Annotated in this window: 41 protein-coding genes (1 of these 41 only partly in view); 21 read left to right on the forward strand and 20 right to left on the reverse strand. The window is 44.4% G+C overall.

Features of this window, described 5'->3' with window-relative positions; translation table 11 throughout:
- From Q8J82_RS00470 to Q8J82_RS00485, 4 genes are all read left to right on the forward strand, one after another.
- On the forward strand, positions 1–1,094 hold the 3' portion of the coding sequence (locus Q8J82_RS00470) for a S41 family peptidase (RefSeq protein ID WP_305327564.1). The gene continues 424 nt to the left of window position 1, outside the view; only the last 1,094 of its 1,518 coding nucleotides appear in the window; the start codon falls outside the window, past its left edge; the stop codon is at positions 1,092–1,094.
- Between the two features lie 142 nt (positions 1,095–1,236).
- Positions 1,237–2,412 (forward strand): (Fe-S)-binding protein, encoded by a 1,176-nt coding sequence (locus Q8J82_RS00475; RefSeq protein WP_305327565.1) that lies wholly within the window; start codon positions 1,237–1,239, stop codon positions 2,410–2,412.
- A gap of 68 nt (positions 2,413–2,480) precedes the next feature.
- Complete coding sequence (gene coq7, locus Q8J82_RS00480) at positions 2,481–3,110, forward strand: 2-polyprenyl-3-methyl-6-methoxy-1,4-benzoquinone monooxygenase (protein WP_305327566.1); 630 nt, start codon at positions 2,481–2,483, stop codon at positions 3,108–3,110.
- Positions 3,111–3,124: 14 nt separating this feature from the next.
- Entirely contained in the window at positions 3,125–3,442 is a 318-nt protein-coding gene (locus tag Q8J82_RS00485; RefSeq protein WP_304891628.1) for a DUF2322 family protein, read from the forward strand.
- Positions 3,443–3,455: 13 nt separating this feature from the next.
- Here the strand turns inward: Q8J82_RS00485 and Q8J82_RS00490 are convergent, their stop codons facing one another.
- The 4 genes from Q8J82_RS00490 to bioA form a co-directional block, all read right to left on the reverse strand.
- Positions 3,456–3,887 (reverse strand): OsmC family protein, encoded by a 432-nt coding sequence (locus Q8J82_RS00490; protein ID WP_304909000.1) that lies wholly within the window; start codon positions 3,885–3,887, stop codon positions 3,456–3,458.
- 376 nt (positions 3,888–4,263) lie between these two features.
- A complete protein-coding gene (locus tag Q8J82_RS00495; RefSeq protein WP_304908999.1) occupies positions 4,264–4,734 on the reverse strand; it encodes an FKBP-type peptidyl-prolyl cis-trans isomerase in 471 nt (156 codons plus the stop codon).
- A gap of 113 nt (positions 4,735–4,847) precedes the next feature.
- Entirely contained in the window at positions 4,848–6,275 is a 1,428-nt protein-coding gene (gene dacB / locus Q8J82_RS00500) for a D-alanyl-D-alanine carboxypeptidase/D-alanyl-D-alanine-endopeptidase (RefSeq protein WP_304909009.1), read from the reverse strand.
- A 2-nt stretch (positions 6,276–6,277) separates the two neighbouring features.
- Positions 6,278–7,597: an adenosylmethionine--8-amino-7-oxononanoate transaminase gene (gene bioA, locus Q8J82_RS00505; protein ID WP_304892269.1), complete on the reverse strand. Its 1,320-nt coding sequence runs from the start codon at positions 7,595–7,597 to the stop codon at positions 6,278–6,280.
- Positions 7,598–7,699: 102 nt separating this feature from the next.
- Here bioA and Q8J82_RS00510 point away from each other — a divergent pair, with 102 nt between their 5' ends.
- Together Q8J82_RS00510 and Q8J82_RS00515 are read left to right on the forward strand one after the other, a co-directional pair.
- Complete coding sequence (locus Q8J82_RS00510; protein ID WP_304892270.1) at positions 7,700–9,616, forward strand: U32 family peptidase; 1,917 nt, start codon at positions 7,700–7,702, stop codon at positions 9,614–9,616.
- 131 nt (positions 9,617–9,747) lie between these two features.
- Positions 9,748–10,155: a DUF3568 family protein gene (locus Q8J82_RS00515; protein ID WP_304892271.1), complete on the forward strand. Its 408-nt coding sequence runs from the start codon at positions 9,748–9,750 to the stop codon at positions 10,153–10,155.
- A gap of 64 nt (positions 10,156–10,219) precedes the next feature.
- On the opposite strand, the gene Q8J82_RS00520 is transcribed toward Q8J82_RS00515, so the two are convergent.
- The 3 genes from Q8J82_RS00520 to Q8J82_RS00530 are packed head-to-tail and all read right to left on the reverse strand — an operon-like array spanning position 10,220 to position 12,247.
- Positions 10,220–10,561 carry a zinc ribbon domain-containing protein YjdM gene (locus tag Q8J82_RS00520; RefSeq protein WP_304908992.1) on the reverse strand — a complete coding sequence of 114 codons (342 nt, stop codon included), beginning with the start codon at positions 10,559–10,561 and terminating at the stop codon, positions 10,220–10,222.
- Between the two features lie 52 nt (positions 10,562–10,613).
- Positions 10,614–11,672 (reverse strand): aldo/keto reductase, encoded by a 1,059-nt coding sequence (locus tag Q8J82_RS00525; RefSeq protein ID WP_304892273.1) that lies wholly within the window; start codon positions 11,670–11,672, stop codon positions 10,614–10,616.
- 14 nt (positions 11,673–11,686) lie between these two features.
- A complete protein-coding gene (locus Q8J82_RS00530; protein ID WP_304908863.1) occupies positions 11,687–12,247 on the reverse strand; it encodes a hypothetical protein in 561 nt (186 codons plus the stop codon).
- 263 nt (positions 12,248–12,510) lie between these two features.
- Here Q8J82_RS00530 and Q8J82_RS00535 point away from each other — a divergent pair, with 263 nt between their 5' ends.
- The 3 genes from Q8J82_RS00535 (at position 12,511) to Q8J82_RS00545 (ending at position 17,077) form a co-directional block, all read left to right on the forward strand.
- Positions 12,511–12,798, forward strand: a complete 288-nt coding sequence (locus tag Q8J82_RS00535) for a co-chaperone GroES (RefSeq protein ID WP_304892275.1) — start codon at positions 12,511–12,513, stop codon at positions 12,796–12,798.
- Positions 12,799–12,834: 36 nt separating this feature from the next.
- Positions 12,835–14,478 (forward strand): chaperonin GroEL, encoded by a 1,644-nt coding sequence (gene groL / locus Q8J82_RS00540; RefSeq protein WP_305252618.1) that lies wholly within the window; start codon positions 12,835–12,837, stop codon positions 14,476–14,478.
- 382 nt (positions 14,479–14,860) lie between these two features.
- Positions 14,861–17,077, forward strand: coding sequence for a UvrD-helicase domain-containing protein (locus Q8J82_RS00545; protein WP_305327567.1), 2,217 nt, complete (start codon positions 14,861–14,863; stop codon positions 17,075–17,077).
- 1 nt (position 17,078) lies between these two features.
- Here Q8J82_RS00545 and Q8J82_RS00550 read toward each other — a convergent pair whose 3' ends face one another.
- The 4 genes from Q8J82_RS00550 to Q8J82_RS00565 all read right to left on the reverse strand — a co-directional run bounded on the left by Q8J82_RS00550 (position 17,079) and on the right by Q8J82_RS00565 (position 20,089).
- The gene (locus Q8J82_RS00550) at positions 17,079–17,816 is read right to left on the reverse strand and encodes a BPSS1780 family membrane protein (protein ID WP_305327568.1); all 738 of its coding nucleotides are present in this window, start codon (positions 17,814–17,816) and stop codon (positions 17,079–17,081) included.
- A gap of 15 nt (positions 17,817–17,831) precedes the next feature.
- Positions 17,832–18,785, reverse strand: a complete 954-nt coding sequence (gene thrB / locus Q8J82_RS00555) for a homoserine kinase (RefSeq protein ID WP_304892063.1) — start codon at positions 18,783–18,785, stop codon at positions 17,832–17,834.
- A 101-nt stretch (positions 18,786–18,886) separates the two neighbouring features.
- Complete coding sequence (locus Q8J82_RS00560; protein ID WP_304892064.1) at positions 18,887–19,264, reverse strand: DUF2782 domain-containing protein; 378 nt, start codon at positions 19,262–19,264, stop codon at positions 18,887–18,889.
- Between the two features lie 96 nt (positions 19,265–19,360).
- Positions 19,361–20,089, reverse strand: coding sequence for a TIGR00730 family Rossman fold protein (locus Q8J82_RS00565; protein WP_304892065.1), 729 nt, complete (start codon positions 20,087–20,089; stop codon positions 19,361–19,363).
- A gap of 180 nt (positions 20,090–20,269) precedes the next feature.
- Here Q8J82_RS00565 and polA point away from each other — a divergent pair, with 180 nt between their 5' ends.
- Entirely contained in the window at positions 20,270–23,077 is a 2,808-nt protein-coding gene (polA, locus tag Q8J82_RS00570; protein ID WP_305327569.1) for a DNA polymerase I, read from the forward strand.
- Positions 23,078–23,096: 19 nt separating this feature from the next.
- Here the strand turns inward: polA and Q8J82_RS00575 are convergent, their stop codons facing one another.
- Both Q8J82_RS00575 and Q8J82_RS00580 read right to left on the reverse strand, forming a co-directional pair.
- Positions 23,097–23,321 carry a hypothetical protein gene (locus Q8J82_RS00575; RefSeq protein WP_304889960.1) on the reverse strand — a complete coding sequence of 75 codons (225 nt, stop codon included), beginning with the start codon at positions 23,319–23,321 and terminating at the stop codon, positions 23,097–23,099.
- A 3-nt stretch (positions 23,322–23,324) separates the two neighbouring features.
- The gene (locus Q8J82_RS00580) at positions 23,325–24,497 is read right to left on the reverse strand and encodes a GGDEF domain-containing protein (RefSeq protein WP_304889959.1); all 1,173 of its coding nucleotides are present in this window, start codon (positions 24,495–24,497) and stop codon (positions 23,325–23,327) included.
- A gap of 210 nt (positions 24,498–24,707) precedes the next feature.
- Between Q8J82_RS00580 and Q8J82_RS00585 the strand changes: the two genes are divergently transcribed.
- Together Q8J82_RS00585 and Q8J82_RS00590 are read left to right on the forward strand one after the other, a co-directional pair.
- On the forward strand, positions 24,708–25,475 hold the full coding sequence (locus tag Q8J82_RS00585; protein ID WP_305326536.1) for a molybdopterin-binding protein: 768 nt from the start codon (positions 24,708–24,710) through the stop codon (positions 25,473–25,475).
- On the forward strand, positions 25,476–25,748 hold the full coding sequence (locus tag Q8J82_RS00590) for a YkgJ family cysteine cluster protein (protein WP_304889957.1): 273 nt from the start codon (positions 25,476–25,478) through the stop codon (positions 25,746–25,748).
- Here Q8J82_RS00590 and Q8J82_RS00595 read toward each other — a convergent pair.
- Positions 25,741–27,024, reverse strand: a complete 1,284-nt coding sequence (locus Q8J82_RS00595) for an MFS transporter (protein ID WP_305326609.1) — start codon at positions 27,022–27,024, stop codon at positions 25,741–25,743. The genes Q8J82_RS00590 and Q8J82_RS00595 overlap by 8 nt on opposite strands.
- Before the next feature lie 165 nt (positions 27,025–27,189).
- Here Q8J82_RS00595 and dusB point away from each other — a divergent pair, with 165 nt between their 5' ends.
- The 8 genes from dusB (at position 27,190) to Q8J82_RS00635 (ending at position 36,570) form a co-directional block, all read left to right on the forward strand.
- The gene (dusB, locus tag Q8J82_RS00600; protein WP_304889956.1) at positions 27,190–28,227 is read left to right on the forward strand and encodes a tRNA dihydrouridine synthase DusB; all 1,038 of its coding nucleotides are present in this window, start codon (positions 27,190–27,192) and stop codon (positions 28,225–28,227) included.
- Positions 28,227–28,460 (forward strand): helix-turn-helix domain-containing protein, encoded by a 234-nt coding sequence (locus tag Q8J82_RS00605; protein WP_304889955.1) that lies wholly within the window; start codon positions 28,227–28,229, stop codon positions 28,458–28,460. The genes dusB and Q8J82_RS00605 overlap by 1 nt, the downstream gene beginning before the upstream one ends.
- Positions 28,461–28,620: 160 nt before the next feature.
- Entirely contained in the window at positions 28,621–30,270 is a 1,650-nt protein-coding gene (gene purH / locus Q8J82_RS00610) for a bifunctional phosphoribosylaminoimidazolecarboxamide formyltransferase/IMP cyclohydrolase (RefSeq protein ID WP_305327570.1), read from the forward strand.
- Between the two features lie 15 nt (positions 30,271–30,285).
- Entirely contained in the window at positions 30,286–31,554 is a 1,269-nt protein-coding gene (gene purD, locus Q8J82_RS00615; RefSeq protein WP_304908174.1) for a phosphoribosylamine--glycine ligase, read from the forward strand.
- Between the two features lie 18 nt (positions 31,555–31,572).
- The gene (hemF, locus tag Q8J82_RS00620) at positions 31,573–32,484 is read left to right on the forward strand and encodes an oxygen-dependent coproporphyrinogen oxidase (RefSeq protein ID WP_305327571.1); all 912 of its coding nucleotides are present in this window, start codon (positions 31,573–31,575) and stop codon (positions 32,482–32,484) included.
- 38 nt (positions 32,485–32,522) lie between these two features.
- Positions 32,523–33,809 carry a M18 family aminopeptidase gene (locus Q8J82_RS00625; protein WP_305327572.1) on the forward strand — a complete coding sequence of 429 codons (1,287 nt, stop codon included), beginning with the start codon at positions 32,523–32,525 and terminating at the stop codon, positions 33,807–33,809.
- 56 nt (positions 33,810–33,865) lie between these two features.
- On the forward strand, positions 33,866–35,197 hold the full coding sequence (locus Q8J82_RS00630; protein ID WP_304908175.1) for a sodium:alanine symporter family protein: 1,332 nt from the start codon (positions 33,866–33,868) through the stop codon (positions 35,195–35,197).
- Positions 35,198–35,211: 14 nt separating this feature from the next.
- Positions 35,212–36,570: a sodium-dependent transporter gene (locus Q8J82_RS00635; RefSeq protein ID WP_305327573.1), complete on the forward strand. Its 1,359-nt coding sequence runs from the start codon at positions 35,212–35,214 to the stop codon at positions 36,568–36,570.
- Positions 36,571–36,675: 105 nt separating this feature from the next.
- Here Q8J82_RS00635 and Q8J82_RS00640 read toward each other — a convergent pair whose 3' ends face one another.
- The 6 genes from Q8J82_RS00640 to Q8J82_RS00665 all read right to left on the reverse strand — a co-directional run bounded on the left by Q8J82_RS00640 (position 36,676) and on the right by Q8J82_RS00665 (position 42,134).
- Positions 36,676–36,993 carry a c-type cytochrome gene (locus Q8J82_RS00640; RefSeq protein WP_304891251.1) on the reverse strand — a complete coding sequence of 106 codons (318 nt, stop codon included), beginning with the start codon at positions 36,991–36,993 and terminating at the stop codon, positions 36,676–36,678.
- 497 nt (positions 36,994–37,490) lie between these two features.
- On the reverse strand, positions 37,491–38,411 hold the full coding sequence (locus Q8J82_RS00645; RefSeq protein ID WP_304891252.1) for a D-hexose-6-phosphate mutarotase: 921 nt from the start codon (positions 38,409–38,411) through the stop codon (positions 37,491–37,493).
- A 63-nt stretch (positions 38,412–38,474) separates the two neighbouring features.
- On the reverse strand, positions 38,475–40,325 hold the full coding sequence (ilvD, locus tag Q8J82_RS00650) for a dihydroxy-acid dehydratase (protein ID WP_305327574.1): 1,851 nt from the start codon (positions 40,323–40,325) through the stop codon (positions 38,475–38,477).
- Between the two features lie 87 nt (positions 40,326–40,412).
- A complete protein-coding gene (locus Q8J82_RS00655; protein ID WP_304908177.1) occupies positions 40,413–40,799 on the reverse strand; it encodes a type II toxin-antitoxin system death-on-curing family toxin in 387 nt (128 codons plus the stop codon).
- A 2-nt stretch (positions 40,800–40,801) separates the two neighbouring features.
- On the reverse strand, positions 40,802–41,026 hold the full coding sequence (locus Q8J82_RS00660) for an AbrB/MazE/SpoVT family DNA-binding domain-containing protein (RefSeq protein ID WP_304891255.1): 225 nt from the start codon (positions 41,024–41,026) through the stop codon (positions 40,802–40,804).
- A 124-nt stretch (positions 41,027–41,150) separates the two neighbouring features.
- Positions 41,151–42,134, reverse strand: coding sequence for an integron integrase (locus Q8J82_RS00665; RefSeq protein ID WP_304891256.1), 984 nt, complete (start codon positions 42,132–42,134; stop codon positions 41,151–41,153).
- Positions 42,135–42,192: 58 nt separating this feature from the next.
- Here Q8J82_RS00665 and Q8J82_RS00670 point away from each other — a divergent pair.
- On the forward strand, positions 42,193–42,401 hold a 209-nt coding region (locus tag Q8J82_RS00670), incomplete at its 3' end, for a hypothetical protein (RefSeq protein ID WP_305327575.1).

Below are 42,401 nucleotides of genomic sequence, written 5' to 3' on the forward strand. Positions count from 1 at the left end.
TGAAGTTAGATGACAAGCTCGTTAAAGGTATGAGCTTAAACGACGCGGTAAAACAGATGCGTGGAAAACCAGATACATCGATAGTATTGACCGTTTTACGTAAAAATGAGGCCAAACCGCTAACATTCACATTAGTGCGCGCTATTATTAAAAATAAAAGTGTGAAATACAAAATCACTGAACCTGGTTACGCTTATGCGCGTGTCACACAGTTTCAAGAACGTACTGGCGAAGATTTAGCAAAAGCCATTAAAGTGATGCATGATGAAAATAAAGGCCCGTTCAAAGGCTTTGTTTTAGATTTGCGTAATGATCCAGGTGGGTTACTCAATGGTGCGGTGGGTGTTTCTGCAGCATTTTTGCCAAAAGACACCTTGGTTGTTTATACAGAAGGCCGTGCGGCTGACTCAAAAATGAAACTGACCGCTAACCCTGAAAATTATATAAGTCATAGCATTGCGAATGATTATATGAAGAAAAATAATCTTAGCGTTAGCAACCCATTAAGTTATGCCCGCGCAATTGCCGCTAGTGATTATATTAAAGATTTACCTGATGATTTAAAAACCGTACCGATGGTTGTATTAATCAACGCTGGTTCTGCGTCGGCTTCTGAAATCGTTGCCGGAGCGTTGCAAGACCATAAACGCGCAACGCTTATTGGTATCAGAAGCTTCGGTAAAGGTTCTGTACAAACGATTATGCCTATGAATAATGGTGCGGCTATAAAACTGACAACAGCGCGTTATTTCACTCCAAAAGGCCGTTCGATTCAGGCGAAAGGCATTGACCCGGACTATCTTGTTGAAGATGGCACAGACCAATCAAACAACATTCATGAGGCTGATTTGACTCGCCACCTATCCAACCCAAAAGATAATCAGGCAGGTGTTCCAGCAATGACTGAAGTACTTACTCCAGCCAAAGAAACTGCTAAAGAAAAATTGAACGAGAAAAAGTTTGCCGAGCCTACAGGTCCAATTGAGCCAGCCAGCAAAGATGATATTCAGTTCACGCAGGCGATGAATTTTCTTAAAGGTAAGCCAGTGGTAGTTTCTCAGCCGCCAAAAGTTGAAGCTGCGCTTACCAAGTAGCCTCCAACTTCAGTAGCCGTTGTAAAAGCAAATAATCCGCCTTTGTCATGAGGGCGGATTTTTTATGCTCGAACCAGCACAGTCTAAATTTTTATCTGAATTTTCTAAGCTGAGATAACAAGCCAAGGCTTATAATATTGCCATGAGTTTATCTATTCAAGAATTGATTGTAGAGGCGGATCGCTGCGTAGCATGCGGCCTATGTCTGCCGCACTGCCCAACTTACAGAAAAACTGGCTCTGAAGCTGATTCACCCCGTGGGCGCATTCAGTTGATGCGTGCAGTAGCACAAGATACTCTTCCGAATAATACACGTTTTAATGAACATATCGACTTATGCTTAAGCTGTCGCAGTTGTGAATCTGCCTGCCCGAATAACGTAAACTATGGGGCATTAGTAGATACTACCCGTGCCCTTTTTATCCCTAAAAAAACTATTCTTTCTGCGCTTGCCAAACCCTTCATTCGGCACCGTCACTTGGCCAATATAGCATCTTGGCTACTGTGGCTGACACAACAGGCTAAACTGGATGGCTTACTTAAAAAAATAAGCCCGGCAGCAAAGCTTTTGCCACCTATTGATAAGCCAGTCACATGGAACAGCATGTATCCTGCGACTTTCCAGCGTAAAGGTGCTGTTAGCTTGTTTCTAGGTTGTGCAGGCAATGCTCTCGATAACCAAACACTCAAAGCCAGCATTTACGTATTAAACAAACTAGGGTTTGACGTGCATGTCCCATCCCGGCAGACATGTTGTGGCAGCATTGCCAGACAAATGGGTGATACGGATGAGTCTAGCAAACTAGTTGCACAGAATCAGCTCAGCTTTGACCAAACGATACCTGTATTAACAACTGCCAGCGGTTGCGGGGCAGGATTAAATGATTATTTACCAGACCATAAAATCCAGGACATCAGTGCGTTCTTGATGACGTGCGACTGGACGACTATTCATATCAAGCCGCTTAACGAACGGATATATGTGCAAGACCCATGCACATTACGAAACGTGCAAAAAAGCCATCAAGCTGTTTACACTTTACTGAAAAAAATACCCGGTTCAGATATTCAGGCGTTGCCAGGCAACAGCCAATGCTGTGGTGGTGCGGGCGCTTACATGCTAACCCAGAGCGATATGGCAAACAGCTTGCTTGATGACAAACTGACTACAATCAAAACCAATAGTGTTGCGATACTTGCTACATCAAACATAGGCTGTAGCTTGCACATTGCTAATGGTTTACGTGAGAAAAATATAACCGTTGCTGTTTTGCACCCCATACAAATTATTGCCAAGCAAATAGGGTATGGCGTGTGAAAGCAAATATATTCCACAGGCAAGCCAATTGCTGGCTTAAGTAAGGAATTTGAGCGTAAACTATCACTATGCTAAGTAAATTAGATACACTGATTATTGAGTTCGATACAGGCTTGCGCACCCTACTTGCCAAGCCTCGCAGTATACGTGCGCATCCAGATGCAGGTGTAGTTGAAACTGATTTAAGTGAATGTGAAAAAAATCAGGCAAGTGCGCTAATGCGTGTGAACCATACCGGTGAAGTATGTGCTCAGGCTTTATATAGTGGCCAGGCACTCACTGCTCACAGGCCAGAAACTACGGCAGCTTTAAAGCAAGCGGCAATCGAAGAAACTGAACATCTAGCTTGGTGTGAATCACGCATCACTGAGCTTGGCGGCCGTACCAGCCTGCTTAACCCTTTGTTCTACGCAGGCTCGTTTACCATGGGCGTAATTGCTGGTGCGCTTGGCGATAAATGGAATTTAGGGTTTCTTGCTGAAACTGAAAAACAGGTTGGTGAACACCTAGCTAATCACCTTGAAAAACTGCCGCAATCTGACCAAAAAACGCGTAGAATCATTCAACAAATGCAGCTAGATGAAGCTAAACATGCCAGTGAAGCCAAACAATACGGCGCGGCTGAACTTCCGGCACCCGCGAAATTTTTAATGAAAAAAGTATCGAAGTTGATGACAACCTCAAGCTACTATTTATAAAAGGTAAGGTTTGAATGCAAAAATTTAGTGATGTTTTACAAACGCTTGACGATGCCTCACATGTGAAGCGTATTGAGCTTTTTAATAACGACGGCAGCCCTGCAGGGGTGATAGAAAACAAACCAGGCAGCCAAGGCTCTGTAAAAGTCTACTATCACTTGTATAGGATGTACGGTGAGATTTCTTTAGACGCCGCAGTTGAGGGCTTAAGCCTGTTTGCCGAGCACACGAGCGATGCAGAAAACTGCCCTGGCAAACACCCGAATGTAGATAGATTATTGAATCTTTTAGAAGATGAGCAGCCGCTTAAGGTGAAAGTGACTGAGAGTTAAGCTTAGGTCTATTTCAGCCTTTAAGCTCGGATAAAGATTTCACTTCAAAATCATGCGTAATTTTTACGCTCTTACTCAGCATAATCGAAGCTGAACAATACTTTTCCGCAGACAACTTAACGGCACGTTCCACTTGAGCCTCATTCAAACCGTCGCCAGTGACCACAAAATGCACATGAATTTTGGTAAACACTTTGGGAATCTCATCGGCGCGTGTAGCATCAATTTCCGCAACGCAGCCCATAATAGGCTGCCGTGCTTTTTTGAGAATGGCGACCACATCAAACGATGTGCAGCCTCCCATCCCAATCAGTAACATTTCCATAGGTCGCATGCCAATGTTACGGCCGCCATTCTCAGGAGCGCCGTCTAACACGACGGCGTGACCTGTTTCCGACTCGCCAACAAAACTAACGCCGTCTATCCATTTAACGCTTACGTGCATCTAACTTTCTCCAAAAAATGTAAATTTCTAACCGTAAAGGTCATCACCACCAGAGACCTTTGCAAAAGTGTTTAGTGTGGATAAAGTACAAGGCGCACGGAACGCAGTAGCCGAGATAGTACGTGGTGTACAGCGAGGTTACGAGTACCGCGCAACGCAGTAATTTGCCGCAATAAATACTTTTGCAAAGGTCTCCACCAATCTAAGCCGCTAAAGCGACAAGATTGGTGCGATAAATCAGACAAGGCGCGAACAAAAAATAAGACCGCAGCATATGGGTTATATGTAAAGTATTATTTTTTGCGAGCAACGCCGTATGATGACGTAATGGGGTAAGCAGGCAATCCGTGTAACGGATGCTCGCAAAGTTACGTTTTTATTTAACGTCTAACAATTCCACGTCAAAAATCAAGGTAGCATTTGGCGGAATCGCACCACCAGCACCACGCGCACCATAGCCCATTTCTGAAGGAATAATCAGCGTACGCTTGCCACCGACTTTCATGCCTGCGAAGCCTTCATCCCATCCCTGAATCACTTGTCCCTGACCTAAACCAAACTCGAATGGCTGACCACGATCCAAACTGCTATCAAATTTTTTGCCTTTGTTATCTTTTGCCGCAGCATCAAACAACCAGCCAGTGTAATGTACTTTAACATTAAAGCCTGGCTCAGCCTCGCGGCCTGCACCTACCTGAGTGTCAATTTTCTGTAATTCTGTAATTTCTGCGGTCATTGCTGTGGTTTCCTTTGCTGGTGTTTCCTGTTTTGATTTTGGTATTTCTGCATTGCAAGCGTTGAGCGAAAACGCTAATCCACTTGCGAGTAATACATTAAATAGCTTCATTAATCTATTCCTATCTAATTAAAAAATTCATCATTTATACAAGCAGTATGATACCGCAAACACATGCCAGTTCGCGTAACTGCTAAATATTTATGAATAGATTTTCGCGCAAATTAAGGCTGTTGATGCACCCATTCAATCAATGCATCTTGAGCATTTTTACTCTCTGCGGCCTTAGTATGATTCACCATCATCACTAGCACATGGCGATGATTATTGGCATCTAACAGATAACCCGCAATGGCACTTACGCCATCTATCGAGCCTGTTTTTAAATGCGCGCGCCCATTTGGGCGGCTGTCTTTCAAGCGCCCCATTACTGTTCCATCTTTTGAGAGTATTGGCATTGAAGCCATCATTTCCGGCATCACAGCGCCATGGTAGGTGCTCACTAACATCTGCCCTAAGTGCCCTGCACTAATACGCTCTATACGCGACAAGCCTGAACCATTTTCAATCACCAGCTCATCAAACTTCAAGCCTTTAGTAGCAAGCCAGTTTTTAATAACCATGCCACCTTGAGCCTCCGTTGCAGGTGGGCCACTAATCTCTGCGGCAATAGTTAACAGCAATTGACGCGCCATTAAATTATTACTCCACTTATTAATGTCGCGTACCACATAACCTAACGGGTCAGAGACCTGTTCTACAACCTTAATAGCAGTACTGGGTATCTCTTGAATTTTAAGTGAGCCATTGAATTTTCCACCCAACTCTCGCCACAGTTTTTTGAACGTATAAAATGCATATCGCTCATCATCGAACAAGCTCAACTCTAAATATCGTTCGCCACAGTCAGGCGAAAAAGTACCGTTAAAAGTCACGGTTGCGCCATTATTATCAGGACTTACTGTGTAAGAAAAACGGTTACGCCACGCACCACAAACGCCTTGGTTTAGCTTCATATTGTTGATGATTTGCACTTCAGGCAATGCAAATTCCTGGTTTATGTTTACGCCCGTACCAGTTGTGCTGAGTTTGAAACTGGTATTGCGTCCATTCACCAAAAATGCGCTAGGTTCTGCGTTGTAAGCGCGCCAACTTTCATTATCAAAGCTTTTACCATTTCCCACATTTTTTGCAAAATAACTTTTATCAACAACCAAATCGCCATCAATCCCCTTAATGCCTGCTTGCTGCAAGCTCATCAGTAAGCGCCATAATTCTTGCGCCCTAAAATTGGGATCACCGTAGCCTTTAATGATTAAATTACCCTGTAAATTACCGTTATTCAACTTATCAATCACCACTTCACCATCACGGTATACCTCGGTTTTCCAGCGGTAAGTAGGCGAGAGTAATTCTAAAGCGGCATTGGTTGTGACGAGCTTCATTACAGAAGCAGGATTTAGACTTTTGTCACTATTGTGCTCCAGAATGGGGTTACTGCCCTCTACTGCCTGCACATAAATCGCCACACTTTGCTGTGGAATTCCCACTTTTTTCAGAGCGTCTGCCACCGATGCAGGAAGTTCGGCATAAGCGCTCAGGCTTGCCAACATCAAACTAAAACTCACCGCACACTTTCTTATGACACACATATTCATACAGTGCTTTTTACAGCGTCAAAAGTTGCATTCACCATAAAATCAATTTCCGCCTCGCTAATTGTATAAGGCGGCATAAAATAGACCGTGTTTCCAATCGGACGTAATAACAAGCCTTGCTGCATAGCGGCCTGATAACATTGCTTTGAAAATTGCGCGCTTTGCGTCACTACGTCAAAAGCGAAAATCATACCTTGATGCCGCATGTGCTCGATTGGCAGGTTAGTCAGCACTTGCATTTCAGCTTGTATCACAGCAGATTTTTCACGATTATTTTGCAAAACATCATCAGATTCAAATATTGCCAACGTCGCCAAAGCTGCACTGCACGCAAGCGGATTGCCTGTATAACTATGACTATGTAAAAACCCGCGCACGGTATTTTCATCATAAAAAGCCTGGTAAACTTTATCTGTTGTGAGTACCGCAGACAGCGGTAAATAGCCACCTGTAATACCTTTTGATAAACAAATAAAATCAGGACAAATATCACCTTGCTCACAGGCAAACATCGTTCCTGTACGTCCAAAGCCCACTGCAATTTCATCCGCAATTAAGTGCACTTCATATTGTGTACAAATCTCCCGGGCGCGACGCAAATACGCAGGATGATACATCCCCATCCCCGCGGCACACTGCACCAGCGGCTCAATAATAAACGCTGCCAATTCGTGATGATGCTTGGTCACATAAAGTTCCAAAGCATCGGCACAGCGCATGGCAAAGGCCTCAGCGCTTTCACCCGCCTCTGCCAATCTAAAATCAGGGGTAGGCATTTGGGCAGACTGTGTCAATAGTGGCGCGTAAGTGTCTTTAAAAATTGCCACATCAGTTACGCCCAACGCGCCTAAAGTCTCTCCGTGGTAACTATTTTGCAGGCTGATAAACTTGGTTTTGTTAGTTTTGCCTGGTGTTTCAGAACGTAAGTTTCGCCAATAATGAAAACTCATTTTGAGCGCTATTTCAGTGGCACTCGCACCATCACTGGCATAAAACGCATGGCCTAAACCTGTAAGCTTAGAAAGTTTTTCAGATAACTCAATCACTGGTTCATGGGTAAAACCTGCCAGCATCACATGCTCCAGCGTATCCAGCTGCTGCTTAATCGCATCTTTAATACGCGGATTATTGTGTCCGAACAAATTCACCCACCACGAACTTACGGCATCTAAATAGCGCTTACCTTCAGCATCGTATAGCCAGGCACCGTCCCCTTTTTTGATAGGAATCAGCGGAAATTGCTCATGCTGCTTCATCTGCGTGCAGGGATGCCAGACAGATTGCATACTTCTGTTTAAAATATTTTGGTTACTCATGCCTGAATTGTACGATGTTTTTAATGTGCGAATAAATCAAATGTCGTCATAAGCTGTTGTTTCGTCTAAAATTCAGTTTTTCAATATCATCGTTTACGCTCAATGCTAAAAACTCGTCGCCACCTCGAACTTCTTGCCCCAGCTAAAAATGCAGATTTTGGTATTGAAGCCATCAATCATGGTGCAGATGCGGTCTATATTGGCGGCCCGGCATTTGGCGCGCGAGCCAAAGCGCCGAATACTATTGCGGATATTGTACGCCTAGTGAAACATGCTCATCGTTACCATGCTGAAGTATTTGTAGCGCTTAACACGATTTTTCACGATAACGAGCTGGCAGGCGCACGTGAGTTAGTGCAGCAACTATATGATGCTGAGGTAGACGCACTCATTGTGCAGGATATGGGTTTGCTGGAAATGGACTTACCGCCAATTCAGCTACATGCGAGTACGCAAACAGATATTCGCACGGTTGAAAAAGCTAGGTTTTTAGACCAAGTAGGATTCTCGCAAATCGTATTGGCGCGGGAGTTAGATTTGCACACCATTCAAAAAATATCCGCCGCAACTACTTGCAACCTGGAATATTTTATTCACGGTGCCTTATGCGTTGCGTTTAGCGGCCAGTGTTATATCAGTCATGCCCACACAGGGCGCAGTGCTAACCGCGGCGAATGCTCGCAAGAGTGCCGCTTACCTTTTACCTTAGAAGACCAAAAAGGCCGCATTATTGGCAAGGATAAGCACTTTTTATCAATGAAAGACAATGATCAAAGTGCCAATCTGCGTGCATTGATTGATGCGGGCGTGAGCTCATTCAAGATTGAAGGCCGCTATAAAGATTTACCTTATGTAAAAAATGCAACCGCACATTATCGGCAATTGTTAGATGAAATTTTGCATGAATCTCCTGAACTTGCAAAATCATCACATGGCGATTGCACCTACACTTTCAACCCGCAACCCGAAAAAACGTTTAATCGCAGTGCGACGGACTACTTTGCTAATGGTCGCCAAGCCGATATTGGCGCGTTTGACACGCCAAAATTCTCTGGTGAATCGCTAGGCAAAGTTAGTAAGGTTGGTAAAGATTTTTTTGAAGTTGATACGGACATACAGTTACATAACGGCGATGGTGTGTGCTTTTTTGATGTGCATAAAGAGTTAGTTGGCTTGCGCGTCAACTCTGTTGATGGTAAAAAACTTTACCCCAATGACATGCCGCTTGATATTCGTCGTGGCATGGCTGTTTATCGCAACCGTGACCACGCTTTTATGCGCCTGCTAGAAAAAGATTCAGCTCAACGCAAAATCGCGGTAAACATGATACTGACTGAAACGCAGGATGGCTTTTCGCTTATGGTGACCGATGAAGCCGGCTTCTGCGCAACGGCGTATTGCCTCGCTGAAAAACAAATAGCTGAAAACATCGAGAAAGCCAGGGCTAGTCTGTTTGAAAACTTATCCAAGCTTGGCAGCACAGACTTTATTACAAAAGAAATTCAACTAGAAACGACTCAAACATGGTTTGTACCCGCCTCTACCGCCAATTCACTTCGCCGCGATGCAATCGAGCAATTGCAACAAACACGTGATTTAGGCTACCAACGCCCACCGCGTCGCGCTTCAGCCGAACCACCAGCAACGTACCCTGATGACACCCTAAGTTATCTCGCCAATGTGTATAACAAAAAAGCGCGGATATTTTATGAAAAACACGGCGTAAAGATGATTGCGGCGGCTTATGAAGCAAATAAAGAACTTGATGAAGTTCCGCTAATGATTACCAAGCACTGCCTGCGTTTTAGCCATGGCTTATGCCCCAAGGAAGCCAAGGGAGTAATAGGCGTACAAGGTACAGTGACGGCAGAACCGATGACACTGATTAACGGGAACGACAGATTTACCCTGAAATTTGACTGCAAACCATGCGAGATGCATGTGATGGGAAAGATTCGCAAGCCAGTATTAAAAATGGGACCGCCGCAAACAATCAAGTTTTTGCAAAAAATAAATTAAATATAAGCCTCAATACTCAGATTATACTGACCTGCTGTTGACTTCTAATTAAAAAGGGGGCATGCTTCAATCGGTTAATAATCACCCATAAGGGTGACACCTGTTTGGGTAATTATAAGGGTAAATATAAAATGCGGCATATTTTATTGGTTAGCTTATTATTGCTTAATACCGCATTGTTATCTGGCTGCTTACCGGCCATTACCACCGCTGCCGGCATTGGTGGCTCTGCTGCCATAACTCACACGACAAACGGTATTACCTACCGAACATTTACGGCTCCTTCTTCCAAAGTTAGAGTAGCTACTCTGAGTGCATTAAACCGCATGCAGATAAAAGTAGTCTCAGAGATCTTACAAGAGAAAAGTAACATCAGATTAGTGGCCGCAAAAACGAATGAGCGCAACATTGAAATACAGATTGAGCCAATCAGCACCAACACCACCCGCATGAGAGTCACAGCAAAAAGCTCCGCATTTTCTTATGATAGCGCTACCGCCGAAGAAATCATTCAGCAAACAAAAAGATCTCTAGGGTAGTCACTCCGCGCCCTGGGTGACTAGTGACTACCTATCAAAGCAAGTATCTTTCTTGCTTCAGCATTTAGGCTTTCTTAACGAATTCAGACTTTAACTTCATCGCGCCGATGCCATCGATTTTGCAGTCAATGTCATGATCACCCTCGACCAGGCGGATATTTTTAACCTTGGTGCCCACCTTAACTACTAACGAAGACCCCTTCACTTTAAGATCTTTAATTACCGTGATTGTGTCACCATCTTGCAGCACATTGCCGTTGGAATCGCGAATCACTCGCGTATCATCTGCGTTTTCAGGGAGAGCATCTTTCGCCCACTCATGCGCACATTCCGGACAAACATACATATCGCCATCTTCATAGGTATATTCCGAATTGCATTTGGGGCATTTAGGTAAATCGCTCATAAATTACTTTCTATCTAATTATTTACTCTTCAAAAATTTACCATACCTTAAGCTACGGCGCTGGATTCATCATCGCCAAATGCAAGCGCTCAATCTCTTGCAGCACCTCAGGCGATAGTTTTGTATGCCAAGCGCCAACATTCTCCTTCAGCTGATTCATGCCAGTTGCACCAATAATCGTGCTGGTAACGAACCAGCGGTGATACACAAAACTTAAAGCAAGCTGCGTTGGCGTTAATCCATTCTCGCGCGCCAGCTTGGCATAAGCGGCACTTGCAGGTGTGACATTATGTTTTGTATAGCGTTGCGCATAGCCGGTAAACATCGTTGCACGGCCGTTAGCGGCTGGATCATCAATATATTTTGCGGTTAAATGGCCGAAAGCCAATGGTGAATATGCTAAGAAACCTATTTTTTCGCGATAGAGTATTTCAGACAACCCCAACTCCATGGTGCGATTAAGTAAGTTATATCCATTTTGCAGGCTAGCGATTCTTGGCAGATTATATTCTTTAGCAACGCGCAAAAACTCCATCACACCCCAAGGCTGCTCGTTTGAGAGGCCAATATAACGCACTTTACCTTCTTGTATAAGTTCGGACAGCGTTTCAAGCTGATTTTGTATGCTTACCCATTCCTTTTGTTTACCTTCGGCATCTAGCTCCTGCGCAGGATCAAATAAATATTGTCCAAACATCGGCACATTACGCTCTGGCCAATGAAGTTGATAAATATCGATGTAATCCGTTTGCAAGCGTTGAAGTGAGCCTTCAATCGCCGCCCGAATATTTGTGCGGTCTAGTGAAGATGGTCCGCCACGTATCCAACTCACACCTCGTCGCGGTCCGGCTGCTTTGCTTCCTAAAATAATCTTATCTCGTTGCTGATTTTTCAACCAATTACCCACCATGGTTTCAGTACGTGTGCAAGTCTCCGCTTTGGGAGGTACTGGGTACATTTCGGCGGTATCTATAAAATTAATCCCTTGTGCTATTGCATAATCAAGTTGCTCATGTGCTTCAGACTCTGTGTTTTGGTCTCCATACGTCATGGTGCCTAAACAAATGGCTGATACGCTTAAATCTGATTCACCTAATTGACGATATTGCATGATGATGGATACGCTTAGTGTAATGTTTGCTGAGTTGAGAGAGTGCTGATTTCTTTACTGACTGCGCCAATAAATAAATCCCAGCCAGCTTCGCGCGTTGCAAGTTGCATCATGCTAGTGACCGCGTGTACAAGCTCATTGGTGAGTGCTAATTTAACGGATTGCCCATTAATGCATTGCAGTTCAAGTTGCGGAGGGTGATTATCCATTGCGGTAATCAAACATTGCGTGGCAAGCATTGGCGCTTCTGAACGTGATTGTCTATCTGCAATATATTCAGATTTAAAATCAAGATTATCAATCTTTTTTTGCTCGCTAACTTCACGAGAAAAACTTTCGATTGCTTGGTGTTTTGCTTCTGACGTCGCAATAGCTGGCGTCGCAAATTCAATAGCGGCGGGCACTACCGTATTACTGAAACCTTGTAGTAAATACCACATTGACTTACTAACGCGCCGCGTAATCCACACCGCCACTTCAGTTTTATCAGCAAGGCCAACTTTTAGCAACAACCGATCTTCCTGCTCATTAAAGCCGAGGTTGATTTGCTCGATAGCAGATTCGTTTTGTGTCATTAGCGTGCTTAAATTGTTAAATACAGAACACAGCATAAGGTTTTTATATATTTTTTTCTAGATTTAATCTTGAAATATATCAAACCAACCCAATAACTAGCACTCTAGGGGTTTGAGTGCTAAAATCGCTCTCGCTCTGCATGGCTATAAATTAAGCCATATGCTTTATATTTAGTGTTATCTCATTAGTTTTAATTTACACCTCACCATGGACTGGTAAGGCAATTTAATTGTTTGTATTCATTTAATTTTTGGAGAACCGTATGAAAATTCGTCCTTTACACGACCGCGTGATTGTTAAACGCTCAGAAGAAGAGCGTACAACCGCATCAGGCATTGTAATTCCAGATAGCGCAACTGAAAAACCAGATCAAGGTATTGTGCAAGCAATCGGCTCTGGCAAACGTGATGACAGCGGCAAAATCATCGCTTTAGACGTTAAAGTGGGCGACAAAGTCTTATTCGGCAAATACGCAGGCCAAACCGTTAAGGTAGATGGCGAAGAGTTATTAGTGATGCGTGAAGAAGACATCATGGCGATTGTTGAGTAACTATAATTAAATTAAGCATTTACAGGAGAATTTAACATGGCAGCAAAAGACGTAAGATTCGGCGACGAAGTTCGCCACAAAATGGTAGCAGGCGTGAATGTACTCGCCAACGCAGTTAAAGTAACTTTAGGCCCTAAAGGCCGTAACGTAGTTTTAGAGCGCTCTTTCGGCGCACCTACCATCACTAAAGATGGCGTATCGGTTGCGAAAGAAATCGAATTGAAAGACAGATTCGAAAACATGGGCGCACAGATGGTGAAAGAAGTGGCTTCAAAAACTTCTGATATCGCTGGTGACGGTACAACTACTGCAACGGTTTTAGCGCAAGCAATCATCCGTGAAGGCATGAAATCTGTAGCTGCTGGTATGAACCCAATGGATTTGAAACGCGGTATCGATAAAGCAGTTGCTGCGGCAATTGCTGATTTAAAATCACAATCAAAACCATGTACAACCAGTAAAGAAATCGCCCAAGTTGGTTCTATTTCTGCAAACTCTGATGAAGCTATTGGCAAAATCATTGCTGATGCGATGGACAAAGTAGGTAAAGAAGGCGTGATTACTGTCGAAGACGGTTCTGGCCTTGAGAGCGAATTAGACGTAGTTGAGGGTATGCAGTTTGACCGTGGTTACTTGTCACCATACTTCATCAACAATCAAGAGCGTCAAATTGCATTGTTAGACAACCCTTTCGTGTTATTGCATGACAAAAAAATCTCAAACATCCGTGATTTATTACCAACTTTAGAGCAGGTGGCAAAATCTGGTCGTCCATTATTGATTATTGCTGAAGACGTTGACGGTGAAGCGTTAGCTACATTGGTTGTGAACAACATCCGTGGCATCTTAAAAACTACAGCGGTTAAAGCGCCTGGTTTTGGTGATCGTCGTAAAGCCATGTTAGAAGATATTGCCATGTTAACTGGCGGCACAGTGATTGCTGAAGAAGTTGGCTTGAAACTTGAAAACGTAACACTTGAGAACTTAGGTCAAGCTAAACGTATTGAAGTTGGCAAAGAAAACACTATCATCATTGATGGTCACGGTGTTGAAGCTAATATCAAAGCGCGTATCGCTCAAATCAAAACACAAATCGAAGAAGCAACTAGCGACTACGACCGCGAGAAACTACAAGAGCGCGTAGCTAAATTAGCTGGCGGTGTTGCAGTGATTAAAGTCGGCGCTACGACTGAAATCGAAATGAAAGAAAAAAAAGCCCGCGTTGAAGATGCGTTACACGCAACACGCGCAGCAGTTGAAGAAGGTATTGTAGCTGGCGGCGGCGTAGCGTTGATTCGCGCACGTGCTGCTATTGCCAAAGTAAAAGGTGATAATCACGACCAAGATGCAGGCGTTAAAATCGTGTTACGCGCAGTTGAAGAACCATTACGCCAAATCGTGCAAAACGCTGGTGTTGAGCCTTCAGTAGTTGTAAACAACGTAGAAGCTGGTAAAGGTAACTATGGCTACAACGCTGCAAACGAAACTTACGGCGACATGATTGAAATGGGTATTCTTGACCCAACTAAAGTAACACGCTCTGCATTGCAAAATGCAGCATCAGTAGCTGGCTTAATGCTAACGACTGACTGCATGGTGGCTGAGTTACCTAAAGAAGACGGTCCAGCAATGGGCGGTGGTGACATGGGTGGTATGGGCGGTATGGGCGGCATGATGTAGATTTTTGATGTTGCATCAACTTTCCGCCAATAAATCGGCGGGTTGATGCAATCACGGAATGCAAACATGATACCTCGTAGTAAGCAATCAAAGAGCCTCGCAATCGCGGGGCTCTTTTCTTTGTTCGAGCAACCCCACATTAAAATTGACTCAAAAAAAACCCCGACTCAAGGGGATGAGAGTCGGGGCAAAATGCCTTATTGTCTAAGGCTTCCGCTCAGGGAGGAAAGAAGCGGAAAGGATAGCTAAAGTTAATTAGCTATCATGTAAATTAAGACTGACTAATTTAGGCTTTAGTTCTCATTTTTTTGTAACAGTTTGTATTGCTTTGTAACTGCCATTACATCCTAATTATTTTCATTAGCCATGCGATAATACCGTTATGAATATTCAAAACTCAACCCTCACACAAGACCCGCTATTGGCTGGCCTTAACAATAAACAGCTTGAGGCAGTGACCTTGCCGCAGCAATCTGCGTTGATATTAGCGGGTGCTGGTAGCGGTAAAACACGCGTGCTTACCGCGCGTATTGCATGGCTGATTCAAACTGGGCAAGTCTCGCCCACAGGCTTGCTGGCTGTGACGTTTACCAATAAAGCAGCTAAGGAAATGCTGACACGTATCACGGCGTCACTTCCCATTAACACGCGTGGCATGTGGGTCGGCACGTTTCACGGGCTTTGTAACCGTTTATTGCGCGCGCATCATCGTGAAGCCGGCTTACCACAAAGCTTTCAAATTTTAGATATTGCAGATCAATTGTCTGTGATTAAGCGTTTAATGAAGCTGATGAATGTGGATGATGAAAAGTTTCCGCCTAAGCAAGTGCAAAACTTTATCAATGGCTGCAAAGATGAAGGGCTGCGTGCGCATGCTGTTGAAGCCTACGATCCGCATTCTGTAAAAATGCGTGAAATTTTTGAAGAATATGACAAACAATGCCAACGCGATGGCGTGGCAGATTTTGCTGAACTTTTATTGCGCTGTTACGAGCTGCTGGAGCGTGATGCGAATATACGCCAGCATTACCAAAGCCGCTTTAAATATATATTAGTCGATGAGTTTCAAGATACCAATCGCTTGCAATATTTGTGGTTGAAATTACTGGCTGGCAAAGATAATTGCATGTTTGCCGTGGGTGATGACGACCAATCTATTTATGGTTTTAGAGGCGCGCACGTGGGCAATATGCGTGACTTTGAAAAAGACTTCAACATTCAGCACATAGTTAAATTAGAAGAAAATTACCGCTCCCACAGCAATATTTTAGATGCTGCCAACGCGATTATTTCGCACAATACCAATAGACTTGGCAAAAACTTGTGGACAGCGGCAGGCGCGGGCGAACCCGTGCGCGTGTATGACGCATACAACGATACTGACGAAGCGCAGTTTATTGTGGATGAAATTAAAATGCTGCATTGCGAAGGCACGTCATTAGGTGACATTGCCTTGCTCTACCGCAGCAATGCTCAATCGCGCATCTTAGAGCATGCCTTATTTTCCGCTAACTTACCTTACCGCGTGTATGGCGGCTTGCGCTTTTTTGAACGTGCCGAAATTAAACACGCGCTGGCTTACATGCGCTTAATTGCTAATGCAAATGACGACACCGCCTTGTTGCGCGTCATTAACTTTCCCACGCGTGGCATCGGTGCACGTAGCTTAGAGCAACTGCAAGAAAGCGCACGGGCTGCAAACTGCAGTATCTGGCAGGCAGCAGTTAACAAAGTAGGACATGGCAAGCTTGGCGGTAAGGGGATAGAAGGATTTGTTGCACTGATTAGACATATGGTAGATAACGCCTACGGCATCTGCTTGTCGGAATTGACGGAACTTGCCATCACCATGTCTGGCTTAACTGCACATTATGAAAACGATAAAGAAGGCGAAGACCGCATTGAAAACTTGAAAGAACTAGTCACAGCGGCCGTGTCATTCACCAATCAAGATTTCGGTAACCACAACAATGTAGATGGTGAAACAGAGCAAGATTTACTTACGCAGTTTTTAAGCCATGCCAGCTTAGAGGCAGGCGAACACCAGGCAGACGTAGGCCGTGAAGCGTTACAACTAATGACGGTGCATGCATCAAAAGGTTTAGAATTTAAGGCGGTCTTTATAAGCGGCTTAGAAGAAGGCCTATGCCCGCACGAGCAAAGTTTATTCGAGAATAGCGGCCTGGAAGAAGAGCGCCGCCTGATGTACGTGGCGGTGACCCGTGCCAGACAGCGCCTGTATTTAAGCCACGCGCAAAGCCGCATGCTGCATGGCAAGGTACGCTACGGCATACCATCACGCTTTTTAGACGAAATTCCGGAAGAGTTACTTAAACGCCTCAATAGCAAGCCCATCGCCAAATCCGGCTATGGACGTGACTATAACGAACTTCCCGCCATGATGAGCAAGCAACAGAGCAATCAACAGAAAAGTGCAATGCCATGGAAAATAGGTCAGCAAGTTGCTCATGCAAAATTTGGCAATGGCGTAGTGGTAAGCTATGAAGGCAATGCCAATGACATGCGAGTGCAAGTGAATTTTGGACGAGAAGGCCTGAAATGGCTGGCGATGGAGTTTGCTAAATTAAGCCCTATTTAACTTAATTAACTGACTCATTGATATTAAAAACATCCACATAGCTCGTATATAAGCTTGTCATCATTACGGGTACAACTAAAATTAACCCTAAACCAAATGGGATAATTGCCACAATCAACAACACCATAAAAATAAAACCATAGAGTAGAAATGGCACCATATTTTTAAGACAGGCAACAAAGCTTAATTTCATCGCCTCCACTGCGCTTAAGTTATGCAAACCTGATAACAAAGGCGCATACCAGTAAGCCATCAGTATCGGCATAACAAAAAGCATGGCAATTAAAATCGGCAACATCATCACGCTGGCTTGTTCCGGGCTTAACTCTTGCCCTTTCACGATTAAGTCCATCGTCTCTTTATCTAAACTCAGCACCACAAAAACAGCAATTACTAACAGACTCATCATATAAATGCCGCCTATGGCAATCAGCTGCGATGTGTTTTTCTTGAACCCTTCAAATAGATGATTGATTTCCAAATCTTGTTGATGCGTGAGTGCTCTGCAGCCCCACATCATACCCGCGGCAAATACCGGCGCTAACAAAGTGCTCACTACTGAGCCAATCACTGGAACCAGTGAAATGGGGATGATAATCGCCAAATAAATCAACAGGATAATAATCCACATAACTGGATTGGCTTTGAATAACTTAAATCCACTGACGATCCAAGCCCAGGCATTGCCTACTGGCACTTGTCTGATTTCTAGCGGTTTAATTGATAAATCTTCTGTCATGGTGTTATCCGACTCTCACGGGGTGGCGCGTAATTTAAGTATTCTTTGAAAATGATTAGGGTCTTTGGCGTGGGTTAATTCACCCATTTGCGGGTAAATATAATCATACAAGCGGGATAACCAAAAACGCAGTGCGGCGATACGCAACATACTATGCCATGCTTCATGTTCTGCTTGATTAAACGGTCTGACTGCCTGATAGGCGCTTAGCATGGCATTTAATCTTGGCCCATCCAGGCTGCCGTCTGCATTCACGCACCAGTCATTCACCGTAATAGCCAAATCGTACGCAAGCACATCATGACAGGCATAATAAAAATCAATCAGCCCGCCTATTTCATCGCCATCAAACAGCACGTTATCACGGAACAAATCAGCATGAGTAACGCCCATAGGCAACTGCGTAATATCTAATGTGGCTTGAAAAGCCAAGGTGTCTTTTAATAGCTGCTGATCATCTATGGACAAATGCGGCATCACTTGCGCCGCAGTTTTAATGCGCCAATCTGCCCCGCGCTGATTGTGACCGCCTTTACCTAACTGATAGTGTTGCGGAAATTGACGCTCAAAAGATTGCCCAGCCAGATGCATTTTTGCCAGCACAGCACCAACTGCTCTGCATTGAGCGGCATTAGGCACTTCAACATCTTGGCCAGTTAAGCAGCTAATTAGAGCCGCAGGCTTGCCATTAAGCATATGCAGACTTGCGCCAGCTTTATCAGCAATTGGCTGTGGGCATGGAATACCATGTGTAGCCAAATGGCTCATTAAATCAATATAATAAGGCAGCTCTTCTAGTTCGTTGTGCTCAAATAAAGTCAGCACAAACTTATTCTGAGTGGTTGTTACAAAATAATTGGTGTTGGTAATGCCAGATGAAATACCTTTTAATTCAACAAGTTCACCTATTGCATAATCATGAAGCCACGCTTGTAATTGTTGAATACTGACTGAGGTAAATACTGACATAAGTTAGGGATATATAAAATTTGAATACGGGGCGGTTAATTGAAGAATTTAAATAAATAAAGAGGGTATGACACCCTCTCTATTCACATGCAGACGTTACCCTAAAACCTGAAAATGGTCCATTTAGGGATACTTAACGGTGGGGTTGGCCCTGTATTAACCCAGCTACCATCTTGGTCCTCTTTATGTAAATAGTAAGGCACACCATGTGCCGGCGTTATTTTCATCATATAAAGCTGACCATTGACACGATACTCTTCAATGGTTTCACCCTTCTTTTTAACGATGGTAATTTGCGGCTCATCTGCATTTTCTTCATTGCTAATGGCTGGTGGCGGAATATCTTCTAACGGTTGCAAATCTGCCGGTGGCGTTTTATTTGGTGCTTGAGCCGTCGCCACTAAAGGTAGCTGTATCAATCCAAATGCCAGTAACAGCGCTAGATTCTTCCAGATGATATTCTTAGAGATTTTTTGCATGGCTTGACACCCATTCCTTAAAATTGATTCGAAACCTAATGGTTCATTTTAACAAATTACGCACCAATAAACCGTATTTTGACAAATAAAGCCTCATTATAAATAAAGCTGAACGCGCTCTTCTTCCGCTGACAATTTGAATCCACGCTCTTCATAATGCTTGAATATGGCCTCTACAACTTGTTTGGGGTCATCTATCACTTGAATCAAGTCCAAGTCCTCAATTGAAATCATTTTCTCAGCCACCAAAGTCGTTTTAACCCAATCCAGCAGGCCACGCCAAAATGGCTCGCACACTAAAATAATCGGCATTTTTAATGTTTTACCTGTCTGTATCAGCGTAATCGCCTCCATCACTTCATCCAGCGTACCGAAGCCGCCTGGCATCACCACGTAAGCACTGGCGTACTTTACAAACATCACTTTACGCATAAAAAAATGTTTGAAATTTTGGCTAACATCTTGATATGGATTACGCGTTTGCTCATGTGGCAACTCGATATTCAGGCCAATACTAGGCGATTTTCCAGGGAATGCACCTTTATTAGCGGCCTCCATAATGCCTGGCCCGCCACCAGAAATAACACTAAAACCTGCATCGCTCAGTAAGCGAGCTATGTCTTCCGTTAACTTGTAATAGGGATGATCTACCGAGGTGCGCGCACTACCAAAAATAGAAACTGCAGGGGTAATTTCTTTAAGGCGTTCCGTTGCATCCACGAATTCTGCCATAATCTCGAATGCATGCCATGACTCATGCCCCGTTTGATGTTGCCCCTGTAAATCAGGATTAATAGTTTTTGGCACTTTTTTTGCAATGGTCATAATCTTGCTTTCCTTATTTATTTGAAACCAAAAATTCAAAGGTTTAGCGGACTGTAATTTCAACCCATGGCGCAAAACATTTTTTAGTCGCGCCACATATGTTTTATGATGCAAGTAGCTTAACAAGCTCAGTAGAAAATGTAGCGCAACAACGTATCGCGACAACCTTTGGATTTTTATATGAAAACTTTGTTATTAGTAGACGGCTCATCGTACCTGTATCGCGCCTTTCACGCCATGCCTGACTTACGAAATAGTCAAAATGAACCCACAGGGGCGATACAGGGTGTACTTAATATGTTGCGCCGGTTACATAAAGATTACCCATCAGATTATAGCGCGTGTGTTTTTGATGCAAAAGGCAAAACTTTTCGTGACGACATTTACGCAGAATATAAAGCGAATCGCGCCTCGATGCCAGATGATTTGCGCGTGCAAATAGATCCATTACACGAAGCGATTAAAGCGTTGGGCTGGCCGCTGATTATGGAAGAAGGCGTTGAAGCCGACGACGTGATTGGGGCCTTAGCCAAGCAGGCAGAACGTGAAAATGTGCGCGTGATTATTTCAACTGGTGATAAAGATATTTCGCAACTGGTGAATCAGCACATTACGGTCGTCAATACCATGCGTGACGCTTTCAGAAAAGTCGATGATGTTCTGGACGTTGCTGGGGTAGAAAAGAAATTTGGCATACCGCCAAGTTTGATGGTGGATTATTTGATACTGATAGGTGACACCTCAGACAATGTGCCAGGGGTTGAAAAAGTAGGGCCAAAAACCGCAGTAAAATGGCTAACGCAATACGGCTCGCTGGAGAATATAGTTGCCCATGCTGATGAAATCAAAGGTGTGGTCGGGGAAAATTTGCGTAAGGCGCTGCCTTGGCTACCGACGGCACGTGAGCTGATTACCATCCGTTGCGATGTTGGCATTCAGGAAAATCTTGCTGATTTGGCACCGCAACTGATAGATAAAGCTAAATTAGCTGAATTGTTTGACCGCTTTGAGTTTAAAAGTTGGCGCAGAGAGTTAGATAACATGGGAACAAGTACGCCCTCACCTTCTGCTTCGCTCCACTCTCAGCCAAAGAGTGAGGGGTTATTTGATGCTACGCACCCCGAGTCCTTCGACCAAGCTCAGCAGAGCCCAGTCGAAGTGCAAGCATTTCAAGCCAACAACAGTCGCAACTACGAAACCATTTTAACGAATGAGCAATTGAATATCTGGCTGGGTAAAATATGTAACGCTGAACTCGTTTGCTTTGATACCGAAACCACCTCACTCGACCCGATGCTAGCCAAAATCGTCGGCATGTCATTCTCTGTCGAAGCTGGAAGTGCCGCGTATTTACCGCTAAAACATGATTATTTCGATGCGCCAGAACAGCTTAACTTTACCGAAACGCTCGCGAAAATTAAACTGGTTTTAGAAAATCCTTCCATCAAAAAAGTAGGGCAAAATCTAAAGTACGATCAGCATGTGCTAGCAAATCATGGCATCGCACTCAATGGTATTGAGCATGATACTTTGCTGCAGTCCTATGTATTCGAATCACACAAAACGCATGGCATGGATGCCCTTGCAGAGCGCCATTTGGGCTTACAAACCATCAAATTTGAAGAAGTGGCTGGCAAAGGCGCCAAACAAGTCACTTTTAACCAAGTCACAGTGGAAGTAGCGGCTGAATACGCCGCCGAAGATGCCGACATTACGCTGCAACTGCATAAAGCCATGTACCCGCAAATCGCCGCTGATGCAAAACTGGACTACATTTACAGCCAAATTGAAATGCCGAGCTCTGGCGTGTTGTTCACCATTGAGCGTAACGGCGTGTTGATAGATAGAGACATGCTCAATATTCAAAGTAATGAAATCGGCACAAAGTTAGTCGCACTTGAAAACCAAGCCTACGAACTCGCAGGGCAGCCTTTCAACTTGGCCTCGCCCAAGCAGTTGCAAGAAATTTTATTCGATAAACTCGGCATTAAACCGACCAAGAAAACTCCTTCCGGAGCGCCAAGTACAGACGAGGATGTGTTGCAAGAACTGGCATTAGACCACCCACTACCTAAAGTTTTATTGGAATATCGCGGGCTAGCCAAACTAAAATCCACTTATACCGACAAACTGCCGCGCATGATTAACCCCTCTACTGGCCGGGTGCATACCAGCTATAACCAAGCGGTGGCAATCACCGGGCGGCTGGCAAGCTCAGACCCTAACTTGCAGAACATTCCTGTGCGCTCGGCTGAAGGCCGCCGTATTCGTGAAGCATTTATCGCTCCAGCAGGTAGCGTGATTGTGTCGGCCGACTATTCTCAAATAGAGCTACGCATCATGGCACATTTATCTAAAGATACAGGTATGCTGCAAGCCTTTGCCAATAATGAGGATATCCACCGCCACACCGCTGCCGAAATTTTTGGCGTAGAACGTGAAGCTGTAGATAACGAACAACGCCGCTATGCCAAAGTCATCAACTTCGGGCTCATTTACGGCATGAGTGCCTTTGGCTTAGCGCAAAACCTCAACATTGAACGTGGCGCAGCCCAAAGTTATATTGAACGCTACTTCTCCCGCTACCCCGGCGTGCGTGAATACATGCAAAACACCCGGGAAAGCGCCAAACAAAAAGGCTATGTTGAAACCTATTTTGGCCGCCGTTTATGGGTGCCAGAAATTAACAGTGCGAATGGCCAAAGACGCGCAGGCGCCGAACGCGCCGCCATCAACGCGCCTATGCAAGGTACGGCGGCCGACTTAATTAAACTTGCCATGATTGCGGTAGATAAATGGCTGCGGGTCGAAAAACTGAAAAGCAAACTCATTATGCAGGTACACGATGAGCTAGTGCTGGAAGTGCCTGAAAGTGAATTAGAGTTAGTAAAAACGACTTTGCCAAAACTCATGGAGAATGTAGCAAAATTGGATGTGCCGTTGCTAGCTGAAGTTGGTGTTGGCAGTAATTGGGAAAGTGCGCATTAACACACCTACAACAATACACTTACATACTGGCATCAAAGAAGTCCCCAACTGTTTCATCACGGTTTAATACAACAAAGCCTTTAATCATGCGATACCAAAACCATAAGGTTGAAATAACAATTATTGCCAAACCCATCAACATAAATGGGTTAAAAAATATAATCAATGCGTCGTTCAACGAGCGGTTTTGCAAACCTTTAGTGCTGGCTGTAATGAATGAAATCACTACGGCGGAATCAAACACGAACTATTTATTTGAAGTGCGTTCATTAAGGACTTCCTGCATTTGAAAATCAAACAGACGTACCGCATTACGCCCTGCTTTTTTTGCCTGATACATAGCAATGTCCGCATGTTTAAGCAGCTCTTCGTGCGACTTTCCATGGTCGCCAAACATGGCAATGCCAATGCTTGGCGTGCTATGATATTCGTAGGCATCAAGTTGATACGGGCGGTTAAGGCTGGCTGTAATTTGGGTGCCAATTTTTTCTACCTGGGCGGCCGCTTTTGCGTGGTCTTCACTCAAATCTTCTAACATTACGACAAATTCATCACCGCCTAAACGGGCAACGGTATCGCTATCTCGTACACAAGCTAACAATCGTTCGGCAACTTGCTTAAGCAGTAAATCGCCCATGTCATGTCCCAGGGTGTCATTGAGCATTTTGAAGTGGTCTAAATCTAAAAACAACAATGCCCCACGCTTATTCGTGCGTGCACTCATCACCAGCGCATGATTAAGCCTGTCGAGTAATAATCGACGGTTAGGCAGGTTGGTCAGCGGGTCATTAAACGCAAGCTGGTTAATTTCTTTTTCGCGCTCTGCTGCATCAAAACGTAAGGTAATGTTTTCTATGAGATTGCCATTGATATTACGTATGCTCACTATTAGAAAAATTAAGTATAAAAATCCAGAAATACTCATCGTGATAGAAATACTATCCCCAGCCAAAAATAGGCGGATTAAAATCGGAGTAAGCGTAATCAAGGTGTAGGCAATCGCGCTAACAAGGTCAACCGAGTAAGAAACAATACCTCCCGCAGACATACCTGTAAGCACGTAAATAACAAACATTTGATGCTGAAGGTGGTCAGCGGGAAACATCAGGATGCTTGTCGCGCCCCATAGCAAACTACTGGCAATCACACCTAGGCGAAATTGTGTCAGGCGCTTTTGAACGGCTAGAGTATCAGTTGCCGGGTTACGCTGGTGACTCAATGTAATGATGATTCGAATCATATTGACGATAATCACTAACGCCAACCAGCCGATAATGACAGGTGGCGCAATCACATCACGCTGCATATAAGCAAGTATAATCGCAAGCAAAGTGCTGGCAACTAATGTTCTGCAATTAGCCGCCAAAAGTTGCTCCAGTTGTGCCGCCTGTATGGCGATTTTTTTGACTAAATCGTTCATTTTTGGTTGTTTTTACAGAACTAATTTCAATCGTATACTACTGTCCGTATTCATTATGTGGCATGTAGATTGTTAGTTCAACAGTTTTTCTGAATGTGATGAATATTATTTGTTTTGTATTTGCAGGAAATAATTGTATTAAAATCGGCTAAGTAAGCTAGTAAGATAACCCTATAATATTTTCAATTTTCACTACCGCACACATAACACATGAATCGTTCTATCGGCATCTACATCATCGGCGATGAAATCCTTTCAGGCAAACGGCAAGACGCGCATCTAAACTTTGTGATTCAAGCCCTGAAATCACGCGGCTTGCAGTTGGCTTGGGCAAATTATTTGGGGGATATTCCTGCGCAAATTACTAGCTCGCTCAAAGCCAGCATGGAGCGCAATCAACAAAACAGTCAACAAAATAACGATATTGTATTTAGCTTTGGCGGCATCGGTGCAACGCCTGATGATTTCACACGACAATGTGCAGCAGAAGCAGCTGGCGTGCCACTTGCGCGTCATGCAGGTGCGGTTGCCGAGATTGAAGCGCAGTATGGCGAAAGCGCATACCCCAAGCGCGTGTTGATGGCAGATTTTCCACTTGGTGCGTCGCTCATTCCTAACCCGGTAAACCGGGTGGCAGGCTTTGCCATCAATGGGCATTATTTTGTGCCTGGCTTTCCACAAATGGCGCACCCGATGATAACTTGGGTGCTAGATACTTATTACAAACATCTATTTCACCAACAAGATTATATTGAAGCTTCAATACTGGTGATGGATGCAGGCGAAAGTAATCTGATAGATTTGATGCGTCAAATTTTGGCACAATACCCCGCACTCAAACTTTTCAGCCTACCAAAACTCGACTCACGACGCACTACTGAGTTAGGTGTTAAGGGTGAGGCTGCCCATGTTGAAGCGGCAATAAATGTCATCAAACAATCTGTAACGGCACTTGGCTTTCCATGGACGGGAATCTAATTGGAATGCAGAGCCAACTGTGGCGCATGTTGCACCGCGCCGTCTATCAATAGCCCGATTCCAGGCATGCCGAACGGCAAGCCTGCCGGCACAAGATGTATTCAATTGAATGATAACCACCAATGCATGATTTTTGGGATGCCAGAACGTCCTAGTTTTTGCGCCAGCCTGCAACCCAGCAAAGAAATGTGTGGTGACGAAAAAATTGGACAATCGCGTGAGTACGCCATGAATTGGCTTACTGAATTAGAACAAATCACGCGCCCTAATTAAAGCTGGACTGCCTAGTTTCACGCATACATAACACTGCCATAAAGCTCACCGCAGCCATTGCGGAAACATAATAACCAACCCAAGCAAGCCCTCCCCGCTCAACCAGCAGCTGAGAAACAAAAGGCGCGCTAGATGCGCCTAGAATTCCACCCAATTGATAAGCCAGTCCAGACCCTGTGTAGCGCACCGCGACAGGGAACTGCTCTGGAAGATATGCTCCCATCGGCGCAAAAGTAGCGCCCATTAAAAACAATGCGATTGCAAGAAATAGCGTGATATAAATAATTGAACCACTTGCAACCAATGGACTTAAACTGAATCCTGCAAGCACTGCTAAAAAACTACTCACCAACAAAACAGGTTTGCGCCCAAGCCTATCACTCAGCCATGCAGAAAGCGGGGTAGCAAGTGCCATAAATATAATGGCAATACAAAGCATTTGCAAAAAATCCACTCTCGGTATTTGTAGCGTTTTAGTCCCGTAACTTAAACAAAAAACCGTCGCGGTATAAAACAAGTTGTAACACACCACCATCGCCATAGAGCCCAGCAGCACTGGCTGATAATGCTTTTTTAACAAGGGTTTGATTGGCGTTGCATGCGTGGAATGTTCTGCCAAAGCTTTTGCAAAAGCGGGTGTTTCCACCAATTTAAACCTCACATACAAACCTACTGCCACGAGTAACGCACTGGCAATAAAAGGTAAACGCCAACCCCAGGTTTTAAACTGCTCATCTGTCAACAATAAAGCCAAGCCTAAAAAACTTAGAGTGGCCAGTAAAAACCCGACAGATGGGCCTAACTGCGGAAACATGCCAAACCAGGCACGTTTACCAACTGGTGCATGCTCGGTCGCCAGCAGTGCCGCACCGCCCCACTCGCCACCTAAACCTAACCCCTGCCCAAAGCGCAACACGCATAAAGCAATTGGCGCCCATGTGCCAATCACATCATAGCCTGGCAGCAAACCTATGAGCAAAGTAGAAATACCCATCAATAATAATGAGGCTGCGAGTGTTGCTTTGCGCCCTACTTTATCTCCAAAATGGCCGAAAACAATCGCACCTAGAGGCCTCGCAATAAAGGCTATGCCAAAAGTTAAAAATGCGTTTAAAGATTGTACGGCAGAATCGCTGGCAGGGAAAAACACCTGTCCAATCACCAACGCAACGGCCATGGCATAGATATAAAAATCATAAAACTCAATCGCGGTACCAATAAAGCTGGCAAAGGCAATGTGAGTGGCTGAGGGTGTGTTAGATGGAGAAGTTTTAATATTCAAAGTGGCGCTTTCGATGAGCGTAACTAATTTACGCTTTTAATCATTATACAAAGTTTTATTTTTAAGTAGATTTAAGTATAAATTTAAGTTTTCTGACAACTCATTTGCGTATAAAATAGGCAGCTTGCTCAAAAGTATACATAACCGTTAAAAAATTAAATGCAAATCGGCTCACACATTTTAAAGAATAATTTAATCGTCGCCCCAATGGCGGGTGTAACGGATAGACCTTTCCGGCAGCTATGCAAAAAAATGGGCGCAGGATTAGCTGTGAGCGAGATGGTAACTTCTAATTCACTGCTATACGGTAGCGAAAAAACATTGCGTCGTGCAAACCATAAAGGCGAAGTTGACCCGATTTCAGTGCAAATAGCAGGCGCAGACCCACAAATGATGGCGGATGCTGCACGGCACAATGTAGATAACGGCGCACAGATTATCGACATCAACATGGGCTGTCCAGCCAAGAAAATCTGCAACGTCATGGCAGGTTCGGCCTTACTTAAAGATGAACCACTGGTTGCACAAATATTAAGGGCTGTAGTCAATGCGGTAGATGTGCCAGTGACCTTGAAAATACGTACAGGTTGGGATAAAAACAATCGCAACGCAGTGCAAATTGCAAAAATGGCCGAAGATATTGGCGTACAAGCTTTAGCCATGCACGGTCGCACCCGCGCCTGTCTTTATACTGGTGATGCTGAATATGACACGATTGCAGCAGTGAAACAGGCAATTAAAATACCGCTCATTGCCAATGGCGACATTACCACCCCGGAAAAAGCCAAATTTGTGCTGGATTACACAGGTGCAGACGCCGTGATGATAGGCCGTGCTGCGCAAGGGCGGCCTTGGATATTCCGCGAGATTGAGCATTTCATCAAAACTGGTGAACATTTACCCCCGCCAGAAGTAACAGAAATTCGCGCCGTAATGCTGGAACACCTACATGATTTATATGAGTTTTATGGCGAACTAACTGGTATGCGCATGGCGCGCAAGCATATTTCCTGGTACACAAAAGGCTTAAAAGATTCTGCTAACTTCCGTCACAGCATGAATACGCTGCAAACCATAGAATTGCAACTTTCAGCCATTGATGAATTCTTTGACCATTTGCAAAGCCGTGACCATCGTTTGCAATACGATGTAATAGACAACCCGTTCACAAGTAACCTAGTGTTAGAGGCTGCATAATGAATAAATGCGATCTCGCCAATAGCGTAAAATTATCGTTAGATCAATACTTTAAAGACCTTGATGGTGAGCCGCCACACGCAATATATGAAATGGTTTTAGGCTGTATTGAAAAACCATTGCTGGAATATACATTGCAGTACGCTGGCGGAAACCAAAGCAAGGCGGCAGAAATATTGGGGCTAAATCGCAATACCTTACGCAAAAAAATTCAACAATACAACATCGAGTAAAAATCACTTCCTTTGATTATTTAATTTAGTTTTATATTGATCTCATAATCAAAGGAAAACAAGGCAGCAAAATCTGAGGTGTTGAGGTCGATACATCAAGTTCGACAAGGCACTAAAGACCAAGCTAACGCAGTTATCATTTGCATTATGGAATAAATATATGGCAACAATTAAACGTGCGCTTATCAGCGTTTCTGACAAATCAGGCATTTTAGAATTAGCCCTCGCTCTGACTAAATTGAATGTAGAGATTTTGTCTACTGGCGGAACGGCAAAGCTGTTTCGCGAAAATAATGTTCCAGTAATTGAAGTCAGTGATTACACCGGTTTCACTGAAATGCTCGATGGCCGCGTTAAAACACTGCACCCAAAAGTACATGGTGGCATTTTAGGCCGTCGCGATTTACCCGAACATGTAGCCGCAATGAAATCAGCCAACATTCCAAATATCGACATGGTGGTAGTGAATCTTTACCCATTTGAGGCAACCGTTGCTCAAGCTAACTGCTCACTTGAAGATGCTATTGAAAATATCGACATTGGCGGCCCGGCCATGGTGCGTTCTGCCGCTAAAAACTGGAAAGATGTTGCTGTATTGACAGACGCAAGCCAATACGCAGACGTCATCAGCGAGCTACAAAGCACTGGCGGCGCAGTTGCTGAAGCCACCACTTTTGCACTTTCTGTTGCTGCATTTAATCGAGTATCACAATATGATGCTGCGATTAGCAACTATTTATCGGCCATTGATTACAAGGCCAGTATGGCAAGTAATCAACCTGTACGTCACCAGTTTCCTGCGCAAAGCAACACCAATTTTGTCAAAGTACAAGATTTGCGTTATGGCGAAAATCCACATCAGCAAGCGGCTTTTTATCGTGATTTACACCCAGCGCCAGGCTCGCTTGTCACTGCACAGCAATTGCAAGGCAAAGAATTAAGCTACAACAATATCGCCGATGCAGATGCTGCATGGGAAGCGGTTAAGAGCTTCGGCTCTTCAAACAATGGCGCCACTGGCGCTATGACAGCTTGCGTGATTGTAAAACATGCCAATCCTTGTGGCGTGGCATTAGGTACAACTGCGCTTGAAGCCTACACAAAAGCATTTCAAACTGACCCTAGCAGTGCATTTGGCGGCATTATTGCTTTTAACACCACTGTAGATAAAGCAGCAGCTGAAGCTGTAAGCAAGCAATTTGTTGAGGTTCTGATTGCTCCAGACTATACAGCAGAAGCGCTAGCCATTTTTACCGCAAAAGCTAATGTGCGTGTACTTAAAATAGCACTCCCCAAAGGTGGCGACTTAAAATCGAAATCTAGCGCCTGGGAACAAGGCCGCAACTCTCACGACACTAAACGTGTGGGTTCAGGATTGTTGATACAAACTGCTGACAACCATGAGATTAGCGAATCAGATTTAAAAGTAGTGACAAAAAAACAGCCAACCTCACAACAGATGGCAGATATGTTATTTGCATGGCGTGTAGCTAAATATGTCAAATCAAACGCGATTGTCTTCTGCGGAAACGGCATGACGCTAGGCGTAGGCGCCGGCCAAATGAGCCGTGTGGATAGTACACGTATAGCCGTCATTAAAGCGCAAAATGCGGGTTTAGCGCTTAAAAACTCAATCGTTGCTTCTGATGCTTTCTTTCCATTCCGTGATGGTATAGATGTACTGGCAGAGGCAGGGGCAAGCTGTGTGATTCACCCGGGCGGCAGCATGCGCGATGAAGAAGTGATTGCAGCAGCAGATGAGCATGGTTTAGTGATGGTTGTAACGGGTATCCGCCATTTTAGGCATTAAGGTAAATATAACAATATGAAAGTAATGGTCATAGGCAATGGTGGTCGCGAACATGCGCTGGCTTGGAAAATCGCACAAAATAAAGAAGTAAGCCGTGTGTATGTAGCGCCTGGAAACGCAGGCACTGCGACTAACCCTGACATGTTGAATGTACCTATAAGCAGTGTGCCAGATTTGCTGGCGTTTGCACAAAAAGAGCAGATCCACCTTACCATTGTCGGACCAGAAGCCCCCCTATCGCAAGGGGTGGTGGATGTATTTCGTGCGGCAGGCTTAAGAATTTTTGGCCCCACCAAAGCCGCAGCGCAACTGGAGTCTTCAAAAGACTACGCCAAAGCTTTTATGGTGCGGCACAACATTCCTACTGCGGCTTATGCTACCTTTACTGATGCCAAATTGGCCCACGACTACGTCACACATCAAGGCGCACCAATTGTAATTAAAGCGGATGGATTAGCAGCCGGTAAAGGTGTAGTGGTTGCAATGTCTGATGATGAAGCGCATGCCGCCATTGATGCAATGCTTTCAGACAACAAGCTTGGCAATGCAGGTGCCCGCGTAGTAATTGAAGAGTTTTTAACGGGTGAAGAAGCCAGCTTTATTGTGATGGTAGATGGCAAAAACATACTAGCACTTGCCACTAGCCAAGACCACAAGCGCCTATTGGATAATGACCTAGGTCCTAATACTGGCGGCATGGGGGCTTATTCACCCGCACCTGTTGTTACACCTGAAATTCACGCCAAAGTCATGCGTGAAATCATTCGACCAACAGTAGAAGGCATGGCCAAAGACGGTATTCCGTACACGGGTTTTTTATACGCCGGCTTGATGATTTCACCCAATGGCAACATTAAAACCCTGGAGTTCAACTGCCGAATGGGCGACCCAGAAACCCAGCCAATTATGCTGCGCTTAAAAAGTGACTTTGTGACATTAGCCGAACATGCGGTTGACGGCACTTTGGACCAAGCTGAAGCTATATGGGATAGACGTACCGCGCTTGGCGTGGTGATGGCATCGGCTAATTATCCTGACACACCAAGATTAGGTGATGAAATTACCGGCTTACCAAAAAACTTGGAGGATGCACAGGTATTTCATGCAGGGACTACGCTTAAAGATGGCAAAGTATTAACCAGCGGCGGTCGCGTACTTTGCGTGACTACATTAGGCGAAACCGTTAAATTTGCACAAAGTCGTGCCTACCAAATTTTAGAAGAGATTAAATTTAACGGCGCACAATATCGCAAAGATATCGGATTCCGCGCCATTAAAGGGTAGTCTATACAAGGTTAAATCATGAATACCCAGGACGTACTAAACTATTTACAAAATCTACAAGCAAAAATTGTTGAAGCTGTAGAGTTAGTCGACGGAAAAAACTTTCTGCAAGACAGCTGGCAACGCCCAGAGGGTGGCGGTGGAAACTCTTGCTTACTTGAAGATGGCAATGTATTTGAGCGGGCTGGCGTGGGTTTCTCCCATGTATTGGGCAACAAACTTCCGCCTTCTGCCAGTGCTGCGCATCCTGAAGCTGCTGGTCGCCCTTGGGAAGCGATGGGCGTATCGTTAGTATTCCATCCACGCAACCCATATATCCCTACCGTACATATGAATGTGCGATTTTTTGTAGCAAAAGCACAGCACAGCACAGATGCTGATATTTGGTGGTTTGGCGGTGGCATGGATCTCACGCCTTACTATGGCTTTGAAGAAGATGCAGAGCACTTTCATCGCACTAACAAAACGGCACTAGATGCATTTGATAAAGCCTATTATCCAAAATTCAAAAAAGAATGTGACGAATATTTTTATCTGAAACATCGTAAAGAACCACGCGGTATCGGCGGAATATTTTTTGATGACTTTAACGAATTAGGATTTGAAAAAAGTTTTGAGCTGCAACGTGCGGTGGGTGATAGTTTTCTAAACGCATATTTACCAATTGTTCAGCGACGTAAAGATACGCCATACGGTGAACGTGAGCGTGACTTTCAAGCCTATCGGCGTGGTCGTTATGTTGAATTTAATCTTGTATACGACCGAGGTACATTGTTTGGCTTGCAGTCCAACGGTCGCACTGAATCCATTTTGCTTTCTATGCCGCCCATTGTTAAGTGGCGTTATGATTGGAAACCAGAAGTAGGTAGCCCTGAGGCTAAGCTTTATACTGACTTTTTGATTGATAAAAACTGGCTCTCAATCACTTGATTGCTGACTCATCATCCATGATAAAAGCGTCTACTGAAATGAACACCCAAGCTAAAGATCTACTATCCTTCATTGATGCCAGCCCCAGCCCTTGGCACGCGGTCAACACAGTAGAGCAACATCTACTCAATCAAGGCTTCAAACAGCTACATGAATCTGAGGCGTGGCAAGTGAACGCTGGCGACAGCTACTACGTGGTTCGTGGTGGCGCTTCTATCATTGCATTCACACTTGGCAGTAAAAATCCGACTGAAACTGGTTTTCGCATAGTGGGCGCACATACCGACTCACCCAGCTTGCGGCTTAAACCAAATGCGGCTTATGGTAATGATGGCTTAGTTAGAATTGGTGTTGAAGTATATGGCGGCCCGATTTTAGCCACTTTTACCGACCGCGACTTAAGTGTTGCCGGCCGCGTTACCATTCGTACAGCAAATGGTTTTGAAACGCGTCTAGTAAAATTTGATAATGCCATGATGCGCTTGCCTAACTTAGCGATTCACATGAACCGCGAAGTCAATGATAAAGGCCTAGTACTCAATAAACAAACTGAATTACCACTGATTTTTGGTGAAAATGAAGCTGGGGTTGAGGCAGATAAACAGTTTTTATGCCATATTGCAGCAGCGCTTAAAGTTGAAGCTAAAGACATTCTGACGTTTGAACTCAATGTTTTTGATACGCAAAAAGGCGTATTTTGGGGAGCCAATCAAGAGTTTATTGCTGATAGTCAATTAGATAATCTGGCGTCCTGCCACGCTACAATAACAGCATTGACTGCTGCTAAAAATCCCGACTCAACCTGCATCTGTGCATTATTTGACCACGAAGAAGTTGGCAGCGAAAGTACGACAGGCGCCAGCGGTAGCTTTTTAAATGATGTAGTGAACCGCATCGCAAGCGGTCTGCAACTAGATGAAGAAGCTAAACTACGCGCACTTGCACAAAGCTTTTTCATCAGCGCTGATATGGCGCATGCCTATCACCCTAATCATCCTTCGGCCTATGAGCCTTGCCACCATGTACTGGTCAATAAAGGCCCTGTCATTAAAACCAACGCAAACCAGCGTTACTCTACTAACGCAGAAACTGCAGCGCGCTTTATTACGCTATGCGAAAGTGCCGGAGTACCGTATCAGCAATATGCGCACCGTACTGATTTAGGCTGCGGCAGCACAATAGGGCCTATCGTGGCATCAAATTTAGGTGTGCCTAGTGTTGATGTAGGCTCACCAATGTGGGCAATGCACAGCATTCGCGAAAGTGCCGGTGTGCTTGACCATAGCTATATGATTGCAGTGCTGAAAGCGATGTTTAAAAGCTAACCAGCTTATTTATTGCATTTTATCGCTATAATTGACCTTAAATTAAAGGGTATAAAATGCAAGCATTAGAAAAAATCATCGGTACGCTTTCAAGCATAGCATGGGGTCCGCCCATGCTCATTTTACTGGTAGGTACAGGGCTTTACCTCACTATTCTTTTAAAAGGCGTGCAGTTTCGCGCCCTACCCCACGCACTTAAGCTCATTTTCAACAAAGACCACCATCACGAAGGCGACATTAGTCACTTTGCCGCACTCACGACAGCCCTTGCTGCCACAGTAGGAACGGGCAATATTGCGGGTGTAGCTCTTGCCATTACCATAGGCGGGCCTGGCGCGGTATTTTGGATGTGGGTAACAGGTTTAGTAGGTATGGCAACTAAATATAGCGAGGCCGTACTCGCCATTAAGTATCGTGAAAAAGGCGCGCATGGCATGCGTGGCGGACCGATGTACTATTTAGCAAAAGGTGCAGGGCTGCCTTGGTTAGGCACTTTATTTGCGATTTTTACCGCGTTTGCTGCTTTTGGTATCGGCAATATGATGCAAGCAAATGCAACAGCCGGTGTACTTCACTCTACGTTTAACATCCCCACAGAGGCCACAGGCATTGTACTGATGCTTCTCACAGGTTTGGTGATTTTAGGTGGCATACGCACCATTGGCAAATTCACCTCTTATCTTGTACCCTTTATGATTGTGCTTTATGTAGGCAGTTGTTTGATTGTGCTAGCAATCAACGTAAACGAAATCCCTCACGCATTGGGTTTGATTTTTTACCACGCATTTAATCCAAGCGCCGCCTCAGGTGGATTTATTGGCGCAACCGTCGCCACCGCGATTAGCGTAGGGGTTGCGCGTGGCGTGTTCTCAAATGAATCTGGCTTAGGCTCCGCCCCAATCGCTGCCGCCGCCGCGCGAACGAACGACCCTGTAAAACAAGCCTTAGTGAGCATGACGCAAACTTTTATTGACACCTTAGTCGTATGTACCATGACGGCCTTAGTGATTTTAACCGCCAGTAGCTGGACGCAAAAAATTGAACCAACCGCCCTCACCAGCGTAAGCATGGCAGAAACATTAGGCAGCACGGGTAGCATTATCGTAGCCATTGCCACCGCATTATTTGCCTATTCCACGTTAATTGGTTGGAATTATTACGGTGAAAAAGCCATTGAATATTTATTCGGCGAGCGTGCCATCCGTATTTATCGTGTGTTTTTTATTGTAGCGGTCATGGTCGGTTCAGTTGTCAGCCTAAAACTAGTGCTCAATTTTTCAGACTTAATGAACGCCTTAATGGCGATTCCTAATTTAATCGGCTTATTATTGTTATCAAAAATAATTAAGCAAGAAACTGATCGCTATTTTACTGAAGTTAAAAAGTAACGAGAAATATTGAGATGTCGCACATACCACATCGTAGCCATTGGAACAGCCGCTGGACATTCATGCTAGCTACAGCCGGCTCTGCCATTGGTTTAGGTAATATTTGGAAACTACCCTACATGATAGGCGTCAATGGTGGAAGTGCATTTGTTCTGGTATTTGTGATTAGCATTTTTTTAGTGGGAATACCACTGATGATGACTGAAATTTTACTTGGTCGCCGCGCGCAAAAAAACCCATTAGATGGCATTCAGACACTCGCCATAGAGGCGAAAAAATCCAGCCTATGGCGATATTTGGGGGGCATGGGTATGCTGACAGGTTTACTGATACTGGGTTTCTACAGCGTAATTGGTGGCTGGGTACTGGCATATATCAGCGAGGCTGTCAGTGGAAGTTTCAGCCAAATTACCGCACAGCAATCTACGGCTAATTTCGATGCATTATTAGCCTCACCTTTCAAACTACTGTTCTGGCATACAGTCTTTATGCTGATGACTATGAGCGTAGTCGCGCACGGTGTGAACTCCGGACTTGAAAAAGCCAACAACATACTCATTCCGGCATTATTCGCCATATTATTGGTGTTGCTAGGCTACAGCATGTCGGAAGGTGATATGCAGACCGCATTTCAATTCATGTTTAAACCTGACTTTTCAAAAATTACACCTGTATCAGTTTTGTCTGCACTAGGTCATGCGTTTTTCTCGCTCAGTTTAGGTATGGGCGCTGTCATGGTGTATGGCTCATACCTGCAACGTAATGTTTCCATTGCGCGCACCACTATTTATATTGCATTGGCTGACACCCTATTAGGCTTACTGGTAGGGTTAGCGATTTACTCATTAGTATTTGCCAATCATTTAGCGCCTAATGCCGGGCCTGGCTTGATATTTCAAACCCTTCCAATTGCTTTTGGTCATATGCCTGGTGGCAATATTATTGGTGTGCTATTTTTTTTACTGGTAGCTTTTGCAGCATGGACATCTTCTATTTCACTGGTTGAACCTACCATTGCATGGATAGTAGAAAACACTAAAATTAAACGTCATGCTGCCGCCCTGATATTGGGTGTTGCAGTTTGGTTACTTGGCGTTGCTGTGGCGCTATCGTTCAATGAATGGAAAGATATTAAAATTGTATTTAATCTTAATATTTTTGAAACGCTTGATAAGCTCACATCTACCGTTTTGTTGCCGCTGGGCGGCTTGTTGATGGCAATTTTTGCAGGCTATTTTATGAATAAAAATCATGTGCAAGAAGAACTTAATTTAAACGACCAAGCTTTTAAATTATGGCGCATTGCCAATAACTACATTGCCCCAATCGCTATTGCCGCAGTATTTTTATATTTGTTTGGTCTAATCAAATAACTAGAGCCTTTGTACAACGGCTTTTTCAACCATAAAAAATTATATTCACTGCCATAAAAAAGGCCAGCTTTTTGAGCTGGCCTTTTAGTCAATCTAGCGTCTGAATTACAGCGCTAAAATCCATTGTACGATTGTTTTAATATCGGCATCTTTAACTTGTGGACTATTAGCTGGCATAGGCATAGGACCCCAAGTGCCACTACCACCTTTTTTCACTTTTTCAATCATTTTAGCTTCAGCCGTTTTGTCGCCTTTGTATTTTGCAGCAACATCTTTAAACGCTGGGCCTAATACTTTTGCATCTACAGTGTGGCAGGCTAAACAGCCACTTTTTTGCGCTAATGCTTTGCTATCATCTGCATTTGCCTGAACCGTAACTAACATAGAACCAGCTACAGCGATGGTTAACAATAAAGCTTTCATGTCATCTCCTTAAACTTACACCTAAAAATTATTTGCACTTTTTACAACCAGCAATGATACCTATAATTACATTCAGTAACAAGCCAGTTACATTAAATCTCACTCAACAGGCTTGGCATATTATCAATACTTTGTGAGCATACAACGCCTTCACTTAACCATGCGTTGACATCATTTGTGAATTTTTTTGCTAGTTTTTTTGCGCATCTACAATCGAATCATCCTGATAGAAAAATAGATGATGCGGGTAATAACATTGAGTAATTTCACGCCACCACAGTTTAATGGGTGCATCTAATAAAAATGCATCATCATTCGGATAAGCATGAGATGCACTTTATCATTTTTTGCCGTTGCTAATAAGCAGGAAGCCAATTGAAACTAATATCGGTTTGTTTTGCTCGCGCGATAAAGTAAGTGCCTACTCACACCACGGGAACCATTCAACAGTGTTTTCTGCATATTTCAGTAAATAAACGCTAGCTTAATTGGCATGACTAAAGCGGCTCGATTGAATACTCAGCGACCATAGTGTGTGTTTCATTCGGGTAAATTGTCACGCTGTTTTTCAGTGCATTGGCGGATTCTACACAGAGCATTTTTCGCCATTCATCGGCGGTTCCCATATCACCCATTTGTGAGGATTTTTCAGCGCCTGGTGACCAAATAACCGTGGTATTACTACCCGATTTTGATACTCTGATAGCTCGGTTATAGCCTTTGTCTTGAATGACACAATCTTCTTCACTACTCAGATAGACACGATCAATCTCACCACTAAATTGCAATGATCCATGTTGTACATTACGAATATAGCCTTCAACCTTGTCTGAATAGACTAAATTATCCAGCCCAGTGATTTCAGCATTTGCCACATCGCTCACATTAAAATACGTGTGATACGCCTCACCTATCATAAATGGATGGTTCGCTAAGTTAGTCGTATTCATCTCCAAACGCAGGTAATTACCAATTGTAATCTCTAACGTTAAGCGGTAAGGATAAGACAGCTGTTTTTTGGTGACGTCAGTTTCGGTCATTTCCAATAATAATCTCGTCGTGCCGTTTGCTAAGCGATTACTTTTCTTTAACTGCCATTGAATGACACGCGCAAATCCATGCGGGCAATAGCTACTATCTGTAGGATGTGCGCCGAACCATGGCCAACAAATAGGCACGCCCCCACGAATAGACCGACCTGGCGTATAACGCGCATTGCTCGATAGCCACAATACGGGCTCTGCAGTTGATTTTGGTTGCCATTGCATGACATGTGCGCCCTGCAAAGCCAACTTGGCCGTGGCGTGGCGATTGTCAATTTCAATATAATCTAAACCATTGGCATCTGTTACAAAGCGGACATCTTCTGCCTGTTCTGCATCTATATCTGCCGAGTGGTGGACTTTTGAAATATTCATTTTAATTATTCGCCTTCTTTTATATTTCTACTTTTATATTGTTAATTCGTAATTACGTATTCGTTATTTTTCTATCTGAGAAACATCACGTACTGCGCCACGCGCGGCACTGGTACTCATTGCAGCATAAGCACGCAAAGCAGGTGAAACCGCACGCACCCGGTTTACAGGCTTCCAGGCATCCTTACCTTTAGCAATCATTTTTGCACGACGGTGTGACATTTCCTCATCGCTAATCGCTAAATGTATGGTGCGATTTGGAATATCAATCTCTATGGTATCGCCTTCTTCCACCAAGCCAATCGCACCGCCTTCAGCCGCCTCGGGCGAGGCATGGCCGATACTCAATCCAGATGTCCCACCAGAAAAACGGCCATCAGTCAGTAATGCACAGACTTTACCTAAGTCTTTAGACTTTAAGTACGATGTCGGATACAGCATTTCCTGCATGCCAGGGCCGCCACGCGGGCCTTCATAGCGAATCACCACCACATCGCCTGCTACTATTTTATCGGCAAGAATCGCCTCAACTGTAGCATCCTGGCTTTCAAAAATACGCGCACGCCCAGTAAACTTCAAGATACTGTCATCCACACCCGCCGTTTTAACAATACAGCCATCTAAAGCAATATTGCCATATAACACCGCCAACCCACCATCTTGCGAATAAGCATGCGCTTTGTCGCGAATGCAACCCTCTGCACGGTCATCATCTAAAGTCGGAAAAAGCATGCTTTGACTAAAAGCAATGGTGGTTGAAATACCACCTGGTGCCGCGCGGAAGAATTTTTTCACATCTTCATCCTGTGTGACTTTAATATCCCACTTATCCAAAGCATCACCTAAGGTTGCGCTATGCACAGTCGGAGTATCGCGGTGAATCACCCCTGCACGATCCAGCTCGCCCAAAATTCCCATCACGCCACCTGCATGGTGTACATCCTCCATATGATATTTTTGCGTGGCGGGCGCTACTTTGCACACGCACGGCACTTTGCGTGAAATGTGGTCAATGTCGCTCATGGTGAAATCAAGTTCTGCCTCGTGCGCGGCGGCGAGCAAGTGCAACACGGTGTTGGTTGAGCCGCCCATCGCCACATCTAAGGCCATGGCGTTTTCAAAAGCTTTCATATTGGCAATGCTACGTGGCAAAACACTGTAATCCTCTTGCTCATAATGGCGTTTGGTAATTTCTACAATTAAGCGCCCTGCTTTTAAGAATAATTCTTTACGTGCGCCATGTGTAGCAAGTGCAGAACCGTTACCAGGCAAGCTTAAACCCAGCGCCTCAGTTAAACAGTTCATAGAGTTTGCGGTAAACATGCCTGAGCAAGAACCGCAGGTTGGGCAGGCAGAACGCTCAATCGCTTCGGCTTTAGCGTCGCTCACTTTGCTGTCTGCGGCGGCCACCATGGCATCCACCAAATCTAGCTTTAATTCCTCGCCTTGCCAATTCACTTTGCCTGCTTCCATCGGCCCGCCTGAAACAAACACCACTGGTATATTCAAACGCAAAGCTGCCATCAACATGCCTGGAGTGATTTTGTCGCAATTTGAAATACACACCAGTGCATCGGCACAATGCGCGTTCACCATATACTCCACGCTATCGGCAATCAGGTCGCGGCTAGGCAAGCTGTACAACATACCACCGTGACCCATGGCAATGCCATCATCCACCGCAATGGTGTTGAACTCTTTAGCCACACCGCCTGCACGCTCAATCTCACGCGCGACCAACTGGCCTAAATCTTTAAGATGCACATGACCCGGCACAAACTGCGTAAAAGAATTACATACTGCAATAATCGGCTTATCAAAATCACCGTCTTTCATACCAGTTGCGCGCCAAAGTGCGCGTGCGCCTGCCATATTGCGGCCGTGGGTAGTGGTGCGAGAACGATAAACTGGCATGATAAAAGTCCGTATGGTTGAACAATAAATAAAGGTGTAATTCTAGACTAGCTGACGCTAACTAGCCAAAGAAATGTAAATTTAAAACTATCTTTGTACTAAATTTTTGCGTATCCATGCCGCAAAATTTACTTCATTCACCTCACCAGCGGCGACAGCTAACATGGTAAGCGTAGCCTCCACCTGCGTAGTTTTTAATTTAAAACCATTTAATCCTAAGAATAAGCCCACAGAAAGAAAAGCAGCTCGTTTATTTCCATCTACAAAAGCATGGTTTTTTGCCAAACCAACACCATACGCAGCAGCTAATTCCGCCAAGTCAGGGTTACTATACATCGCCAAATTAACAGCCCGATTGAGTGCAGAATCTAACAGCCCTTCATCCCTAATACCTGACGCACCGCCATGTAGCGCCAAACTCTCATCGTGCAAGATGATGAGTAAACGCTTATCTATCCACCGAAATTGTGGCATAGCTACTTTGCCAATGCATTGAATGTATCACGGTACTCACGCATAAACTCGCGCCCAATATCGAGCTGCTCTTCAAAACTTGGGTCATGCGGAGTAATAGTCACCGCACCCGGTGCATCGGTTAAAAACACGGTATCGCCTTTTTCAAGTTTTAAGCGCGTCAATACTTCTTTAGGCAATATTAAGCCTACGGAATTACCGATTTGGGTCAATTTTAAGGTGTGCATATTCGCGCTCCAAAGTTAATTGTTATAACAAAAGTTATAATAAACCTGTTTCAGCTAGAATGCAATTACCTGCAGCATCGCATCACTTTCACAAAAACCAAGCACCTACAAAACATCTAGTTATTTACAGCACATCTAGCGGACTACTCACGCCGCGCCCGCCTTTATTCAGCACATGGGTATAAATCATGGTGGTGGCAACATCGGCATGACCCAGCAACTCTTGCACGGTGCGAATATCATAACCGCCCGTTAGCAAATGTGTGGCAAAGCTGTGGCGTAAGGTATGCGGCGTGGCAAGCTTAACTATGCCTGTTAAATTCACCGCTTTTTTCACTGCACGTTGCACGGTTTTTTCATCAGCATGATGCCGCCTAATCACCTTGCTACGCGGGTCAACCGATAATTTGACGGATGGAAAACAATACTGCCAGTTCCAGTCCTTACCTGCATTTGGGTATTTTCTATCAAGCGCCATTGGCATAAACACCTCGCCATGGCCTGCATTTAAATCATCTTTATGCAAGGTTTGTACTTTTAACAAATGTGCTTTTAGCGGCTCTACCAAACTGGCGGGCAACATGGTGACCCTATCTTTAAAACCCTTACCTTCACGCACTAAAATTTCGCGCCGCGCAAAATCAATATCTTTCACCCGTAAACGTAGCGCCTCCATAATGCGCAAACCGCTACCATAAAGCAGGCTGGCAATCAGCCACATGGTGCCATCCATACGGCTTAAAACAGCTTGCACTTCGGCCTGAGTGAGCACCACAGGCAAGCGTTGTGGTACTTTAGCTTGCGTTACATTATCTAACCACGGCAGCTCAACCCCCAGCACCTCTTTATAAAGATAAAGCAGCGCGCTTTTGGCTTGATTTTGCGTGCTGGCAGAAACATTACGCGCCACCGCCAAATGCGTTAAAAATTCTTCCACCTCAACCGCGCCCATGTCTTTTGGGTGGCGCTTGTTAAAATGCAAAATATAGCGTTTAATCCAATCTATATAGCTTTTCTCTGTGCGAACACTATAGTGCTTAACACGCATTTTTGCCGCCACTTGATCGAGCAGTTTTGGTGGTTGGGTTTGGTTAGAAGTAATTTGCATATGAATTCACTTTTTTAGGTGTGATAAATTTTACAAAGCAATTGATTTAAATAAGATTATGTATAACTATACAACATTAACAACATGCCCAAATAAAAGATTAAGTTCTTATTTGGGTTCTACTTCACGTTGGGCAGCGAACCCCACGCAGCTTGATACTTTACGAATTGGGGGCAAGAAAGATATTGGAATGAAATTCAAAAAAGCGTCAATGGCTGTTTACATTGCAATAGTTTCAATTACTGTTGCTGGTTGTGCCACCACCGG

This window comes from Methylotenera sp. (assembly GCF_030684185.1).
GTDB lineage: Bacteria > Pseudomonadota > Gammaproteobacteria > Burkholderiales > Methylophilaceae > Methylotenera.

Coding starts and splice junctions, on each gene's coding strand:
- Q8J82_RS00515 (WP_304892271.1), top strand. CDS start 9,748: ATGCGGCATATTTTATTGGTTAGCTTATTATTGCTTAATACCGCATTG.
- purD (WP_304908174.1), top strand. CDS start 30,286: ATGAAAGTAATGGTCATAGGCAATGGTGGTCGCGAACATGCGCTGGCT.
- polA (WP_305327569.1), top strand. CDS start 20,270: ATGAAAACTTTGTTATTAGTAGACGGCTCATCGTACCTGTATCGCGCC.
- Q8J82_RS00645 (WP_304891252.1), bottom strand. CDS start 38,411: ATGAATATTTCAAAAGTCCACCACTCGGCAGATATAGATGCAGAACAG.
- Q8J82_RS00485 (WP_304891628.1), top strand. CDS start 3,125: ATGCAAAAATTTAGTGATGTTTTACAAACGCTTGACGATGCCTCACAT.
- Q8J82_RS00520 (WP_304908992.1), bottom strand. CDS start 10,561: ATGAGCGATTTACCTAAATGCCCCAAATGCAATTCGGAATATACCTAT.
- Q8J82_RS00580 (WP_304889959.1), bottom strand. CDS start 24,497: ATGAACGATTTAGTCAAAAAAATCGCCATACAGGCGGCACAACTGGAG.
- purH (WP_305327570.1), top strand. CDS start 28,621: ATGGCAACAATTAAACGTGCGCTTATCAGCGTTTCTGACAAATCAGGC.
- Q8J82_RS00545 (WP_305327567.1), top strand. CDS start 14,861: ATGAATATTCAAAACTCAACCCTCACACAAGACCCGCTATTGGCTGGC.
- Q8J82_RS00665 (WP_304891256.1), bottom strand. CDS start 42,134: ATGCAAATTACTTCTAACCAAACCCAACCACCAAAACTGCTCGATCAA.
- ilvD (WP_305327574.1), bottom strand. CDS start 40,325: ATGCCAGTTTATCGTTCTCGCACCACTACCCACGGCCGCAATATGGCA.
- Q8J82_RS00525 (WP_304892273.1), bottom strand. CDS start 11,672: ATGCAATATCGTCAATTAGGTGAATCAGATTTAAGCGTATCAGCCATT.
- thrB (WP_304892063.1), bottom strand. CDS start 18,785: ATGTCAGTATTTACCTCAGTCAGTATTCAACAATTACAAGCGTGGCTT.
- Q8J82_RS00625 (WP_305327572.1), top strand. CDS start 32,523: ATGAACACCCAAGCTAAAGATCTACTATCCTTCATTGATGCCAGCCCC.
- Q8J82_RS00495 (WP_304908999.1), bottom strand. CDS start 4,734: ATGAAGCTATTTAATGTATTACTCGCAAGTGGATTAGCGTTTTCGCTC.
- Q8J82_RS00475 (WP_305327565.1), top strand. CDS start 1,237: ATGAGTTTATCTATTCAAGAATTGATTGTAGAGGCGGATCGCTGCGTA.
- Q8J82_RS00565 (WP_304892065.1), bottom strand. CDS start 20,089: ATGACCATTGCAAAAAAAGTGCCAAAAACTATTAATCCTGATTTACAG.
- Q8J82_RS00660 (WP_304891255.1), bottom strand. CDS start 41,026: ATGCACACCTTAAAATTGACCCAAATCGGTAATTCCGTAGGCTTAATA.
- Q8J82_RS00510 (WP_304892270.1), top strand. CDS start 7,700: ATGCTAAAAACTCGTCGCCACCTCGAACTTCTTGCCCCAGCTAAAAAT.
- bioA (WP_304892269.1), bottom strand. CDS start 7,597: ATGAGTAACCAAAATATTTTAAACAGAAGTATGCAATCTGTCTGGCAT.
- Q8J82_RS00560 (WP_304892064.1), bottom strand. CDS start 19,264: ATGCAAAAAATCTCTAAGAATATCATCTGGAAGAATCTAGCGCTGTTA.
- Q8J82_RS00530 (WP_304908863.1), bottom strand. CDS start 12,247: ATGACACAAAACGAATCTGCTATCGAGCAAATCAACCTCGGCTTTAAT.
- Q8J82_RS00635 (WP_305327573.1), top strand. CDS start 35,212: ATGTCGCACATACCACATCGTAGCCATTGGAACAGCCGCTGGACATTC.
- dusB (WP_304889956.1), top strand. CDS start 27,190: ATGCAAATCGGCTCACACATTTTAAAGAATAATTTAATCGTCGCCCCA.
- Q8J82_RS00585 (WP_305326536.1), top strand. CDS start 24,708: ATGAATCGTTCTATCGGCATCTACATCATCGGCGATGAAATCCTTTCA.
- Q8J82_RS00630 (WP_304908175.1), top strand. CDS start 33,866: ATGCAAGCATTAGAAAAAATCATCGGTACGCTTTCAAGCATAGCATGG.
- dacB (WP_304909009.1), bottom strand. CDS start 6,275: ATGTGTGTCATAAGAAAGTGTGCGGTGAGTTTTAGTTTGATGTTGGCA.
- coq7 (WP_305327566.1), top strand. CDS start 2,481: ATGCTAAGTAAATTAGATACACTGATTATTGAGTTCGATACAGGCTTG.
- Q8J82_RS00535 (WP_304892275.1), top strand. CDS start 12,511: ATGAAAATTCGTCCTTTACACGACCGCGTGATTGTTAAACGCTCAGAA.
- Q8J82_RS00605 (WP_304889955.1), top strand. CDS start 28,227: ATGAATAAATGCGATCTCGCCAATAGCGTAAAATTATCGTTAGATCAA.
- groL (WP_305252618.1), top strand. CDS start 12,835: ATGGCAGCAAAAGACGTAAGATTCGGCGACGAAGTTCGCCACAAAATG.
- Q8J82_RS00655 (WP_304908177.1), bottom strand. CDS start 40,799: ATGCCACAATTTCGGTGGATAGATAAGCGTTTACTCATCATCTTGCAC.
- Q8J82_RS00490 (WP_304909000.1), bottom strand. CDS start 3,887: ATGCACGTAAGCGTTAAATGGATAGACGGCGTTAGTTTTGTTGGCGAG.
- Q8J82_RS00640 (WP_304891251.1), bottom strand. CDS start 36,993: ATGAAAGCTTTATTGTTAACCATCGCTGTAGCTGGTTCTATGTTAGTT.
- Q8J82_RS00550 (WP_305327568.1), bottom strand. CDS start 17,816: ATGACAGAAGATTTATCAATTAAACCGCTAGAAATCAGACAAGTGCCA.
- hemF (WP_305327571.1), top strand. CDS start 31,573: ATGAATACCCAGGACGTACTAAACTATTTACAAAATCTACAAGCAAAA.